This window comes from Kitasatospora sp. NPDC006697 (assembly GCF_042869935.1).
Classification (GTDB): Bacteria; Actinomycetota; Actinomycetes; order Streptomycetales; family Streptomycetaceae; genus Kitasatospora.
The window spans coordinates 225,100-268,886 of sequence record NZ_JBIAGU010000010.1 but is presented as its reverse complement, the minus strand read 5'-3'; the positions used below and the strand labels follow the sequence as shown (position 1 = coordinate 268,886).

The window sequence follows — 43,787 nt, the reverse complement described above, 5'->3', positions numbered from 1 at the left end:
GGTGGGGCGCGCCGGCCGGGGCGGGGGGGGGGGGGGGGGGTATGTGTGGGGGGGGGGGGGTTTTTGGGGGGGGGGGGGGGGCCCCCCCCCCGCCGCCCCCCCCCCCCCCCACCGCAGACTGTGCGCCTGAGCACCGAGTACGGCCTACCGCAGGCGCGTCGCGATCCGCACGAGGTCGGCGACGGCCCTGGACCGGCTCTGCGGCGGCCAGGCGATCACGGTGGTGACCGGCGGCGCGTCCAGCACGGGCACGGTGGCGAGATCGCCGTGCAACTGGGACCGGCAGGACTCCGGCGAGACCGAGCAGGCCCGGCCGAGCGCGACAAGCTGCAACAGCTGCGCGTGGTCGCGGACCTGGGGGCCGGGGCCGGGCGGATAGCTGCCGTCGGGATGGGGCCAGCGCGGCAGCGGCAGACCCGGGAGCCCGGTGATGTCGGCCATCCGCACCTCGGCCCGCGCGGTGAGCGGGTGCCCGGCCGGCAGCACCACCACCTGCCCCTCCGTGCCGAGTTCCTCGGTGTGCAACCCGGCCGTCGAGTCGAACGGCCGGTGCAGCAGCGCCACATCGGCCCGGCCCTCGCGCAGGAACCGCTCCTGCTCGGCCGGTCCACAGAGGATGACGTCGACGGCGACCGCGCCGGGTTCGGCGGCATACGCGTCGAGCAGTTCCGCCAGCAGCTCGCGGGACGCGCTGGCCTTGGTGACCAGGGTCAGACCGGGACGGCCGGTCGCGGAGCCGGCGGCACGGCGGGTCCGGCGCTCGGCGGCCTCGACCGCGTCGAGCGCCGCCCGGCCCTCGACCAACAGCACCGAACCGGCCTCGGTCAGCGTGACCGTACGGCTGGTCCGGTCCAACAGCCTTGCCCCGAGCCGGCGTTCGAGCTGCTGTATGGCCCGCGACAGCGGCGGCTGAGCCATCCCGAGCCGCTCCGCGGCCCGCCCGAAGTGCAACTCCTCGGCGACCGCGACGAAGTAGCGCAGTTCCCGCGTCTCCATGCGGCCACGCTACCCCGGATCCATACCCGGGCGGTATGGGTGTCCACCCGATCGGTCTTGGACCTCCGGCCAGGGCCGGGAGCAGCATGGTGCCCATGAGCGAACGAACGATCGCGCTGGTCACCGGCGCGAACAAGGGAATCGGCTACGAGATCGCGGCGGGCCTGGGCGCCCTCGGCTGGAGCATCGGCGTCGGGGCCCGCGACGAGCAGCGCCGCGAGTCCGCGGTGGAACGCCTGCGCGCGGCCGGTGCCGATGCCTTCGGCGTGCCGCTGGACGTGACCGACGACGCGAGCGCCACCGCCGCCGCCCGGCTGCTCGAGGACCGCGCCGGGCGCCTCGACGTGCTCGTCAACAACGCCGCCATCACCGGCGACTGGCCGCAGGAGCCCACCCGGATCGACCCCGGCACCATCCGAACGGTCGTGGAGACCAACGTGATCGGCGTCCTCCGCGTCACCAACGCGATGCTGCCCCTGCTGCGCCGCTCCGCCTCACCGCGGATCGTCAACATGTCCAGCAGCGTCGGCTCGCTGACCCGGCAGTCCGAGACCGACGACGTGCAGGCCATCGGCCCGCTGGCCGCCGGCTACCCGCCCTCGAAGTCGTTCCTGAACGCCCTCACGGTGCAGTACGCCCGCGAGCTGCGCGGGACGAACATCCTGATCAACCTCGGCTGCCCCGGCTACGTCGCGACCGACCTCAACGGCTTCCGCGGCGTGCGCACCCCGGAACAAGGCGCGGCGATCGCCATCAAGCTCGCCACCCTGCCCGACGACGGCCCCACTGGCGGGTTCTTCGAGGACGCCGGCGAAGTGCCCTGGTGAGCGGTGTGCCGGCGGACGGGGTCGGGGAGCCGTCGCACCGCCAGGAGCCGGCGGGGCCGATCACGCCAGGCGCCTCGTCCTGAGTCCGTGCGGCGGACGGGGGTCGAGTCCCGGAGGGTGTCGCCGGCCCCGGCGACACCCTCCGCATCCGATCGGCTCCACCGACCTCCACAGTCCCCTCCCTCTACAGTCCCCTCATGGACCTCACCTGGCGCGAGCTCGACCGCACCACCCTCCTCTCCCACTTCGGCCGCTCCACCGACCGCGTCGAGTTCGAACTCCCCGACGGCCACAAGCGCACCTTCTACCTCAAGCGCGAGCGCCCCGCCGCCGTCGTCCTCGCGCTCACCCCGGAGCGCGAGGTCGTCCTCACCCGGCAGTACCGCCCCGGGCCGGCGCAGATCTTCCTGGACCTCCCCGGCGGCTTCCTCAAACCAGACGAGGACCCCGCCGCGGCCGCCGCCCGCGAACTGCTCGAGGAGACCGGCTACCGGGGCGACCTCCGCCTGGTCTCCTCCTTCTTCCACGACGCCTACTCCGACGCCCTCCGCTACGCCTGCGTCGCCACCGACTGCGCCCTGGTCGCCGAACCCCACCACGACCCGGCCGAGTTCATCGAGGTCACCACCCTCCCGCTCGCCGAGTTCCACACCCGGGTGCTGCGCAGCGGCCGCCTCTCCGATCCCGCCGCCGCCTACCTCGCCCTGGACCACCTGGGTCTGCTCTGATCCCCTGACCTGCGGTCTTTCCGGGTGACACCCGACGGCCCGCCGCGCGCGTCTCCCGCTCCCGCCGTCATCCGCCGCCCGATACTCCGCCCATGAGCCCCCTCCCCAGGACCGCCCTGCTCCGCCTCGCCGCCGTCACCGCCCTCCTCGCGCTCTCCGTCCCCGCCGCGACCGCAGCCACCCCCGCCACCTCCGACGCCGCTTCCCGGCCCTGCGCCGGCTCCCCGCGCCCCAGTGGCGGCCCGGCGCTCGACGTGGTCCGGATCGCCGAGCAGGCCAAGGCAGAGCTCCACCTCAAGTCCGTCCTGCTGCGCGTCACCGAGGACGGCCACGAACTCGTCACCACCGCCCTCGGCGAGTCGATGACCGGCGTGCCCGCCGAGCCGGCGATGCACTTCCGCAACGGCAACATCGCGATCAGCTACCTGGGCACGGCCCTCCTCCGCCTCGCCGACCGGGGCCGGGTCGACCTCGACGACCCCGTCACCCGCTGGCTGCCCGACCTCCGCAACGCCGACGGCATCACCCTGGGCATGCTCGGCGCCTCCACCACCGGGCTGGTCGACTACGTCAAGGTCCCGGGCTTCGGGCAGTCCGTCTACGCGGACCCGTTCCGCCAGTGGACGGCGGACGAGCTGGTGAACCTGTCGACCAGTCGGGACCGGCTCTACGACCCGGGCACCAACTGGAGCTACTCGCACGCCAATTTCGTCATCCTCGGCGAGGCGCTGGAGAAGATCACCGGCATCCGGACCGACCAGCTGATCCAGCAGCTCGTCCTCGACCCGCTCGCCCTCCACGAGACCCGCAACAGCTACACCCCCGACATCCCCACCCCCGTCCTGCACGCCTTCACGGCCGAGCGCGGGACGTACGAGGAGTCGACGTTCTGGAACCCCTCCTGGACCACGGCCCCGGGCGCCGTCGAGACCACCGACATCTGCGACCTGGCCCGCTCGGCCGCCGGCATCGGCTCGGGCGAACTGCTCTCCCCGGCCGGCTACCGGAAGCTGCTCGACCCGGGCACGGTCGGCCTCGGCCACCCCACCGCCAAGTGCCCGGCCGACATCTGCCTCCCCAACACCGAGGCCACCCACTACGGCATGGGCGTGGTCGTGCTCAACGGCTGGATCGCCCAACACCCGCTCTTCTTCGGCTACTCCGCCGCCCAGGCCTACCTCCCCTGCGACCACCTGGCGATCGCCGTCGCCACCACCGAGGACCCGGGCTCCCCCGGCGGCCACACCGCCCACCTGATCACCCAGCGCATCGCCGCCGCCCTCGCCCCGGGGCAGCCGATCCCGGACTTCGGCTGACGGGTCAGGGGGACCGGCTCAGAACCCGTGCTCGGCGCACCAGGCTTCGAGCGCGGGTGTGGTCCCCCTCCCGACCGCACCGGCCGCCACCGCAAGGCGCGCTGTCGCATCAGGTTCTCACGCAGGGCCTCCGGCACCCGGTACGTGCTCGCGCCCCCAGGCCCCCAGCGGCTTCAGTGCGGCGTTCAGCTCCCGCCCGACCTGCGTCAGCGAGTACTCCACCCGCGGCGGGACCTCCTCGTACGCCTTCCGGTGCACGATCCCGTCCGTCTCCAACTCCCGCAGATGCGCGGAGAGCACCTTCTCCGTGATGCCCGGGACCAAGCGCCGCAGCTCGCCGAATCGGCACTGCGGGCGGGCGTCGAGTGCCCAGAGGATGAGCACCTTCCACTTGCCGCCGATCACGTCCATCGCGGCGTCTATCCCGCACACGTACGCCCCCACCGCCGGTCGCGGCACCGTCGCCATCTTCCCGCCCCCACTCGGTCCGTCGCTGGCCTCAGCGTAGCCACCCACTTCGAGGCGCGTACTTGATCATGGAATCGTGGACACGGGGCTGATTCCCATGACACACACCCCTGTTGAGCCGGTCATCCTGCTCGGCCTCGGCGCGAGGGGCACCGCGCTCGGCTCGCCGGGGCCCGGAGGATCCGACCGGTGCGATCGACCTCCTGCGCGGCTAGGCTGGCCCTTCGCAGCAGAACGAAGCGAAGGGGGCCCGGGTGAGCCAGTACTACGAGCTGGACGGCACGACCCTCTGGAACGCGGCGACCGGCGTCTCCCGTCTCTTCCTCCGCCAGCTGGCCGTCTTCGAAGCCGAGTTGGGCCTGCCCTCCGGCATCGGACCGATGTACTCCGACGAGTGCCGGATCGCCCCCGCCGAGCTCGCCCCCTTCGCCGACGCCGTCCTCGCCCATCACCAGCGCACCCGCCACCCCGTCATCCGCGCGCTCTCCGGGGGCTTCACCGCCACCCTCCTCGCCCTCGCCGAACGCGCCGGTGCCGCGCCCGACTTGACCCCGCATCCCGAACTGCGCGCCATGACCCGGGAGCTCTCCCGCACCATGGCCCGCTGACGAGCCGACCAGGAGCCCGCCCCATGCCCCACCTCTCCTACGGCGACGTCAAGGCCGCCGCCGATCGCATCGCCGGCCACCTGCGCCCGGTGCCCGTGGCCGAAGCCGGCCCCCACCGGTGGCTGGCACTCGAACTGCTGCAGCACACCGGGAGCTTCAAGGCCCGGGGCGCGCGCAACTTCGTGCAGGCGCAGCAGGAGGCGGGCGCCCTGCCCGAGGCGGGCGTGACCATCGCCTCCGGGGGCAACGCGGGGCTGGCCTGCGCCTGGGCGGCGCGGGAGTCGGGGGTGCGGGCGACGGTCTTCCTGCCCGCCAACGCGCCCGCCGTGAAGGTGGCCAGGCTGCGCGGCTACGGCGCCGAGGTGCGACTGACCGGCAGCGAGTACGCCGAAGCACTGGCCGCCTGCGAGGAGTTCGCCGCCGCCAGTGGTGCGCTCGCCTCGCACGCCTACGACCACCCGCTGATCGCGGCCGGCGCGGGCACCCTGGTGGACGAGATCCGCCGCCAACTGCCCGAGCTGGACACGGTGGTGGTCTCGGTCGGCGGCGGCGGGCTGTTCGCCGGGGTGGCCACCGCCGCCCGCGAGCACGGCATCCGCACGGTCGCCGTCGAGCCGGCGAACTGCCGGGCCCTCGACGCCGCCCTCACCGCCGGCGAGCCGGTGGACGTCCCCGTGGACTCGGTCGCCGCCGACTCCCTCGGCGCCCGCCGCGCCACCCCGCTGGCGCTGGCCGCCGCCCGCCAGGGCGACGTGCGGACCGTCCTGGTGCCGGACGAGGCGATCGTCCGGGCCCGCCGAATGCTCTGGGACGACCGGCGGTTGGCCGTCGAGCACGCCGCCGCCACCGCGCTGGCCGCGCTCACCACGCGCGCCTACGAGCCCGAGCCCGGCGAGCGCGTCTGTGTGGTGCTCTGCGGCGCCAACACCGACCCGTCCGACCTGGTGCGCTGATGGATCAGCGGCCGCCCCTGCCCGCCCCGCTCACCACTGGCCGGGCTGGTACCCCCCGGCCGGCTGCTGCACCAGCACGTTCAACCGGTTGTAGGTGTTGATCAGCGCGACCAGCGAGACCAGCGCCACCAGCTGCTCCTCGTCGAACTGCTCGGCCGCCTTCGCCCAGACCGCGTCCGGCACGCCCCCGGCGGCGTCGGCGATCCGGGTGCCCTGCTCGACGAGGTCCAGCGCGGCCCGCTCCTGCTCGGTGAAGACGGTGGCCTCGCGCCAGACGGCGACCAGGTTGAGCCGGGTCTGCTCCTCGCCGGCGTGCAGGGCGTCCTTGCTGTGCATGTCGGTGCAGAAGCCGCAGCCGTTGATCTGGCTGGCCCGCAGCTTCACCAGCTCCTGCACCCGGGCCGGCAGCGTGGAGTCGGAGATGACCTTGCCCGCCGAGTTGATGTACTTCGCGAACTTGGCGCCGACAGCGTTGCTGTAGAAGTCGATCCGCGCGTCCATGGTGTGCTCCTCAGTGGTCCCTAGGCGGCCCGTAAGCGGCCCGTAGCGTTGCTTGCACCACCCTGACGAAGCCCGAACGGCGGATGTGACGGGCTCGGCAGAAAAATCTTTTCTACAGCCAAGCTGTACAGCTCGCTGTATTTCTGCCTACACTGCGGTGTGCCCGCCACCGCGCTCCACCGACCGGTCACCGACGCCGAGCCCCAGCCGTTCGGCCGCCGGTTCGTCAGCCCGTTGCTGCTCGGCTCGGCGCTCAACCCGATCAACAGCTCGATGATCGCCACCGGCCTGGTCGGTATCGGCCTGGACTTCCACAAGGGCCCCGGCACCACGGCCTCGCTGATCTCCGTGCTCTACCTGTGCAGCGCGGTGGCCCAGCCGACCATGGGCAAGCTGGCCACCGTCTTCGGCGCCCGCCGGGTCTTCGTCGGCGGGCTGCTGGTGCTGGTGCTGGCGGGCCTGATCGGGGCCACCGCACCGGCCTTCGGGTTCCTGCTGCTCTCCCGGGCGCTGATCGGCATCGGCACCTCGGCCGCCTACCCGACCGCGATGGCGCTGGTCCGCCGCCGGGCCGACCGGACCGGCGGCGGGGTGCCCAGCCGGGTGCTCGGCAACTTCTCGATCGCCGCCCAGGTGACCGTCGTGGTCGGCCTGCCGCTCGGCGGGGTGCTCGCCGGGTCGTTCGGCTGGCGCGCGCTCTTCCTGGTCAACGTGCCGCTGGCACTGCTGGCGCTGGTCCTCACGCTGACCGGCGTCCCCCGTGACAGCCCCGCCGAGGCTCCGGGCCGGGAGCCGCTGGCCGTGCTGGTCGACCTGCCCGGCGTGCTGCTCTTCGCCGGCACGGTGACCAGCCTGCTGCTCTTCCTCTCCCGGCTGACCCGCCCGGTCTGGTGGCAGTTCGGCCTCTTCACCCTGCTCGCCACCGCCCTGGCCGTCTGGGAGCGGCGGGCGGCCCGGCCGCTGGTGGACGTGCGGATGCTCGGCCGCAACCTGCCGCTGCTGCGCACCTACCTGCGCCAGACCGTGGTGGCGCTCGGCACCTACACCGCGCTCTACGGCACCAGCCAGTGGATGGAGCAGGCCGCGCACTACAGCGCCTCGCAGGTCGGGCTGATCATGCTGCCGCTCTCCGGCTCCAGCATCGTGCTGGCCCGGCTGGTCTCCAACCGGGGCGTGATCCGGGGGCCGCTGGTGCTGACCGGCCTCTGCCTGCTGCTCACCGGCGCCGTGCTGCTGCGGATCACCCACGGCTCCCCGGTGCTGGTGCTGATCGGCATGTCACTGCTCTTCGGCCTCGCCAACGGGTTCAGCGGGTTCGCCAACCAGGCCGCGCTCTACGTGCAGGCGCCGGCCGCCGAGGTGGCGGTGGCCTCGGGGCTGTACCGCACCTTCGCCTACGTCGGCGCGATCTTCTCGGCCAGCCTGATCGGCCTCGCCTTCGGCGGGCGGGCGGGGGACGCCGGGCTGCACACCATCGGGTGGGTGACGATCGGCATCGGGCTGATCAGCCTGCTGCTCACCGTGCTGGACCGCCGGATCCCGGCCCGCGCCGACGACTGACGGACTCCTCAGCCCTCCCCCGCCGCGCCCAGCGGCAGCGCCCGCCCCAGCCCGGCCCGGGACCGCACGCCCAGCTTGCGGTAGATCCGGGAGAGCGTGCCCTCCACCGTCTTCACGCTGAGGAACATCGCCGCCGCCACCTCCCGGTTGGTCGCCCCCTCGGCCGCAAGCCGGGCCACCCGCTGCTCGGTGGCCGTGAGCAGCGGGTGCCCGGCGGCCTCGTCCAGCCGGTCCAGCTCCTGGACGGCCCGGGCCAGCAGCGGTCCGGCCCCGGCGGCGGTGGCGAGCGCCCGTGCCTCCAGCAGCGCGGCCCGCGCACCGGTCCGGTGCCGCAGGCGGCGCTCCACCGAGCCGAGCGCCAGCAGGGTGCGGGCCAGTTCGAGCCGGTGCCCGGCCGCGCGCTGCTGGTCCGCCGCGATCCGCAGCAGCGCCACCGCCTCCCGGGCCCGGCCGAGCCCGGCCAGGGCCAGTGCCTCGGCGCGGCGCAGCGGGGCGTCGGCGAACAGCGGGCGGCGGTCCCAGGACTCGGTCAGCTGCCGGGCCGTGCTGACCACCTCCTGCGCGCACCGGTGGTCGCCGAGGGCCACCAGCGCCTCGGCGAGCAGCGCCCGGGTGCGGATGCCGGCCGGGTCGGCACGGCCGGTGCCGGGCGGCAGCCGGCAGGCGGCCTCCAGCAGTTCGGTGGCGGCCGCGTACCCGGCGGCGGTGCCGAGCAGCAGGTCCGCCTCGCCCGCGACGGTGAGCGCCTGCGCCTGTTGCCAGTGGTCCCCGGCGGCCGCCCAGCCCGCCGCCGCCCGTTCGGCCAGTCGGCGGGCGCGGTCGGTGCTGCCCCCGGCGAGTTCGGCGCTCGCGACGGCGAGCACGGCGTCCAGCCGGGCGGTGAGGGCCAGCGGTTCGCCCTGCCAGGCGAGCAGGTCCTCCAGCCGGCCCGCCAGTTCGAGCGCGGCGGCCGCGTCCTCCCCGGCGGTGGCCTGCGCGGTGACCAGCAGGGTGAGGGCCGCCAGTTGCTCCTCGGGCTCGCCGGCCCCGAACCGGCCGGCCTCCGCGGGAGCCGGTTCCCCGAGGGCCAGCGCGACCCGCAGCGCCTCCACCGCGGACGGCAGGCCGGAGGCGGCCGTCCTGGCGCCCGCCAGGTCCCCGACCGCCGCCCTGGCCCGGGCCAGCACGCTACCGGCGGCCGGGTGGGCCCTCGGGTGCGCGGCGGCGGCCTCGGCGTGGCCCAGAGCCACGGCCGGGCGGCCCGCCGAGAGCTGCTGCTCGGCGGCCCAGCGGAGCAGTTCGGCCGCCTCCCGGCTCTGCGCGGGCGCCTCGGCCAATCCGGCGGCTATCAACTCCCCGGTGGCGGCCAGACTCTGACCCACGGCGGCCGCCCGGACCAGGATCAGCCGGGCCCGGGCCCGCAGCGCCGCCGTCCGGCTCTGGGCCAGCACCTGCCGGGCCAGGGCGCAGGCCTGCTCGGGGGCGGCGGTGCGGGCGCTCTCCAGCAGCACGGCCGCACCCACCTGGTGCCCGTGTCTGCGCTGACGCTCCGCCAGTCTGGCGATCCGTCGGGACACCGTCGCCCGATCCTCACCGAGGTCGGCGCCCGCCAGCGCCAGCGCCACCCCGGGGTTGCCCAGCGCCCCGCGCTGCACCTCCCGCTGCACGCGGGCCGGCAGCGGCCACCCCGCCGCCCGCTCCGCCAGCACCCGCGCCAACGCGCCCGCCCGCAGCGGCCCGAGAGCCACCTCGGGCAGTTCCCCGAACCCGTCGCCACCCTCCCCCACCACGAGGGCCCGCACCCCCGCTGCCACCGCCCGCCGCACCGCGAACCGCAGCACCGAGGCGCTGGCCGGGTCCAGCCACCGCACCCCGTCGAGCAGCAGCAGCACGCCGCCCGCCTCGCGCCGCAGGGCGAGCAGCAGCTCCAGCACCGCCCGCCGCACCGCCAGTTGCCCGGCCCCGCCCTCCGGCGCCGCCCGCCGCAGCAGCACTGCCCGCAGGGCGCCGCCCAGCACCGGGCCGAGCGCGTCGAACCGCTCCTCCGGCAGGGCGCCGAACAGGTCGCCGAGCGCGGCCCAGGGCAGGCCGCGCTCCTCCGCGCTGGGCGCGCAGCGCAGCACCAGCCGCCCCTGCGCCGCCGCCTCCCCGGCGAGCACCCGGGCGAGCGCGCTGCGCCCGATGCCGGGCGGTCCGGTCAGCAGCACGGCGCCGTGCCGGTGCAGCGCCTGCCGGGCGGCGGCCAGTTCGGCCGCCCTGCCGTGCAGTCCGACCGCGGCACCCGGCTCCGACAAGACCGCCTCCCGAAATGACTAATGGCATGCACCTGACAGCAAGTGCATGCCACCGCCGCCCGGACCGGGGCACCATCCCAGCCCCGTGCTGACGACGCGTCAATAGCGCAGCCCGTGCAACTCCGCAGCCGACACGGGACATTCACCCTGGTTCGCGGGGCGTCACACCGGGGCGGCCCCCGAGTGGGGCGACGGCGCCGGAGCGCCACCGCCTCAGGCCGCTTCGAAGCCCGAGTGGCCCGCGATCTTCTTCAGCTCGGCCAGGGCGTGCTTCTCGATCTGGCGGATCCGCTCACGCGTCAGGCCGTGCTGCTTGCCCACCTCGGTGAGGGTGCGCTCGCGGCCGTCCTCCATCCCGTAGCGGGAGCGGATGATCGAGGCGGTGCGGTCGTCGAGCCGGCCGATCAGGTCGTCCAGCTCCTCGCGGCGCAGCATCACCAGCACCGCGTCCTCCGGGGAGACCGCGCCGGTGTCCTCGACCAGGTCGCCGAACTGGGTCTCGCCCTCGTCGTCCACCGCCATGTTGAGGCTGACCGGATCGCGGGCCCAGTCCAGCACGTCCTTGATCCGGGCCTCGGTGGTGTCCAGCTCGGCGGCGATCTCGGCGGGCTCGGCCTCGCGGCCCAGCTCCTTGGACTTCTCGCGCTGGACCCGCCGGATCCGGCCCAGCTCCTCGACCAGGTGCACGGGCAGCCGGATGGTGCGCGACTGGTCGGCGATCGAGCGGGTGATCGCCTGCCGGATCCACCAGGTCGCGTAGGTGGAGAACTTGAAGCCCTTGGCGTAGTCGAACTTCTCGACCGCGCGCACCAGGCCCGCGTTGCCCTCCTGGATCAGGTCCAGCAGCGGCAGGCCGCTGCGCGGGTAGCGGCGGGCGACCGCGACGACCAGGCGCAGGTTGGAGCGGATGAAGACGTCCTTCGCCCGCTCCGCGTCGGCGGCTATCGCCTCCAACTCCTCGCGGGTGACGCCCTCGGGCAGCGCGGCCCCGCCGTCGCCGGCCTCGTCCAGCAGGTGCTGGGCGTACACGCCGGCTTCGATCCGCAGCGACAGTTCGACCTCCTCGGCGGCGTCGAGGAGGGGGGTCCTGGCGATCTCGTCGAGGTACATGCCGACCAGGTCGCGGTCGGCCTCGAGGTTGGTCGGGCGGGCCGTACGAGTCCGGTCGGCCCTGTCGCGAACGACGGCACGGGTGGCCATGCTTGCTCCCTTGCTGTTGATGCCCGGGTCTGGGTCCCGCGGGGTTGCGGCAAGCGGGTCGCCGGCGGCGACGGCGCGCGCCTCCCGGTGATGCGGGACCCCGGGGGCCTCGCACGTAACGATCCAACGAACAGATTCCGGACAACATTCCCAAGTCGGCCGGATTCCTCGAAAGATGCAGTATCCTGCGCCACTTCACCGGATTCCGCGACCGGCCGTGACCGGACGCGCACCCGCCGCGAGGGGGCGCACCGCTCAACGCACCCGGCGCGCACGGCCGATCACGCGCCGCCAGGCTCGCATGCGCGCCGCCGCCGGCCCATCTGATCGGACACGCACGGACCGCACGCGCCAAGCCGCACCTCCCCAACGCCTCGGATGCCCCGAACGATCCCGGGGATGCACCGCCCAAAAGATGCCGAATCGCGACCGGTCGCCCATCGGATCGACTCACCCGACTGGGAAGGTGTCAGCCATGCACCTGACCACCGGCCGGAACCGGCCCGCCGAGCCACGGCAGCGGACCACGCTCCGCGCCCGTCTGCCCCGCTACGCGGCGGTGGCCCTCGGCGCGCTCGCGCTCTCCGCGCTGCTGCTCGGGCTGGTCGAGAGCGGCTGGGCGCCGCTGGCCCGGCTGGACCGCTCCTGGACCGACGGGCTGCACCGGTTCGCCCGGGACCACGCGGCCTTCACCGCCTCGATGCAGACCACCAGCGCGCTCGGCGGCCCGGTGGTGATGCGCGCGCTGCTCGGCCTGGCCGCCGCCTGGCTCTGGGCGATCGGCGCCCGCACCCTGGCCGCCTGGACCGCGGCGCAGGCGCTGGTCGGCTGGGGCGTGCAGTGGGCGGTCAAGCTGCTGGTGGACCGGCCGCGGCCGAGCTGGCCGGACCCGGTGGCCACCGCCCCCGGCCCCGCCTTCCCGTCCGGGCACGCGATGGCCGTGGCGATCACCGGGGCCACCCTGGTCGCGCTGGTCTGGCCGCGGGTGGACCGGCCGGCCCGGATCGCCTGCTCGGCGGTGGCGGTCGCGGCCAGCCTGCTGATCGGGTTCACCCGGATCGCGCTCGGCGTGCACTGGCCGAGCGACGTGCTGGGCGGCTGGTTCCTGGCCGCCGCGGTACTGGGCGGGACCACGGTGGCGCTGGAGCTCTGGCTGCCCGGCGCGCTCTCCCGGGACGTCCGCCGGGTGGACTGGCGGACCAGGCCGCGGGTGCAGAGCGTGCTGGCCGGCAGCGTGCCGTTCCCGGAACTGCCGTTCGGCGAGCGGGGGGCGGAGCAGCGGATCACCCCGCGAGCTGACGACCAGTGAGCTAGCTCACACGGGCGGGTGACGAACACCCGGCGTCGACTTCCCGCCACGGGACGTGGCCGGCTCCGGCGGCCGAACCGAGGCAGAAATCCTCATGAACTCGGGCATAACGGACCACATTCGCGACATTTCACGATGCCCGCAACTGTCCGAAAAAGGTCGATTCCCACCCCTGGGACCTTGATCACCCGGCACCCGGCTCCCCATCAAGTGCCCTGATGCGGCAGACTGCTTCGGCTGGGCATACCTGTGCCCGGCTCGGGGAACCGAGCATCTGACCTGCGGCACCCCGCAGCAGCACCTGCCCAGGAACCGAGCCACGGGAGTCCGATGACCACGCACACGGCGGGTGAACCGTACGGGTCGTACGGCTCGCCCGAGTCGTACGGGGCGGCCCAGCCGTACCCGGCGATGCCGGCGCAGGGTCAGCCGGAGCAGGCCGCGCCGCAGCAGCAGCCGCCGCAGCCCCAGTACTCGTACGACCAGCCGCCGCAGGTGCCGCCGTACGGCTACCAGCAGCAGCCGCCGCAGCCGGAGGCGCCGCAGGCGCGCCCGCTGTTCCGGGACGAGCAGCCCTCGTACCAGCAGCCGCCGCAGCCGCCACCCCCGCAGCAGCCCCCGTACCAGCAGTACGAGCAGCAGTACCCGGCCTACCAGCCCTACCCCGGGCCGGAGCAGCACCAGCAGGGCCGGCAGCAGCACGGCGGCTACCAGCCGTCCGAGCCCTACCTGCTGCCCGCCGACTACGCGCTGCCGCACACCTTCAACGACCCGCCCACCATGTCGCTGCGCGCGATCACGGCACAGGAGCAGTACTTCCAGATGCCGCCGGCCCCGACGGCACCGCCCTCCCTGCCCCAGCCGCGCCCGGCCGAGCCCACGGCCCCGCCGACGGCCCCGAAGCCCGAGCAGTCCGAGCAGGCCACGGCCAACCGCAACGGCCTGATCATGGCGATCGGCACCCTGGCCTCGCGCGGCCTCGGCTTCGTGCGCAGCGCCGTGCTGGCCGCGGCGCTCAGCATCGGTCCACTGGGCAGCGCCTTCAACGTGGCCAACACGCTGCCGAACGTGGTCTTCATGATGCTGATCGGCGGCGCGCTGCAGTCGGTCTTCGTGCCGGAGCTGGTCCGGGCCGCCAAGTACGACCCGGACGGCGGCGTCGCCTACACCGACCGCCTGCTCACCGTCTGCGCGGTGGCGCTCGGGGTGCTCACGGTGGTCGCGGTGCTGGTCGCCCCCGCCCTCGTCACCATCTACGCGAGCGAGTGGACCGGCGCGCAGCGCGATCTGACGGTGGCGCTCGCCCGGTTCTGCCTGCCGGAGATCTTCTTCTACGGGCTCTTCACCCTGCTCGGGCAGGTGCTCAACGCACGCGGCCGGTTCGGCGCGATGATGTGGGCGCCGGTGCTGAACAACGTGGTGGCGATCGCGGTCTTCGGCCTCTACATGGTGATCGGCGGCCAGGCCCAGGACGCCGGCCACGTGACCACCGGGCAGACCATGCTGCTCGGCATCGGCACCACGCTGGGTGTGGTGGTGCAGGTGCTCGGCCTGCTGCCTTCGCTGAAGGCCGCCAAGTTCCGCTGGCACCCGCGCTTCGACTGGCGCGGCTCGGGCCTGAGCAAGCCGCTGCGGCAGGCGACCTGGGCGCTGTTGCTGATGATCGCCACCCAGGTCGCCTTCACCGTGCTGACCGCGCTGACCACCAGCGTGGACCAGATGGGCAAGAACATCGGCCTGCTCGGCGTCGGCAACGCGGCCTACACCAACGCCTACGCGCTCTTCGTGGTGCCGCAGGGCGTGATCACCATCTCGATGGTGACCGCGATCCTGCCGCAGATGTCCCGGGCCGCCACCGAGGGCAACCTGCCGAAGATCGGCTCCGACCTGTCCCGGGTGCTGCGCAACTCGGCCGCGATGATCGTCGCCGCCACGGTGCTGTTCATCGCCTTCGCCGGGCAGATCACCCACCTCGCCTACGGCTACGGCAGCCACCAGGGGGTCGGCCTCTCGGTGATCTCCGAGTCGCTGCTGGCCTTCGCCTTCGGCATCCCGTTCTTCTGCGCCCAGTACGCGCTGGCCCGCGGCTTCTACGCGATGGGCGACGCCCGCACCCCGTTCTGGCTGACCGTGGTCGCCTCCGGCACCAATGTGCTCCTCTCCTACCTGGCCTACCTGGTGTTCAGCCCGCGCTGGATCGTGGTCGGCATGGCCGGGGCACAGAGCGTCGCCTGCGCGGTCTCCATGGTGATCACCGGCTTCGCGCTGGCTCGGCGGCTGCGCTCGCTGCCGCACGCCGTGCCGGAGGACCCGGACCGGCGGGCCGAGGTGCTGCGCTCGCTGCTGCGCAACCCGATGCGCAGCGGGCTGGACGGGCGGCGGGTCTTCGGGCTGCACCTGGGCCTGGTGCTGGCCTGCCTGCCCGGTGCACTGGTCGGGCACTTCCTGGCGGACGCGGTGAGCGGGGCGCTGAGCGGCAGCCTGGTGGTCTCGGTGCTGGGCAACGGCATCGGGCTGGGGCTGGGCTCGGTGGCGGTGCTGGTCTCGCTCTTCCTGCTGGCCAAGCCGCTGGGTGCGGCGAGCATCGTGGCGCCGCTGGCCCGCAAGCTGCGGGTGCCGTTCCCGGTCGAGCCGGAGCCGAGCGGACGCCGCCGCCGGGGCTGACCGCGGCCCTGCCGGGGCGGCCTCGATAGGGTGAACGAACATGACACCCTCTCAGCCCTCCGCTTTCGCCCTGCCCGACGCGCCGCTGCGGATCGCCGCGGCCCAGTGCTCCGTGGTCCCCGGTGACGTCGACGCCAACGCGGCCCGGGCCGCCGGGCTGATCCGGCAGGCCGCGGCCGAGGGCGTGCGGCTGGTGGTCTTCGCGGAGAAGTTCCTCACCGGCTACGAGCCCGAGCTGATCGTCTCCGACCCGGCCCGCTACACCGTCGCCGAGAACGACCCCCGGCTCGCCCCGATCGCCGCCGCCTGCCGGGAGACCGGCACCGCCGCCGTGGTCGGCGCGGCCAGCTCGGCCGTGCCCGGGGAGCTGCGGGTCTCCGTGCTGGTCTTCGGCGCCGACGGCACGGTGCTCACCCGCTACGACAAGCAGCACCTGTTCACCAGCGAGAAGGGGATCTACTCCCCCGGCGAGGCCGGGTGCACCCTGGAGCTGGACGGCTGGCGGCTCGGCCTGGCGATCTGCTACGACACCGGCTTCCCCGAGCACGCCCGGGACGCCGCGCTGGACGGCTGCCACGCCTACCTGGCCAGCGCGCTCTTCGGCACCGGGCACGGCCGGGTCCAGCGGGCCGTCTGGTTCCCGGCCCGGGCGCTGGACAACACCTGCTACACGCTGCTGGCCAACCACATCGGCGCCACCGGCGGCTGGGACACCTGCGGCGGCAGCGGCGTCTGGGCCCCGGACGGCACGCTGCTGATCGAGGCCGGCCAGGCCGACGGCACGCTGGCGGTCGCCGAGCTGGACCCGGCGGTGCTGCGCGCCGTCCGCGGGGAGCTGGAGATGCTGGCCGACCTCGCCCTGCGGGACGCCGTGGCCGACGAGGGCCGGCGCACGGTGTCGCTCGGCTAGGGCGTCCCGCAGAGCAGGGCGGCGCGCAGGTCCAGGCGGTCGTCCAGCCGGGCCAGGTCCCGGGCGGTCAGCTCCTCGATCCGGCGGATCCGGTAGTGCACGGTGTTCACGTGGACGTGCAGCGCCTCGGCGGTACGGGCCCAGGAGCAGTCGTGCTCGAGGAAGCTGACCAGGGTGGCCAGCAGCGCACCGCCGGTGCCGCGGTCGTGCTCGACCAGCGGCTCCAGCAGGCGGCGGCGGAAGGCCTGGGCCACCTCGGCCGGGATGCCGCGGACCAGGGCGGCCAGCGAGTCCAGCTCGCCGCTGGCGCCGACCGTGCCGGTGCGCGGGGCGGCGCCCGCGGCGGCGTCCAGCGCGTACCGGGCCTGGCGCAGGCCGGCCGCCAGCTCGGCCGCCGGGCGGTCCGCCCGGGGGCCGACGCCGGCCCGCAGCAGGTGCCGCTCCGGCAGCCGGGCCTGCAGCCGCGGCCAGACCTCGCGCAGGCCGGCGGCGAGCGCGGCCGGGTCGTCGGTGGCGACCACGGCCAGGGCGCCCCCGTCCGCCTTCGTGCCGACGGCGAAGCCGGCGGCCGCACCGTGCAGCGCCTCGGCCAGGGCGTCGGCGGCGGCGCCCGGTGCGTCCTGGCCGTCGATCCGGGCCGTCACCAGCACCAGCGGCTGCCCGGCCGGCAGCCCGCAGGCGGCCAGCGCCTCCAGCAGGGCGGCGGCGTGCATCGGGCCCGGGCCGGACTCGGTGAGCAGGGCCGCGAGCCGGCCGGCGGCCCGGCGGCGTTCGGCGGCCTCGCCGCGGGCCCTGGTCCAGAGCGTGCCCAGCACCTCGGCCAGGCCGTGCAGCACGGCGGCCCGGCCGGCCGGCCGCCCGTGCGGGTAGAGGTACCAGCCGTCGAACGGGTTGCCGTCGCCCTCGCCGACCGGCAGCGCGGCCGCGCCGTGCGGGTGCTCGGCGCCCGGGACGGGCAGCGCGGCGCGGACCTCCTCCGGGTCCGGCTCGGGCGCGCCGGCCGAGCTCGCGATGGTCCGGCCCGAGGCGGAGACCAGCGAGCAGGGCCCGCAGCCGAGCCCGGAGACCGCCCGGTCCAGTACCACCCCGGCCGGCGCGCCCTGGTACATCAGCTCGATCAGCTCCCGGCGGGCCTGCTCGGGCACGGCCGGCTGCAGGCTGCCCCACAGGCGCAGGTAGACCCGGTCGGTGACGGCCCGGAAGCTGGTGCCAGCCGGTACCGAGAGCAGCGGGATGCCGTGCACCTCGCAGGCGGACACCAGGGCGGGCGGCACCTCGCCGTGGGTGCCCTCGCCGGCCAGCAGCGCGGCCACCCCGGCGCTGCGCAGCGAGGTGGCGAAGCGCAGCGCCAGCGCCCGGGCCTCCGGGTGGCCGGGCTGCCACCAGACCAGGCCGGAGAGCACCAGCTCGCCGGGCTGCAGGTAGCGGGCCGGGTCCTGGAGGTCGGTGGAGGTGACTCCGGTGACCTGGCGCTCCAGCAGCTCCGGCGGCCCCCAGGCCAGCGAGAGCCGAAGGTCGGGGACCTGCAGCAGATCAGCGACGATCACCGGACGACTCCTCCATGCCGAGCGCCCGCCGAGCGGGCACCGCACCCGGCCGGCCCTCTTAACAGCCAGGGATTCAGGTGCAGAGGCATGGTAAATGCGATGGCACGGGAGGTTGAACCCTTTTGGTCGATCATCCACACCACCCCCTCGCGCCTGGTGCCCGGCACCACTGCCCGCACCATTGCGGCACTTGCTTCACTGGTGCCCCAGGCGCCGGGGCCGCCCGGTGATCGGCGCCGGTTCCCGCGGTGGACCTCCCCGCTCCTCAGCCTCGGCGGGGAGCCCCACGGCGGGCCCCGGCGCCCGGTGCCCCGCCCTGCCGTTCCGCCTGACGGTGCGTTGTGGCAGCGTTCCGTCCCGAGCGCGGGCGAACGGAGGCGGGCGGGGTGTTCCGACACTGGTGGTTCCTGCGGCTGCTCGGCGACCGGGAAACGGCCGCGCCCGCGCCGCGCGCCCCGCGGATGACCAAGGAGCAGCAGGAGCTGGTCCTCGAGGAGTGGCACACCCTGCGGGAGCGGCTGCGCGGATTCGCCGAGGAGCGGGTCGCCCTCGTCGGGGACGTGCTGCGGGCGGCCGAGCCGGACTTCCCGCCCGGCGCGGCGGACGGCCCGGCCGGCGCCGACTACCTGTGGGCGGTGGAGGCCTACCAGGCCGCCGGCAAGCTGCTCGACCAGGACGGCGCCGACCTGCCCGACCTGGCCGCCGCCGTGGTGCTGGCCGAGCGTGCCGTGGACCGGCTGGCCGCCGCCCACGAGCGGCTGGCCGGCCGGCGGCCGACCGCCCCGCCGGTCCGCTGCTTCTACAACCCCCTGCACCCGCCCGCCGCCGCGGCCAGGCCCGCCAGGAAGCAGGCCCGCCGCCGGACCGGCCCGCGCGAGGCGGCCGCCGACCGGCGACCGGCCTGCGAGTCCTGCCGGCGGGCGATCCTGGCGGGCGAGCGGCCGGACGTGCTGCCCGCGCTGCTGGAGGTGCGGCGCGCCTGGCACCGCACCCGCCGCCTGCTGGTCCCGTACTACGCCGTCCCGCAGTCCCGCTCGCCCTGGTCCGCCACCGCCTGCGGCGCCTACGACGACGGCGCGCCCGCCCTGGTGCTGCGCGGCGGGATCAGGCCTCGCCGCGCACGGCCCGGTCGGTGAACTCGACGGCCGCGCCGGTGTAGTTCGCCGGGTCCAGCAGCTCCGCCAGCTGCTGCTCCGTCAGCTTGGCCCGGACCTCCTCCTGCTCGGCGAGCACCACGCCCAGCGGGCGGCGCTCGGCGGCCGCGACGGTGGAGCAGCGGTTCAGCAGCTCCTGGGCCGTGCCGCGGCCGAGCAGCGGGGCCAGCACGGCCGCGATCCGCTCGGAGACCAGCTGGCCGCCCGTCAGGTCCAGGTTGGCCCGCATCCGCTCCGGGCGGACCTCCAGACCCTCCGTCAGCTCCGCCGCCAGGTGCGCCGCGCCGCCCGCCAGCCGCAGGCACTCGCGCAGCAGCAGCCACTCGGCGTGCCAGACGCCCGCCGAGCGCTCGTCCTCGGCGACCAGGCACTGCGCCAGGCCGGCCGAGAGCACCGGCACCTGCAGCGCGGCCGAGCGGATCAGCGTGCTGAGCACCGGGTTGCGCTTGTGCGGCATGGCGGAGGACCGCCCGCGCCCGACGGCGGCCGGCTCGGCCAGCTCGCCGACCTCGGTGCGGACCAGCACCTGCACGTCCGCCGCGATCTTGCCGAGCGCCCCGGTGAGCAGCGCGCAGGCGGCGCCCAGGTCGGCGATCGGGGTGCGCAGCGCGTGCCAGGGCAGTTCCGGTGCGGCCAGGCCGAGTTCGGCCGCGTAGGCCTCGGTGAGCCGGCGGGCGTAGTCCGGCCCGGCGCCCTCGGCGTACTCCAGGTACCCGGCCACCGTGCCGGCCGCGCCGCCGAGTTCCACCGGCAGCCGGTCGGCCAGCTCGGCCAGCCGGGTCCGGGCGGTCCGGACCAGCTCCAGCCAGCCGGCCGCCTTGATCCCGAAGGTGGTGGGCACGGCGTGCAACGCCAGGGTGCGGCCCGCCATCGTGGTGGCGCGGTGCTCGGCGGCCAGCGCGGCGAGCGCGGCGGCGGCGCGGTCGAGGTCGGGCAGGATCACCGCGATCGCCCGCTTGGCGACCAGCATCGAGCCGGTGTCCAGCACGTCCTGGCTGGTCGACCCGCGGTGCACGTACTCGGCGGCCCCCGGGTCCTCGGCGGCCACCACGGCGGTCAGCGCCCGGACCAGCCCCACCACCGGATTCGCCGCCTCCCGCCCGGCCACCGCCAGCGCCCGCAGGTCCAGCCGCTCGGCCTTCGCCAACCGCCCGATGACCTCCGCCGCCCCCTGCGGCACCGTCCCCAACCGCGCCTGCGCCCGGGCCAGCCCGGCCTCGGCGTCCAGCATCGCCTGCAGCCAGGCGGTGTCCCCGGTCTCCCGCTCCACCGGCGCCCCCACCCGCACCGGCGACAGCAGCCCGGAGTCGAGGTCGGAGGCGTCGGAAGCGTACGTGGCGTGCTCGGTCATCTCGGATGCTCCGCTGCGTCGGTCGGGCGTACGTCAGGACGGGGCCAGCGTAACCGAACGACCGTACGTGCATGTGGTTCATCCGGGAGAACGACGGGGTGCTGACCGCGCCCGACAACTGTGTGCACCTTAAATCCCCGCAGCCCCGGGTGGGTGCATCGCACCCACGCACCGACCCGTGGGGCGGGTCTAGCGTGGCGGGCATGGAAAGCAACAACGAGCTCGGCGAGTACCTGCGTGCTCGCCGCGCGACGGTCACGCCGCGGGATGCCGGGCTGCCCGACGGCGGGGACCGGCGGGTGCCGGGGCTGCGGCGGGACGAAGTAGCGCTCCTGGCCGGGGTGAGCACGGACTACTACATCCGCCTGGAGCAGGGCCGTGAGCGGAGCCCGTCCGAGCAGGTGCTCCGGGCGATCGCTGCGGCACTGCGGCTGGACGGCGACGCGACGGGGCACCTGTTCCGACTCGGCCTGCCCGTCTTCGCCAGGGCGGCCGCGGCACCTGCCGTCGCCCCGGAACTGGTGCGGCTGATGGACGGCATGCGCGACGTGCCGGCCTTCGTGGTCAGCGCGGCGCAGGACGTCCTGGCCGCCAATGCGATGGCGTCCGAGCTGTACCGCGGGTTCGCCCGGTACGACAACCTGCTGCGAATGATCTTCCTCGACCCGTTCGCGCGGGAGTTCTACGTCGACTGGGACAAGGCGGCGCGCACCGCGGTGGGCAACCTGCGGGCGTCCTCCTCGCAGTTCCCCGAGGACGAGCGAATCGAGCAGATCGTCGGCGAGCTCAGCGTGCGCAGCCCCGCCTTCAGCGGCCTGTGGGCACGGTACGAGGTCCGTCCCCGCACACGGGAGGACAAGCGCCTGCGGCATTCCCGCGTGGGTGAGGTGCTGCTGCACTTCGAGGCGCTGGCCGTCACCAGTGCCCCGGGTCAACACCTGTCCGTCTACAGCGCGGAACCGGGCAGCGCCAGCGCCGATGCCCTGGCCCTGCTCTGCCGGCTGGCGGAGCAGGGCTCGGCTCCCACCGTTCAGGACATCGCCGAAGAGGAAGAAGGGGAAGAAGTCGTCCGGTCATGACCGACGCCCCGTCCGGCACCGCCGGCACCTCCAAGGTCGCGTACCTGGAGGAGAACCTGACCGAGACGGAACTCGGCGAACTCACCGGCGCCGCATGACCCGCGCCCCCGCGGCCCCGTCCCACCAACTCACCACCGAAGAAGGCACCTCAAGCCATGCTGCTCCCCTCCACCGAGGCAGGCCGGGGACGGCCCGTCGTCCTGCTGCACGCCCGGCCCACCGACCGCACCATGTGGAACGCCCATCTCCCGCTGCTCGCCGAGGCGGGCGTGCGGGCCATCGCCCTGGACCTGCCCGGCCACGGCGACGCCACCGTGCCCGATCGGCGCGAGGTGGCCCCGTGGTCGGACGTGCTCGACACGCTCGACCACCTCGGGGCCGACCGCTTCGTGCTCGCCGGGAACTCACTGGGCGCCCTGGTGGCGCTCCAGGCCGCCGTCACGGCACCCGAGCGGGTGGAGGGCCTGGTCCTGGTCGGGTACCGGCCCCACGACCAGCCCGCTTCCGCACGTCTGGACGCCGCCTGGGAGGCCGAACGCACGGCGCTGGCCGCCGGTGACCTGGACGCCGCGGTGCGAGCCGGCGTCGAGGCGTGGATCTCGGACGGCGCCGCAGAGGAGGTACGCACCCGCGCCGCCCTCATGCTCCACCGCCGGCTGACCGGACAACCCGCCCACGGCGAACCGCCGCAGGCAGCGGATCCCCTCGGCACGGGCCCCGCAGTGCTGCACGCGCTCAGGGGCATGCCCGCTCTGGTCGGCGTCGGCGAGCACGACATGCCCGACTTCCACGAGGGCGGCGAGGCACTGGCACGCGACCTCGACGCGGGCCGGACCACGGTCATCCCCGGCGCCGGACACCTCGCGCCACTGGAACAGCCCGCGGCGTTCTGCGCCCTGCTGCTGGACTTCGTCCGCCGCCTCCCGCAGCACTCGTCGACCGCCGCCGACAGCCACCGAGCAGCACGTAGGCTCTGACCTGCGGAAATGCCCTACCCAAGCAGAAAAGTCGGGCGCAGTGTACGCGCCCGACTTGTCCGTCTCGCTGCGGACGAACGTCCGCTTCGCGTGCCCCAGGCAGGATTCGAACCTGCGACACCAGCTTTAGGAGAGCTGTGCTCTATCCCCTGAGCTACTGGGGCCCAACCCCGGACAGCCTAGCGGATGGCCCGCTCGGCGAGGCGCAGCCGAGGTGATGGCGGCCGGGCGGCCTAGCACGGGGGCCGGCGGGGGCGCCAATCCGTCCCGTTCGCTTATCCGTTGTTGATCGGCTCCGGTTAGCGTCGGTGTATGACCGAGCCGATCGCGCCGACCACCGTGCCACCCGAGTACCTGCAGAGCGGGGACCTGGAGAACTTCGTCCTGCTGTTGGACGGGCTGAAGCAGTCGCTGGCCGAGGAGCGGGGGCCCGAAGAGGGGGAGTGAGCAGGTCGGCGGTGTGGTGGGGGCCACACCGCGGGGGGCTGCCCGGGGCCGGGTCCCGGCTGGGTAACGACATGCCTTCCGGGGTCGCTACCATCGGCACTGGTAATGAACCCCGCGGTCCGGGCTGGGACGCGGTGAAAACCCCCGAAAGGCTCATACGTGTCTGCGCCCCAGGAGACCTCCTTCGCCGACCTCGGCAAGGTTCTGGTCATCATCCCGACCTACAACGAGATCGAGAACGTCGAGCGGATCGTCTCCCGGGTCCGGGCAGCGGTCCCCGAGGTGCACGTCCTGGTCGCGGACGACAACAGCCCGGACGGCACCGGTGAGGCCGCCGACAAGATCGCCAAGGAGGACGGCAACGTCCACGTGCTGCACCGGAAGGGCAAGGAAGGCCTGGGGGCGGCCTACCTCGCCGGGTTCCGCTGGGGCATCGACAACGGCTACGACGTGCTGGTCGAGATGGACGCCGACGGCTCGCACCAGCCGGAGGAGCTGTACCGCCTGCTCACCGCGCTGCGCAACGCCGACCTGGTGCTGGGTTCGCGCTGGGTGCCGGGCGGCAAGGTGGTCAACTGGCCGAAGTCCCGCCTGCTGCTGTCGCGCGGCGGTTCGACCTACTCCCGCCTGATGCTGGGTGTGCCGATCCGCGATGTCACCGGCGGCTACCGGGCGTTCCGCAAGGAGACCCTGCTCGGCCTCGGCATGGACCAGGTCGCCTCGGCCGGGTACTGCTTCCAGGTCGACCTGGCCTTCCGCTCGGTGAGCAGCGGCTTCAAGGTCGCCGAGGTGCCGATCACCTTCGTGGAGCGCGAGCACGGCGCCTCGAAGATGAGCAAGAACATCGTGGTCGAGGCGCTGTGGCGGGTCACCGTCTGGGGTCTCCAGGCCCGCCTCGGCAAGCTGACCGGCAAGAAGCGCCGGTAGTCGGAGCGACGGAAGCGGCCCGCACGCGATCGAGCGTGCGGGCCGCTTCGTCGTTGTTCCGGGCGGGAAGCTAGCCGAGCCGGGTCAGGCGGGAGAGGACGGCCGGGGGCGCGAGGTCGCGCTGGAGCACCACCGGCACCTGCACCTGGCCGGGGCCGCTGCCCGCGGTGAGGGTGGCGACCTGGGTGCCGGCCGGGGCCGAGTGGCCCAGGGAGCCGGTGCGCTGCAGGGTGACCGAGGTGGAGGTGCCGGTGAAGCCGGGCACCGTGAGGTCCTTGCCCGCCACCAGCGGCACCCTGCCGCCGAGGCCGTCGTCCACGTAGCCGACCACCTCGCCCTGCTTGGCCAGGGTGTGGCCGGTGACGGCGGCCTGGCCGGCCGTGATGATCCGTGAACTGACGCTCTGGGCGGCCTTGATGATGTTGTCGGTGGCCGTCGGGGGCTGACCCAGGGTCACCCCGAGCAGCAGCTGCTGGGTGCCGCCGACCTCCTTGGTGGCCGCCCACATCAGGCAGCTGCCGGAGGGGGTGGAGGAGCCGGTCTTCACGCCGATCACGCCGGTCTTCGGGTCGATCAGCTCGTTGGTGTTCTTGATGACCGAGCCGCCGACGGTGGCGCTGGTCTCGGCCACGATCTGCCGGAACACCTCGTCCTTCATGGCCAGTTCACCGATCTTCAGCTGGTCGGTGGCGGTGCTCTTGGTGTTGGCGCTGTAGCCGGCCGCGTCGGTGTAACTGGTGTGCGCCATGCCGAGGGCGGCGGCCTGCTGGTTCATCTGCTGGACGAAGTCCTGCTCGTTGCCGGCCACCCAGCGGGAGAGCAGCCGGGCGATGTTGTTGGCGCTGGGCAGCATCAGCATCTCCAGCGCCTGGTACTCGCTGATCTGCTGGCCCTCCGTCACCTTGGTGGTGGACTGGTCGGGGAGGTTGGACTCCTGGGCCGCGGCCTGGTCCACCGTGATCGTCGGGCCGGACTGGCCGCGCTTGAGCGGGTACTTCTGCAGCACCAGGTAGGCGTTCATCACCTTGGTGACGCTGGCGATCGGCACGGGCGTGTCGGCCGGGCCCGAGCTGCCGAGCGAACCGAGGCCGACCACCTCGGCGGCGGCCTGGCCCTTGGCCGGCCACGGGAGGGCCACCGGGTCGCCGGTGAAGGTGTAGGAGGTCGGGGCCGTCACCGAGATCCGCGGCGCGGGCAGCGGGCGGAGCAGCTGGGCGGCCACCAGCGCGCCGATCACCAGGACGGCCACCAGGGTCCAGACGACGGCACCGCGGAGGGCCCGGCGGCCCGGGGAGCCGAGCGGCGGCGGGGCCGACGGGTCGGCCGGGGGGTCGAGCGGCGGCGCGGCCGGCGGGGCCGCCGGGGGTGCGGTCGGCGGCTGCACGAAGACGGGCGGCGGGGCCGACGCGGCGACAGACGGCGGGGCCGGCGCGGCCACAGGCGCAGCGACCGGCGCGGCCACAGGCGCGGCGGCTGACCCGGCGACAGGCGCAGCGGCCGGCACCGGCGCCGGGCTCTTGAGGATCACCGTCGCGGACGCCGGGAGCGGCTCCACGGGCGCCGCGTCCGCCTCGAGCTCAGCCTCCTCCACCGCCGCCTCGACGGCGGACACCAGCTCCTCGTCAGCCGCCTCATCTCCCTCCGCCGTCTCATCCGCGGCCGCCCTCCCGTCCCGGATCGCGAGACGGGGGTCGACGGCCTGCGGCTTCTCCGCCGCCGGCGCCGCGGGCTCGGGCTCCGGGAGCCGCAGGAAGGTCGTCGCACTGTCCACATCGCGGATGCGGAGATGGACAGTGCCGCCGCCTCCCGCCGGGGCCGGCTCCCGCGGCGGCGTCCCGGCACCATCCGCCGTCCGCTCCCGCCCGCCCTCGCCGTCCTGCACCTGCTCCGGGCCCTCGCCCACGTCTCCCGACCTCCTCGCGCTCTCGTCACGGTCCCGTGCGGCGCCTCCGGCACCTCCGACGCACGACACCGATCGGCATCCTGAGTGCCATCAGCGGCGGCGGTCCCGATCGGCGCGCACCGCTACAGTCTCCGCCAGCGGCATTCCCCGGCGGGCCGCCACACCCCGTCCGACCGGCGGTTATTCCGCCCGCACGGCCCATCCCGGGAACAGACGTCCGCTCACCGGGCCCCGGTTCCCCGCCCACCACCGCTGCAGAAACGGTTCCCCCCGCAAGGTCACGATTCGGAGGCGTACTCGACAAGCCCGTGTGAGAGGCGTCACGCTGTCATTCATCCACGCGGGGAGGCTTGGATGGGCAAGAGCCGTAGAACTATTCCCGAGGAACTCCTGCTGCTCGCTCTGGACCCGGCCACGGGCACCACGGCGCAGCCGCAGACCCTCGACCTCGGACTCGCCGGGGCGCAGCTCGTCGAGCTGTCCCTGGCTGGACGGATCGTCCCGGACGGGGACCGGATCGCCGTGGTGCTGCCGCGGCCGACCGGTGACCCCACCCTGGACCACGCCCTGGAACTGCTGCGCCGTCGCGGCAGTCCGGTGCGTGCCGCGCACTGGATCGGCGGGCCCCGACTGGGGCTGCGGCAGACCTATCTGGCGCACCTGGAGCGGTGCGGCATGGTCGCCGCCGTACAGGGCCAGGTGTGCGGGGTGCTGCCGACGACGCGGTACCAGGCGTCGGACGACTGCACCAACGCGGCGATCAAGCAGCGGCTGGACACCGCCATCCGGACCGGCGTGCCGCCGGACCCGAGAACGGCGGCACTGGCGGCACTGGCGCACGCGGTCGGCCTGGGCAAGCACCTCTACCCGGGCAACGAGGGCCGGTCCTCGCGGTCCCGGCTGCGCGACCTGATCCGCTACGACCCGCTCGGCGGCATGGTCGCGCACGCCGTGATGGACGTGCAGAACGGCCTGCCGACCCAGCAGGCCCGCACCACCGGGCGCGCGCCGGCCCCACGCACCGGCGCCGGCTCCGCCGCACCCAGCCGGGTCGGCGCCCGCTGACCCGTCGGCCCACCCGTGCCCTGACAGCCCGCCAGGGCCCGCACGGTCCCAGGGGCGGCCGTCCCCGCTTGAGCAGCGGGGGCGGCCGCCCTCCGTCGTTCCATCTCATTACCACTTCAGCACCCCGGTCCGGGCCAGAATCGCCTACTCCGGGCCAGGTGGGACCGTTTCCGGGCGATCGGCCGCGGCGGGATGCCATGCTGCTGGGGCCGGGGGTTGGCGGAGTCCGGACAGGCAGCCCGACTCCGCCGTACGTCCACGCACCGCCACCCACCCCAGAGGTACTGCCGGAGGTCGATGTGTCCGCCAGCGTCAATCCCACCGTCCGACGCCGCAGGCTGGGCGCGGAGCTGCGCCGGCTGCGCGAGCAGAAGGGCATGACGGCCGAGCAGGTGGCCGAGCGCCTGATGGTCTCCCAGTCGAAGATCAGCCGGCTGGAGAACGGGCGGCGCAGCATCAGCCCCCGGGACGTCCGCGACCTGTGCGACGTCTACGACGTCAAAGACGACAAGATGCGCAACAGCCTGATGGAGATGGCCAAGGAGTCCAAGCAGCGCGGCTGGTGGAACGACTTCGGCGACATCCCCTACAGCGTCTACATCGGCCTGGAGACCGAGGCCTACTCGATCCGCTCCTACGAGTCCTCCTTCGTCCCCGGCCTGCTGCAGACCCGGGAGTACGCCGAGGCCTCGGTGATGGGCGTGCAGCCGGACACCGACCAGGAGTCGATGAACCGCCGGGTCGAGGTGCGGCTGAAGCGGCAGGACCGGATCTCCGGCGAGGAGCAGCTGTCCAGCTTCTGGGCGGTGATAGACGAGGCCGTGCTGGCCCGGGAGGTCGGCGGCCGGGCGGTGATGGCCAGTCAGCTGCGCAAGCTGCTGGAGGTCGGCGAGCGGGCGAACGTGAACATCCAGGTGGTGTCCTTCACCCATGGCGCACACCCCGGCATGACCGGGACATTCTCCCTGCTGGAGTTCCCGGAGTCTGCCGATTCCACGGTTGTCTACTTCGAAGGTGTGACGAGCGACCTCTACCTGGAGAAGGACCAGGACGTCCGCCGCTATACCGGTCTTTACGACCACCTCAGGGCGGCGGCGCTCAGCGTCGCCGAGTCCAGGTCGCTGATCACCACCTACGCGGAGGAGTACGAGAATGGGATTCAAGCCGCTGACCGCTGAGCCGGGCTGGCGCAAGAGCAGCCACAGCGGTCCGAACGGCAACTGCGTCGAGGTCGCGGTCCCGGCGCCGGCCGTGGTTGCCGTCCGCGACTCCAAGGACCCGGCCGGCCCGCGTCTGCAGTTCTCCCCCGCCGCCTGGCAGTCCTTCGCCGGCGCGGCGGGCCTCGACCGCCTCACCACCGCCTGACGGCTCACCGCCCCGCGACGGTTTTCAGGGCACCGTCCGGAGCGGCCGCCCGAAGGCACCGGTCCGGCCTGGCGGGGCCGCTCTCCGGTCAGCCGACCGGGTAGCGCTCCCGCCAGGCCGGTCCGGCTCCGGGGCCGTGCAGTTCGGCCCCCTGGCTGAGCTCCAGCACCAGGTCGTCGGCCAGTTGCAGGATGGTGCCCCGGCCCTCCAGCTCGGCCAGCCACTCGCCGGGCAGCGCGGTCTCCCCGTGCAGCGCGCCCAGCAGGCTGCCGCAGACGGTGCCGGTGGAGTCGCTGTCCCCGGAGTGGTTGACCGCCAGCAGCAGGCCCGCCCGGACGTCCTCGGCGACCAGGGTGCAGTAGACGCCGATCGCCAGCGCCTCCTCGGCCACCCAGCCCTGCCCCAGCTCCGCCACCCGCTCGGCGGACGGCTCCCCGGCCCGCACGGCCGCCAGCGCCCCGCGCAGGGCCGCCGTGGTCTCCTCGTGGCCCGGCCGCTCGGCCAGCAGCGCCAGCGCCTGCTGCACGCCCTCCTCGACGGTGGCGCCGCGCAGCACGGCGTGCACGATCACCGCGAAGGCGCCGGCCGCCAGGTAGCCGGTCGGGTGGCCGTGGGTCAGCACCGAGCACTCGATCGCCAGCTGGCAGACCAGGGCCGGCTCCCAGCCGATCAGCAGGCCGAAGGGCGCGGCCCGCATCACCGTGCCGCAGCCCTTGGAGTCCGGGTTCTTGGGCTGCTCGACGGTGCCGAGCCGGTCGGCGTCCGGGCCGGTGAGGCCGGCCAGGCAGGCGCTGCCGGGGGCCCGGCGGGCGTACAGCCACTCCTCGCGGCCGAGCCAGCCGAGGTCCTTGCGGCGCTCGTCCGGGCCCCAGTCGCGCTGGGTGGCGGCCCAGCGCAGGTAGGCGTGGTGCACGTCGGTGGGCGGGTGCCAGCCGCCGGCGGACTGCCGCACGTGCGCCCGGATCAGGCCGTCCACGGTGAAGAGCGCCATCTGGGTGTCGTCGGTGACCGCGCCGCGCCGCCCGTAGGCGGGCACCAGGCCGGTCACCCCGGCCGGGCCGTGCGCGGCCCGGATCGCGTCGAGCGAGTCGAACTCGATCCCGGCGCCCAGGGCGTCGCCGATCGCCCCGCCGAGCAGCACCCCGCGCACCTTGCTGCGGTACTCCTGCTGCTGGGTGCGCGACCAGAGGGGAATCACGGATCGACGGCCTTTCAGTGGACTACGGGACCGCGCCCGGGACGGCCCCGGGCGCAGCCTCGCACTGTAGTTCGTGACGGTGCCGACCGCGACGGGCGCAGCTCAACGGGCCGTCAGCTGATACCCGGTCAGTCCGGGCTCACAGTGCCTCGTCCAGTTCGCGCAGCAGCCGGGCCCTGGGCCGGGCGCCGACCATCGACTTCACCGGCTCGCCGTCCCGGAAGACCATCAGGGTGGGCATCGAGAGCACCCCGTAGGCGGCGGTGGTGGCCGGGTTGCGGTCAACGTCCAGCGCGACCACCCGCAGCCGCCCGGCGCGCTCCTCGGCCACCGAGGCCAGCACCGGCGCGATCATCCGGCAGGGCGGGCACCAGTCGGCGGTGAACTCCACCAGCACCGGCAGCCCGCTGCCCAGCACCTCCTGCTCGAAGGTCTCGTCGGTCACCTCGGCGATCCCGTCAGCCATCGTCCCCGTCCCTCCACTCGTCGGTCAGTTCGCAGCGCGGATCGGCGGTGCTCGCGGCGGCCAGCTCGGCCCGGGCCAGCTGGCCGGCCACCTGCTCGCGGACCTCGCCCAGCCGGGCCAGGCAGTCGTCCAGCTCGGCCAGCTTGCGCCGGTAGACCTCCAGCGAGGCCGGGCAGGCGTCGCCCTCCGGGTGGCCGGCGCGCAGGCACTCGACGAACGGCCGGGTGTCCTCCAGCTCGAAGCCGAAGTCCTGCAGCAGCCGGATCTGCCGGACGGTCTGCAGCTCGGCCTCGCCGTAGCTGCGGTAGCCGTTGCCGGTACGCCGCGCGGTCAGCAGCCCGCGCGACTCGTAGTACCGCAGCGTCCGGGTGGTCGTCCCCGCCCGCTCCGCCAGTTCGCCGATCCGCATCCCGGTCCTCCGTCCACGCTCTCCCCGTGACGGTAGACCTTGACCCCGACGTCAACGCCAGGGCTGCTCAGTCGAGCACGGGCAGCAGCTCCGGCAGGTGGCCGTCGGAGGCGAGGGCGGCGGCGCGGCGCTCGGCCGGGACCTCGCCGTAGGTGGTGGTGCGCTGGCGGGACGGGCGGCCGGCCGCGATGGCGATCGCTTCGAGCTCGCGGATCGACTTGTGGCTGCCGTAGGCGGAGCCGGCCATCCGGGAGATGGTCTCCTCCATCAGCGTGCCGCCCAGGTCGTTGGCGCCGCTGCGGAGCATCTCGGCGGCGCCCTCCGCGCCCAGCTTGACCCAGCTGGTCTGGATGTTGCGGATGTGCGGGTGCAGCAGCAGCCGGGCCATCGCGACCACCGCGCGGTTGTCCCGGTGGGTCGGGCCCGGGCGGGCGATCCCGGCCAGGTAGACCGGCGCGTTGGTGTGGATGAACGGCAGCGTGACGAACTCGGTGAAGCCGCCGGTGCGCTGCTGGAGCTCGGCCAGCAGCCGCAGGTGGCCCAGCCAGTGGGCGGGGGTGTCCACGTGGCCGTACATCATGGTCGAGGAGGACCGGATGCCCAGCTCGTGCGCCGTGCTCACCACCTCCACCCAGGTGGCGGCGGGCAGCTTGCCCTTGGTCAGCACCCAGCGGACCTCGTCGTCCAGGATCTCCGCCGCGGTGCCCGGGATGGAGTCCAGGCCGGCCTCCTTCGCCGCGGTCAGCCAGTCCCGGATCGACAGGCCGGTGCGGGTGGCGCCGTTCACCACCTCCATCGGCGAGAAGGCGTGCACGTGCATCCCCGGCACCCGCTCCTTCACCGCGCGGGCGATGTCGAAGTAGGCGGTGCCCGGCAGGTCGGGGTGGATGCCGCCCTGCATGCAGACCTCGGTGGCGCCCACCTCCCAGGCCTGCTCGGCCCGGTCGGCGACCTGCTGCAGCGAGAGGGTGTAGGCGTCGGCGTCGGTGCGGCGCTGGGCGAAGGCGCAGAACCGGCAGCCGGTGTAGCAGACGTTGGTGAAGTTGATGTTCCGGGTGACGCAGTAGGTGACCTCCTCGCCGACCGCGTCCCGGCGCACCGCGTCGGCGATGGCGCAGAGCGCGTCCAGCGCCGGGCCGTCGGCCTGGAACAGGGCCAGGGCCTGGTCGTCCGTCAGCTTCGCCGGGTCGTCGGCCGCGACCGCGAGGGCCGCGCGGACGTCGCCGTCGAGCCGGGCCGCCGGGATCGCGGCGACCTGCTCGCGCAGCGCCTCCCAGTCGCCGTAGACCTCCTCGAAGTCGGCCCGGCGGTCGGCGCTGCGGCCCTCGGTGTCGATGGTGCGGTGCAGGTCGGTGCGGCCGCTCGCGGCCGGCAGCTGCTCGGGCTCCTGCCAGGGGCGGCCGAGCAGCGGCGCGTCCGGGCGGGCCAGTCCGGTGGCCGGATCGGCCAGCGCGCCGACGTGCGGCAGCAGCCGCGGGTCCAGCCAGGGCTCGCCGCGCAGCACGAACTCGGGGTAGACGGTCAGCCGCTCGCGCAGCTCGAAGCCGGCCCCGGCGGTGCGGGCGGCCAGCTCCTCGATGGCCGGCCAGGGCGCCTCGGGGCTGACGTGGTCCGGGGTGACCGGCGAGACGCCGCCCCAGTCGTCGATGCCCGCGCTGATCATCTGCTCGTACTCGCCCGCCACCAGGTTCGGCGGCGCCTGGATCCGGGCCGACGGGCCGAGCACCACCCGGGTGACGGCGATCGCCGCGGCCAGCTCGGCCGGGCCGGTGTCCGGGCGGGCGCGCATCACGGTGTCCGGCTTGGCGCGGAAGTTCTGCACGATCACCTCCTGGATGCCGTGGTAGCGCCGGGCCACCGAGCGGATCGCCAGGATCGACTCGGCCCGCTCCTCGAAGGTCTCGCCGATGCCGATCAGCAGGCCGGTGGTGAACGGGACGGCGCTGCGCCCGGCGTCCTCCAGGGCGCGCAGCCGGACGGCGGGCTCCTTGTCCGGCGAGCCGTGGTGCGGGCCGCCGGGCTCGGACCAGAGCCGGGTGGCGGTGGTCTCCAGCATCATCCCCATCGAGGGGGCGACCGGCTTCAGCCGCTGGAACTCGGTCCAGCTGAGCACGCCCGGGTTGAGGTGCGGCAGCAGGCCGGTCTCCTCCAGCACCCGGACCGCCATCGCCCGGACGTAGGCCAGGGTGTCGTCGTAGCCGTGCGCGTCCAGCCACTCGCGGGCCTCGGGCCAGCGGTCCTCGGGGCGGTCGCCGAGGGTGAAGAGCGCCTCCTTGCAGCCCAGCGCGGCGCCCTGGCGGGCGATCTCCAGCACCTCGTCCGGGGAGAGGAACATGCCGTGGCCGGCCGCCCGCAGCTTGCCGGGCACGGTGACGAAGGTGCAGTAGTGGCAGCGGTCCCGGCAGAGCCTGGTCAGCGGGATGAAGACGTTCTTGGAGAAGGTGATCACCCCGGGGCGGCCGGCCTCGGCCAGCCCCGCGTCCCGGACCCGGCCGGCGGTCGCGCACAGGTCGGCCAGGTCCGCGCCCCGGGCCTGGAGCAGCACCGCGGCCTCGGCGCGGTCCAGCGCGACCCCGTCACTGGCCCGGCGCAGGGCCCGGCGCATGGCGGTCTCGGTCGGTGCGGACTGGTCTCCCCTGGCGCTCATGACCTGACCCTACGCCAGGAGGAGGACCGGCCCGGGTCGGGAACCCTGAGGGGACATCAGGGTTGACTAAATCCTCGGATGTACTTTCGTTTGGCCCTGAGGAGCGATGCCCCGGGCGGCCCCGCGGGTCTCTAATGGATGTCATCAGACCGAGTGCCAGGGTTGGACACCACGGAGGGGCTGAACCGATGACGCAGTACGCAGGATTCGATGACCAGCAGGACGGGGCGGGGAGCCCGTACCGGGCCCGCCGGCGCACCGCGCTGCGGCTGATGGTGCCGATCGCGGTGGTCGCCGCGGCAGCCACCGCGGCCGCCGTGGTGCCGGCCCTGGCGAGCGACGGCGCGCCGTCGCTGCCGCAGCTGACGGCCGAGCAGCTGGTCACCAAGGTGCTGGCGAACCAGACCCAGTCGCTCAGCGGCACGGTCCAGGTCAGCACCGACCTGGGCATCCCGAGCGAGCTGACCAGCGTGCTCGGCCAGGGCGGCGGCGCGGCCGGTGCCGCGGGGGCGGCTGGCGCGGCCGGCGGCAGCGGGCAGGCCAAGGAGAAGGCCGGTTCGGGCGCCGACCCGACGGCGCAGCTGGCCGAGCTGCTCTCCGGCAGCCACACCCTGCGGATCGCGGCGGACGGGCCGGACAAGCAGCGGATCGCCCTGGTGCAGAACATGGCCGAGTACGACCTGGTGCACAACGGCACCCAGGCCTGGGCCTGGGACAGCTCCGGCCAGCAGGCCGTGCACTACACCGGTCTGCGCTCCGGCGCCGGCGCCGACGACGGCGACCTGCCGGGCGGTCAGGTGCCCGCCACCCCGCAGCAGGCCGCCCAGCAGCTGCTGGCCGCCAGCGCCACCGACTCGGACGTCTCGCTCGGCGGCACGGCCAGCGTGGCCGGCCGCAGCGCCTACCAGCTGAGCGTGAAGCCCAAGCAGTCCGGCTCGACCATCGGCGAGGTGCGGATCGCGGTCGACTCCGCCACCGGCACCCCGCTGGCCGTGACGGCGCTGGGCACCTCCGGCGGCACGGTCTTCGACAGCCGCTTCTCCGAGGTGTCCTTCGGCCACCCGAGCGCCGCCACCTTCGACTTCACGCCCCCCAAGGGCGCGACCGTCACCGAGAAGGCGGCCGGGAACGAGAAGCCGCAGGGCGCCAAGGGCGACCTGGCCGGCGGCGCCGGCGAGCAGGGCCGGGCCAAGGTGATCGGCCAGGGCTGGACGGCGGTGCTCTCCGCCCAGCTGCCCGCCGAGCTGAACCAGACCCCGCCGGCCGGCTCCGGCGAGCGCAAGGGCGCCAAGGGCCTCAGGAGCGCGACCAGCCCGCTGGCGCTGGTCAAGTCCTTCGGCAAGCCGGTGGCCGGCGGCACGCTGATCAGCAGCAAGGTGCTCAACGTGCTGATCACCGACGACAACCGGGTCTACGCGGGCGCGGTCACGCTGCCCGTGCTGCAGGCCGCGGCCGGGGTGAAGTAGCAGGTGGCGCACTCCCCCGCGCTGGAGTCCCCGGCGGGGGGGGGGGGGGGGGGGGGGGGGGGCCCCCCCCCCCGCGGGGGGGGCCCCGGGGGGGGGGGGGGCCCCCCCGGCCCCCCCCCCCCGCCGGGGCGCCTCCGGTGATCCGCACCCAGGGCCTGACCAAGCGCTTCAGCGGCGGCCAGCTGGCCGTCGACGGGCTCGACCTGTCCGTGCCGCGCGGCAGCGTCTTCGGCTTCCTCGGGCCGAACGGCTCCGGCAAGACCACCACCATCCGGATGCTGATGGGCCTGGTCGCGCCCACCTCCGGGATGGCCACCGTGCTCGGCGAGTCGATGCCGCAGTCCGTCAACCGGGTGCTGCCCCGGGTCGGCGCGCTGATCGAGGGCCCGGCGCTGTACGGCTTCCTCTCCGGCCGGGAGAACCTGGTCCGGTTCGACTCCGCCGACCCGACCTCCGACCCGCGCACCCGGTCCGCCCGGGTGGGGCAGGCGCTGGAGCGGGTCGGCCTGGCCGCCGCGGCGGGCAAGAAGGCCCGGGCGTACTCGCTGGGCATGAAGCAGCGGCTCGGCCTGGCCGCCGCGCTGCTGCAGCCGCGCGAGCTGCTGGTGCTGGACGAGCCGACCAACGGGCTGGACCCGCAGGGCATGCGGGAGATCCGGGCGCTGGTCCGCGAGGTGGCGGCCGAGGGCACCACGGTCTTCCTCTCCTCGCACCTGCTGGACGAGATCGAGCAGGTCTGCACCCATGCCGCCGTGATGTCCAAGGGGCGGCTGCTGGTCCAGGGCACGGTGGCCGAGCTGGCCGCCCGGGCGCAGGGCCGGCTGGTGGTGCGCACCCCGGACACCGAGGAGGCGGCCCGGGTGCTGGCGGAGCAGCGGGTGACGGGGCTGCAGGTGACGGACGGCCAGGTGACGGGTGATCCGGCGGGGGCGGACGCCTCCTCGGACGACGAGCTGCTGCCGCGGATCTGCGCGGCGCTGGTCGGGGCCGGGGTGCGGGTGCGCGGCTTCGGGCTGGAGCGGGGGACCTTGGAGGACGCCTTCGTGGCGCTGACCGGAGAGGGATTCGATGTCGCGGGTTGAGGCTCCGGCGCGGCCGGTGGCGGCGGCGCCCGCCGTCGGGGCCCGGGCGCAGACGGTGCCCGGGTTCCTGGCGCTGTTCCGCAGCGAGCTCGGGCTGACCTTCCGCCGGGTGCGCAGCGTCGCGCTGCTCGGGGTGCTGGCCCTGGTGCCGATCCTGATCGGCGTGGTGGTCAAGCTGGAGACCGGCAACATGCGCCGCGGGGACGGCGGCGGCCCCGCCTTCCTCGCCCAGGTCACCCAGAACGGCGTCTTCCTGACCTTCACCGCGCTGGCCGCCTCGCTGCCGGTCTTCCTGCCGATGACGGTCGGCGTGGTGGCCGGCGACTCGGTGGCCGGCGAGGCCGCCACCGGGACGCTGCGCTACCTGCTGGTGGCGCCGGCCGGCCGGACCAGGCTGCTGGCGGCCAAGTTCACCGCCGCGCTGGCCTTCTGCCTGGCCGCCACGCTGTCGGTGGCGCTGGCCGGGCTGCTGGTCGGCTCGGTCCTCTTCCCGGTGGGCGATGTGGCGCTGCTCTCCGGCGACACCATCTCGCTCGGCGAGGGCCTGCTGCGGATGGCGCTGATCGCCGGGGTGGTGGCGCTCTCGCTCTCCGGGCTGGTGGCGATCGGGCTCTTCATCTCCACCCTGACCAACAGCGGGATCGCGGCGATGGCGAGCACCGTCGGCCTGGTGATCATCGTGCAGGTGCTGGACAGCTTCCCGCAGCTGCACGCCGTGCAGCCCTGGCTCTTCACCCACCACTGGCTGTCGTTCGCGGACCTGCTGCGGCAGCCGATGTACTGGGACGAGGTGCTGCGCAACCTCGGGCTGCAGGCGCTCTACGTCGCGGTCTTCGGCTCGGCGGCCTGGGCGCGGTTCAGCTCGCGGGACATCACGGCCTGAGGCACTGAGGCCTGCCGGGTCGCCCGCTGGGGTCAGTCCTCACTGCCCAGCGGGCGCAGGCGCAGGCGCCAGGGGTCCTGTTCCCCGTCCAGCTCGCCGACCAGCAGGCCGGGGCGGGGGATCACCAGGGTGCCCATGCCCTCGCCGTTGCCGGAGAGCATCCGGGAGAACCAGTCCAGGCCCTCCGGGGGCGGGCAGACGCAGTCCTCGCCGGCCCAGCAGCCGCAGACGAACTCCCAGTGCCAGCTGCTGGAGTTGGCGTGCACCACCAGTTCGAGCGGCGTGCCCTGGGGCAGCGCCAGCACGGTGGAGCCGGTGCCCTCGCGCTGGTCCAGCAGCCGCTCCAGGTCGGCCGGGCCGACCAGCTGGACCGACCACTCGCCCAGGCCGCCGCGCCCCTCGACCTTGAGGTGGGTCATCTCCGGGGTCAGCAGGGCCCGGCGGCGCACCAGGCCGTCGCTGGAGAAGGCGTTCAGCAGCACGGCGTGGGTGGCGACCCGGCTGCGGGTGCGGGTCATCGGGGTGACCGTGAGGTACTGCTGCGCGGCCTTGGCGGTGACGAGGGCCATGGCGGCCTTGCCGGGCTGCGGCCAGTCGATCGGGAACTCCTCGATGCCCCGCTCGGTGAACGTCCCGGACCAGTGGAAGGGCTCGCCGTCGTGGCGCTGCGGGACGGTGGTCGGGACGTCCCGCGGGCCGGCGGCCGGGGCCAGCCGGGGCAGGCCGTCCTCCCCGCGGAACGGGCCGGCGGCGCCGGGTACGGCGTCCGCGGGGGCCGGGAGCTCGGCGCGGCGGCGGTGCTCCAGGGTGGCGAGCTGATGGTGGACCACGGCGAGCAGGGTGTCCCGGCCGATCGGGGCGGGCCGGCGCTTGGTCATGACGACCGGGGCGGGGAGGGCCTTGGCGTTGGCCTTGGCCGTGCGCTCGGGCAGTGCGCGCGCCTCGACGGCCGCGGACACCACCTCCCGGGCGGCCCGCTCCGCCGTGGCGGCGGCGGCCTCGGCGCGGGCGATCGCCTTCTTCGCCTGGCCGCGGGTCAGCAGCGCCGTCACCAGTCCGGCCAGCCCCACCAGAAACGCCAGTACCGCCATCGCGCGCTCCCCGTCCGTTCGACTACGTACCGGAGGCTACGCCTTCGCCGACCGCCGGTTCACCCTGGGCGGGAACCACCGTGGTGCTGACCGGCTGCCGGGCGGTCCGGCGCAGCGCGTCCCAGGTGAGCACCGCCAGCGCCGCCCAGACCAGCCCGAAGCCCGCCCAGCGGGCCGGCTCCATGGTCTCGTGGAAGTAGGCGACGCCGATCAGGAACTGGAAGACCGGCGCCAGGTACTGCATCAGCCCGAGGGTGGAGAGCGGCAGCCGGATCGCCGCACCGCCGAAGCAGAGCAGCGGCACGGCGGTGATCAGCCCGGTCAGCGCGAGCAGCGAGGCGTGCCCGGCGCCGTGGCCGGTGAAGGTGGAGTGGCCGGTCACCGACAGGTAGACCAGGTAGGCCACCGCGAACGGGAAGAGGAAGGCGGCCTCCAGCGCGAAGCTCTCCAGCCCGCCGAGCGCCACCTTCTTCTTCAGCAGCCCGTAGCTGCCGAAGCTGAACGCCAGGATGAGCGCGATCCACGGCGGCCGCCCGTAGCCGACGGTCAGCACCGCCACCGCCAGCGCACCGATCCCGACCGCCGCCCACTGCGTGCGGCGCAGCCGCTCGTGCAGGACCGCGACGCCGAACGCGATGGTGACCAGCGGATTGATGAAGTACCCGAGGCTGGTCTCGACCACGTGCCCCGCGTTGACCGCCCAGATGTAGACGCCCCAGTTCACCGCGATCACGCAGGCCGCCAGTGCGCTGAGCGCCAGCCGGCGCGGCTGCGCGAGCAGCGGGCGCAGCCAGCCCCAGTGCCGGCGCACAGCCAGGATCGCCACCGCCGCCACCAGCGACCAGGCCATCCGGTTCGCCAGGATCTCCATCGCCGAGCTGGGTTCGAGCAACGGCCAGTAGAGCGGGAAGAGCCCCCAGATGCCGTAGGCGGCGAAGCCGAACCAGAGGCCCTTCCCGGTCTCGCTGCGGGCAACCTGCGGCATCGCGTCCTCTTCTCCGGCTCGCACGTGTTCCGAGCCGAAGGTAGCTGGCCGAGCAGCCCCCTGTCATCTCCGTCTTCTGTTTTAGCTCCTGACATCTGTCAGACCGGGTACGGCTCCCCCGCGGCCAGGCCGGAGAGCTTGGCCGGGTTCAGCTGGGTCCACATCTCCTGGATCAGCCCGTCCCGCACCGCGTAGGCGACGGCGGCCAGCACCGATCCCTCGGCGGTGCGGAAGAGCAGCGCCTCCTCGCCGTTGACCCAGGCGAACTCCGCGGTGGCCCCGGCCATCTCCGGCTTGGCCAGCACCCCGAGCGCCCAGCGCGCCACCTTGTCCGCCCCGCGGACCGGCCGCAGCGCCGCGCGGACCACCCCGCCGCCGTCCGACCAGGAGACCACCCCGGGCGCCAGCAGCTCCATCACCCGGCTCGCCTCGCCGGTCGCGCAGGCCGCCAGGAACCGCTCGGTCACCGCCCGGCGCTCGCCCGGGTCCGTCTCGTAGCGCGGCTGCCGCTCCTGCACGTGCGCCTTCGCCCGGTGCGCGAGCTGGCGCACGGCCGCCTCGCTCTTCTCCAGGGTCTGCGCGAGCTCGGCGTTGGAGTAGCCGAACACCTCGCGCAGCACGAAGACCGCCCGCTCCAGCGGGCTCAGCGTCTCCAGCACCACCAGCATCGCAAGCGAGACCGACTCGTCCAGCTCGGCCCGCTCCGCCGCCGTGTCCGGCGCGGTCAGCAGCGGCTCCGGCAGCCACGGCCCCACGTAGGCCTCCCGGCGCACCTGCGCGGAGGCCAGCCGGTTCAGCGCCAGGTTGGTCACCGTCCGCACCAGGTAGGCCCGGGGGTTGCGCACCTGCGACCGGTCCGCCTCGGCCCACTTCAGCCAGGCGTCCTGCAGGATGTCCTCGGCGTCCGCGACACTGCCCAGCATCCGGTACGCGGTGCCGAAGAGCAGCCGCCGGTGCTCGATGAGCGGGTCCTCGGTCCGGTCCTCGATCCGCTCCTCCGACGGGTCCTCGAACGGGTCCTCGAACGGGTCCTCGCGCTGCTCCGTGGTCACCGCCCCAGGCTCCCAGACCTCACGCCCGACGGGCACGGCGGCTCCGCGCCGCGCGTTGCCCTCGTGGGGGGTGACCGCTGATGCCGTGGCCGGTGTGGCTCGTACTCGCTCTGCCCGTCGTGCTCTTCCTCGGCGACCGGCTGCTCCTGCTGCTGGAGCGGCACGGCTGGGTCTACTGGCGCAAGCGGCAGCCGGAGCCGGGCGGCGGGTCGGTGTACAGCGCGCTCAACGAGCTGCAGACCCTGCTCTCCCCCGCCCAGCGCCACGCCAACGAGCAGCGGGAGCGCCAACTGAGCCTGCGCGACGACGAGTCGGCGGGCGCGCCGCACCCGCACCGGATCGACCTGGAGTCCGGGCAGGTGGTGATCCGCCGGCCGCCCGAGGAGGACCGACCGGGCGCGTGACAATGCGTCACTCCGTCCGCCATGATCATCCGGCGTACTGCCAAGCTCGGGGGAGTCCTGTGGCCGCCGATACCGTTCCGATGTCCGTCCGCCATGACGCCGTCTCAGGGCTCTGGACCCTGAGTGCACCCCCCGGGACGATGGGTGCGCCGGTCGTCTCCGCCGACCGGGTCTACCTCCCGGTCGACGGCCGGGTCACCGCGCTCGACCGCGCCACCGGCCGGGTGCTCTGGCAGACCCCGCACCGGGTCGAGTTCCACAGCGACTACGTGAGCGCCGTCTTCGCGGTCGGCGAGCACCTCGTAGTGCCCGACGCCCTTGCCTACATGACCAAGGGCGACATGATCTCGTTCGCCGTGCTGAGCGCCGCGACCGGTGGCCTCTGCTGGTCCCGGGAGCCCGAGCTGGTCTCGGGCTACTCGGCGCACGGCCGGACCCTGGTGTTCTGGCGGCTCGACCAGGAGGAGCGGGGCACGATCACGGCGGTGGACCTCGCCACCGGCGGCCTGCGGTGGCGGCTCGACCTCGACGCGCTGCGCGCGGTGCTGCCCACCGACGACCGGGTCGTCGCCAGTACGGCCGCCGAGGGGAAGCGCGAGGTGCGCGCCTACGACCTGTGCAGCGGCGAGCAGGTGTGGCGGAGCGAGGAGCACGGCTGGCCGGAGTCGCTGCGGCTGTCGGAGCGCGGCCCCTCGGCCGAGCCGGTGGTGCTGGCCTGGAACTGGCTCGGCAAGCAGCTGCGGTGGTTCTCCCCCGCCACCGGCGAGCGGCTCGGCTCCCTCGTGGTGCGCCCCAGGATCAGCTTCTACAGCAGCGACGACCCGCTGGTGCGCGCGGACGGCGAGAGCCTCTGGCTCACGACCAACGACCAGCGCCGCATCGACCGCCTGCGCCCGTTCGCCGCCCGGCTGCGCACCCGGACCTTCACCCCGCTGCCCCGCCGGCTGGCCCACAGCAGTCCCGAATTCGTCGAGGCGGCCGGCTGGCTCTACGCGATGGCCCATCCGGCCTTCGAGCGCCGGGACACCCCCTGGGAGGAGCGGCGGGGCACCCTGGTGGTGGCGGCCCGGGTGAACCGCCCCGGCCGCTACCGCCGGCTGACCCCCGTCCGCTGGCCCGAGGCGGTCCCGCGCGGCGAACGGGAGGTCATGTGGGGGGAGCTGGCAGCGGGGCGCAACCACGCCTACGTCCACGGGTGGCACCGCGACGGGACGGGCCGCACCATCGCACTGCGCGGCAACCGGGTGCTCTGGCGGCGCGAGGGCAGGCCGTGCCTGGCGGTGCCGGTCGACGACCAGGTGCTGCTGGTGGACACCGGCACCGAGCACGACCGCCTGTCCCTGATCGACGGCGAGACGGGCGCCTGCGCCGGCCCTCCGGCGGAACGGAACTGACGGCTCCGGCCACCACTCGGCAGCGCGGAGCCCCGGCGCAACGACCACTACGGGTGCGAGAGCCCACTGGACGCCCTCTGATGCTCACTCCTCAACCCTGGGTTCTCAGCTGATCCCCTGCATCAAGTTCCAGACAGCGAGTACGGTTGCTTGCTGTAACTGTCCGGACACGAGCGGCAGGGGCAGGCCGTGGCTGGGGGCGGGGAAGCGACCTTCGGCGAGTTCATCGCCAGGTTGCGCACGCGCAAGGGCTGGTTCCAACGTGATCTCGCCGCCGAGGTCCGTCGGAGCGAGGAGTGGGTGTCCGGGGTCGAGCGGGGGCTGATTCCGGTCCGCAACGTCGAGATGCTGGCGCTACTCGCTCGCGTACTAGGCACGACCCTGGAGATACTGCTGGCCTGCCCGCAACCTGCGCGGGTCGTGTCCAGTTCGCCTCGACGAAAGGTCAGCTCCGCTAGGCTGACGCCCAATCCGGCTGCCGAGGAGGATGACGACGAGGTGCGACGCCGCGAACTGCTGGCCGCTGCCGCTGCCGCCGTCTTCACGCCGGTGCTCGGCACCGAGCCGGCCGCAGCGAGCCCGGCGCCGCTGGCCCCGCTGGAGGAGCTGGTGCTCTACGGCACCGTCGGCACCATCCCCGGCCAGCGCGAGCCCACCGCGTCCTCGATCCAAGCCTCGATCCTGTTCGCACGTCAGGACTTCCGCGCGGCCCGCTACGACGCTCTCGCCCAGGCTCTGCCGGGGTGGATCGCCGCCGCCCAGAGCATCAGCCCTGCTGAGGAATCGACCCGGAACGTGGCTGCGCTCTACAACCTCGCGGTCCGGCTGTGCATCAAGATCGGCGACAACGGGCTCGTCGCCATCACCTCCGACCGGGCCCTGACCGCCGCCCGCGCGGGCGGCGACGGGCTGATCATCGCCGAAGCCCAGCGCATGGTCTCCAGTGCTTGGCGGCGCCAGGGCCATCTGAGCCGGGCCACCGACATCGCGGTCCGCGCCGCCCACGACCTGCAGCGCGATGCGAGCGTCCCCGAGACGGCTCGTCTCGCCGCCGAGGGGGACCTGTTCGCCACCGCCGCCTACACCGCCGCGAAGCTCGGCGACCGCCCCTACGCGCACTCGCTGATCGCGGAGGCTGCCGACAAGGCCCGTGCGGCCGGCCGCGCCTCCGGGCAGGTGGACGGCGTCCAGGGGGTCGCCCTGCACCACCTGTCGGTGCACTACGAACTCGGCGACTCCGGCCAGGCGATCGAGCTGGCCCGCACCGTGAACCCGGCCACGCTGCCCACAGCCGAGCGGCAGGCCCGGTTCTTCACCGACGTGGCCCGTGCGTTCGACCAGTGGGGCAAGCCCGAGCAAGCATTCCGCGCCCTGCTGGCCGCTGAACAGGCCGCCCCGCAGGAGATTCGCCGCAGCGCGGTCCGCGAGGTCGCCACCGACTTGCTGCGGCACGACCGCTCGCTACCCGGCATCCGCGACTTCGCCGCTCGGTCCGGTCTGCAACTCGGCTGACCCGTAATCGGCTTACGGGCCCGTAAGCCGATTACGGATCTGGTCTTCGCCTGGGCCTTTCACTGGGGACACCACTCCCGTCCCCGCTGACGAAAGCCCCCGTATGCCGACGAACAGCCCTTCTGCCCCAGCCGTCTCCGGCCCGCACCACCGTGCGACGGCCCGGGACCGGCTCGACGACTTCTGACCGCCTCCTAGGCAGTGCTGCACCTTCCCGTGCTGATGCCGTTCACCCTGGTTGTCCACCCGGGCGAGCAGGCCGCGCCCCCAGCGGCACCGGCCACCGCCCCCAGACCGACCCCTGGTCTAGGTCCGGCACCTCTTCACTCGCTCGTCCGAGAGGAGAACAAGTCATGCACCATCTCACTGAAGTACCGTCGATCGGGGCAGAGTTGGCGCGCGTCGACCACCGAACCACTCCCGAGTACTACTTCGAGACCGAGTGCGTCACCGACCCGGTCGTACTCCGGCTGCTCGATCGCTGCCCGACCGTCTTCGGCCTCAAGAAGGCCGTGGCCGACCTGCTGACCGGCCGGGACGAGACTGCACTGCCCGCGTCGGAGGGCGTCATCGAGCCCGGCGCGAGCGTGCGGGGCAAGGTGATCGTGGCGGCTGGCGCCGTCATCGCCGAGGGCGCGTTCGTCACCGGCCCTGTCCTGGTCTGCCCCGGGGCGGTGATCGAGGCCGGCGCCCGGGTCCGGGACAACACCGTCATCGGCCCCGACTGCCGTATCGGCTTCGGCGCCGAGGTCACCCGTAGCCTGCTGGTCGGCGGCGTCTTCATGAAGCACACCAGCTTCGTCGGCGACTCCGTCCTCGGGCTGGGCGTCAACATCGGCGCCTTCGTCTCCACCACCGGCCTGCGGGTCACCTCCGGGCCGGTCACCGAACCGGCCACCGAGGAGGTCTGCGCCCACCTGGACGGACACCGCATCGCCACCGGCCAGACCAAGTTCGGCGCCGTCGTCGGCGACGGCGTGATCATCCCGGCCGGGACCGTCCTGCAGCCCGCCACCCTGATCGGCGCCCACACCGTGCTCTACCCCAAGACCCAGGTCGGGGGCTTCTTC

General features: G+C 74.2%; 39 protein-coding genes, 1 tRNA gene and 1 pseudogene (1 of these 41 running past the window's edge). 25 read left to right on the top strand and 16 right to left on the bottom strand.

Features of this window, described 5'->3' with window-relative positions; all coding sequences use genetic code 11:
* Positions 1-144: 144 nt before the first annotated feature.
* The gene (locus ACFYNO_RS16875; protein WP_388011908.1) at positions 145-996 is read right to left on the bottom strand and encodes a LysR family transcriptional regulator; all 852 of its coding nucleotides are present in this window, start codon (positions 994-996) and stop codon (positions 145-147) included.
* A 95-nt stretch (positions 997-1,091) separates the two neighbouring features.
* Here ACFYNO_RS16875 and ACFYNO_RS16870 point away from each other — a divergent pair, with 95 nt between their 5' ends.
* From ACFYNO_RS16870 to ACFYNO_RS16860, 3 genes are all read left to right on the top strand, one after another.
* Positions 1,092-1,823: an SDR family NAD(P)-dependent oxidoreductase gene (locus ACFYNO_RS16870; RefSeq protein WP_388011906.1), complete on the top strand. Its 732-nt coding sequence runs from the start codon at positions 1,092-1,094 to the stop codon at positions 1,821-1,823.
* Between the two features lie 197 nt (positions 1,824-2,020).
* Positions 2,021-2,551, top strand: a complete 531-nt coding sequence (locus tag ACFYNO_RS16865) for an NUDIX hydrolase (RefSeq protein ID WP_388011904.1) — start codon at positions 2,021-2,023, stop codon at positions 2,549-2,551.
* A gap of 92 nt (positions 2,552-2,643) precedes the next feature.
* On the top strand, positions 2,644-3,867 hold the full coding sequence (locus ACFYNO_RS16860; protein ID WP_388011902.1) for a serine hydrolase domain-containing protein: 1,224 nt from the start codon (positions 2,644-2,646) through the stop codon (positions 3,865-3,867).
* A 117-nt stretch (positions 3,868-3,984) separates the two neighbouring features.
* Here ACFYNO_RS16860 and ACFYNO_RS16855 read toward each other — a convergent pair whose 3' ends face one another.
* A complete protein-coding gene (locus ACFYNO_RS16855) occupies positions 3,985-4,335 on the bottom strand; it encodes a winged helix-turn-helix transcriptional regulator (RefSeq protein WP_388011900.1) in 351 nt (116 codons plus the stop codon).
* Between the two features lie 254 nt (positions 4,336-4,589).
* Here ACFYNO_RS16855 and ACFYNO_RS16850 point away from each other — a divergent pair, with 254 nt between their 5' ends.
* Both ACFYNO_RS16850 and ACFYNO_RS16845 read left to right on the top strand, forming a co-directional pair.
* Positions 4,590-4,943: a DUF6086 family protein gene (locus ACFYNO_RS16850; RefSeq protein ID WP_388011898.1), complete on the top strand. Its 354-nt coding sequence runs from the start codon at positions 4,590-4,592 to the stop codon at positions 4,941-4,943.
* A gap of 23 nt (positions 4,944-4,966) precedes the next feature.
* Positions 4,967-5,896 (top strand): threonine/serine dehydratase, encoded by a 930-nt coding sequence (locus ACFYNO_RS16845; protein ID WP_388011896.1) that lies wholly within the window; start codon positions 4,967-4,969, stop codon positions 5,894-5,896.
* A 30-nt stretch (positions 5,897-5,926) separates the two neighbouring features.
* On the opposite strand, the gene ACFYNO_RS16840 is transcribed toward ACFYNO_RS16845, so the two are convergent.
* Positions 5,927-6,397: a carboxymuconolactone decarboxylase family protein gene (locus ACFYNO_RS16840; RefSeq protein WP_388011894.1), complete on the bottom strand. Its 471-nt coding sequence runs from the start codon at positions 6,395-6,397 to the stop codon at positions 5,927-5,929.
* A gap of 159 nt (positions 6,398-6,556) precedes the next feature.
* Between ACFYNO_RS16840 and ACFYNO_RS16835 the strand changes: the two genes are divergently transcribed.
* Positions 6,557-7,957 carry an MFS transporter gene (locus ACFYNO_RS16835; RefSeq protein WP_388011892.1) on the top strand — a complete coding sequence of 467 codons (1,401 nt, stop codon included), beginning with the start codon at positions 6,557-6,559 and terminating at the stop codon, positions 7,955-7,957.
* An 8-nt stretch (positions 7,958-7,965) separates the two neighbouring features.
* On the opposite strand, the gene ACFYNO_RS16830 is transcribed toward ACFYNO_RS16835, so the two are convergent.
* Both ACFYNO_RS16830 and ACFYNO_RS16825 read right to left on the bottom strand, forming a co-directional pair.
* Entirely contained in the window at positions 7,966-10,230 is a 2,265-nt protein-coding gene (locus tag ACFYNO_RS16830) for an AAA family ATPase (protein WP_388011890.1), read from the bottom strand.
* Between the two features lie 213 nt (positions 10,231-10,443).
* Positions 10,444-11,430: a sigma-70 family RNA polymerase sigma factor gene (locus ACFYNO_RS16825; RefSeq protein ID WP_388011888.1), complete on the bottom strand. Its 987-nt coding sequence runs from the start codon at positions 11,428-11,430 to the stop codon at positions 10,444-10,446.
* Positions 11,431-11,905: 475 nt separating this feature from the next.
* Between ACFYNO_RS16825 and ACFYNO_RS16820 the strand changes: the two genes are divergently transcribed.
* The 3 genes from ACFYNO_RS16820 to ACFYNO_RS16810 all read left to right on the top strand — a co-directional run bounded on the left by ACFYNO_RS16820 (position 11,906) and on the right by ACFYNO_RS16810 (position 16,313).
* Positions 11,906-12,739, top strand: a complete 834-nt coding sequence (locus tag ACFYNO_RS16820; protein WP_388011886.1) for a phosphatase PAP2 family protein — start codon at positions 11,906-11,908, stop codon at positions 12,737-12,739.
* 330 nt (positions 12,740-13,069) lie between these two features.
* Positions 13,070-15,403: a murein biosynthesis integral membrane protein MurJ gene (gene murJ / locus ACFYNO_RS16815; protein ID WP_388011884.1), complete on the top strand. Its 2,334-nt coding sequence runs from the start codon at positions 13,070-13,072 to the stop codon at positions 15,401-15,403.
* Positions 15,404-15,443: 40 nt separating this feature from the next.
* Positions 15,444-16,313, top strand: coding sequence for a carbon-nitrogen hydrolase family protein (locus ACFYNO_RS16810; protein WP_388011882.1), 870 nt, complete (start codon positions 15,444-15,446; stop codon positions 16,311-16,313).
* On the opposite strand, the gene ACFYNO_RS16805 is transcribed toward ACFYNO_RS16810, so the two are convergent.
* Positions 16,310-17,860, bottom strand: a complete 1,551-nt coding sequence (locus tag ACFYNO_RS16805; protein ID WP_388011880.1) for a PucR family transcriptional regulator — start codon at positions 17,858-17,860, stop codon at positions 16,310-16,312. The genes ACFYNO_RS16810 and ACFYNO_RS16805 overlap by 4 nt on opposite strands.
* Before the next feature lie 386 nt (positions 17,861-18,246).
* Here ACFYNO_RS16805 and ACFYNO_RS16800 point away from each other — a divergent pair, with 386 nt between their 5' ends.
* Positions 18,247-18,996, top strand: coding sequence for a hypothetical protein (locus tag ACFYNO_RS16800; RefSeq protein WP_388011878.1), 750 nt, complete (start codon positions 18,247-18,249; stop codon positions 18,994-18,996).
* On the opposite strand, the gene pcaB is transcribed toward ACFYNO_RS16800, so the two are convergent.
* Positions 18,965-20,365, bottom strand: coding sequence for a 3-carboxy-cis,cis-muconate cycloisomerase (gene pcaB, locus ACFYNO_RS16795; protein ID WP_388011876.1), 1,401 nt, complete (start codon positions 20,363-20,365; stop codon positions 18,965-18,967). The genes ACFYNO_RS16800 and pcaB overlap by 32 nt on opposite strands.
* A 203-nt stretch (positions 20,366-20,568) precedes the next feature.
* Between pcaB and ACFYNO_RS16790 the strand changes: the two genes are divergently transcribed.
* Complete coding sequence (locus tag ACFYNO_RS16790) at positions 20,569-21,444, top strand: helix-turn-helix domain-containing protein (RefSeq protein WP_388011874.1); 876 nt, start codon at positions 20,569-20,571, stop codon at positions 21,442-21,444.
* A 155-nt stretch (positions 21,445-21,599) separates the two neighbouring features.
* Entirely contained in the window at positions 21,600-22,421 is an 822-nt protein-coding gene (locus tag ACFYNO_RS16785; RefSeq protein ID WP_388011872.1) for an alpha/beta fold hydrolase, read from the top strand.
* 91 nt (positions 22,422-22,512) lie between these two features.
* Here ACFYNO_RS16785 and ACFYNO_RS16780 read toward each other — a convergent pair.
* Positions 22,513-22,585 (bottom strand) — tRNA-Arg (locus ACFYNO_RS16780).
* A gap of 148 nt (positions 22,586-22,733) precedes the next feature.
* Between ACFYNO_RS16780 and ACFYNO_RS16775 the strand changes: the two genes are divergently transcribed.
* Positions 22,734-22,868 carry a hypothetical protein gene (locus ACFYNO_RS16775; protein ID WP_388011870.1) on the top strand — a complete coding sequence of 45 codons (135 nt, stop codon included), beginning with the start codon at positions 22,734-22,736 and terminating at the stop codon, positions 22,866-22,868.
* A gap of 159 nt (positions 22,869-23,027) precedes the next feature.
* Positions 23,028-23,795 (top strand): polyprenol monophosphomannose synthase, encoded by a 768-nt coding sequence (locus ACFYNO_RS16770; protein WP_388011868.1) that lies wholly within the window; start codon positions 23,028-23,030, stop codon positions 23,793-23,795.
* Positions 23,796-23,865: 70 nt separating this feature from the next.
* Here ACFYNO_RS16770 and ACFYNO_RS16765 read toward each other — a convergent pair whose 3' ends face one another.
* Complete coding sequence (locus tag ACFYNO_RS16765) at positions 23,866-25,698, bottom strand: D-alanyl-D-alanine carboxypeptidase (RefSeq protein ID WP_388011866.1); 1,833 nt, start codon at positions 25,696-25,698, stop codon at positions 23,866-23,868.
* 354 nt (positions 25,699-26,052) lie between these two features.
* On the opposite strand from ACFYNO_RS16765, the gene ACFYNO_RS16760 reads away from it, so the two are divergent.
* The 3 genes from ACFYNO_RS16760 to ACFYNO_RS16750 all read left to right on the top strand — a co-directional run bounded on the left by ACFYNO_RS16760 (position 26,053) and on the right by ACFYNO_RS16750 (position 28,128).
* The gene (locus ACFYNO_RS16760) at positions 26,053-26,763 is read left to right on the top strand and encodes a GPP34 family phosphoprotein (protein WP_388011864.1); all 711 of its coding nucleotides are present in this window, start codon (positions 26,053-26,055) and stop codon (positions 26,761-26,763) included.
* A 299-nt stretch (positions 26,764-27,062) separates the two neighbouring features.
* Positions 27,063-27,941, top strand: a complete 879-nt coding sequence (locus ACFYNO_RS16755) for a helix-turn-helix domain-containing protein (protein ID WP_388011862.1) — start codon at positions 27,063-27,065, stop codon at positions 27,939-27,941.
* On the top strand, positions 27,916-28,128 hold the full coding sequence (locus ACFYNO_RS16750; protein ID WP_388011860.1) for a DUF397 domain-containing protein: 213 nt from the start codon (positions 27,916-27,918) through the stop codon (positions 28,126-28,128). Before ACFYNO_RS16755 ends, ACFYNO_RS16750 begins: the two co-directional genes overlap by 26 nt.
* Positions 28,129-28,216: 88 nt before the next feature.
* Here ACFYNO_RS16750 and ACFYNO_RS16745 read toward each other — a convergent pair whose 3' ends face one another.
* From ACFYNO_RS16745 to ACFYNO_RS16730, 4 genes are all read right to left on the bottom strand, one after another.
* Positions 28,217-29,326 carry an ADP-ribosylglycohydrolase family protein gene (locus tag ACFYNO_RS16745; protein ID WP_388011858.1) on the bottom strand — a complete coding sequence of 370 codons (1,110 nt, stop codon included), beginning with the start codon at positions 29,324-29,326 and terminating at the stop codon, positions 28,217-28,219.
* Between the two features lie 139 nt (positions 29,327-29,465).
* Entirely contained in the window at positions 29,466-29,792 is a 327-nt protein-coding gene (trxA, locus tag ACFYNO_RS16740; RefSeq protein ID WP_388011856.1) for a thioredoxin, read from the bottom strand.
* The gene (locus tag ACFYNO_RS16735; protein WP_388011854.1) at positions 29,785-30,201 is read right to left on the bottom strand and encodes a MerR family transcriptional regulator; all 417 of its coding nucleotides are present in this window, start codon (positions 30,199-30,201) and stop codon (positions 29,785-29,787) included. Before ACFYNO_RS16735 ends, trxA begins: the two co-directional genes overlap by 8 nt.
* Before the next feature lie 67 nt (positions 30,202-30,268).
* Positions 30,269-32,848, bottom strand: coding sequence for a bifunctional FO biosynthesis protein CofGH (locus tag ACFYNO_RS16730; RefSeq protein ID WP_388011852.1), 2,580 nt, complete (start codon positions 32,846-32,848; stop codon positions 30,269-30,271).
* Positions 32,849-33,036: 188 nt separating this feature from the next.
* Between ACFYNO_RS16730 and ACFYNO_RS16725 the strand changes: the two genes are divergently transcribed.
* The 3 genes from ACFYNO_RS16725 to ACFYNO_RS16715 all read left to right on the top strand — a co-directional run bounded on the left by ACFYNO_RS16725 (position 33,037) and on the right by ACFYNO_RS16715 (position 36,279).
* The gene (locus tag ACFYNO_RS16725; protein ID WP_388011850.1) at positions 33,037-34,314 is read left to right on the top strand and encodes an outer membrane lipoprotein carrier protein LolA; all 1,278 of its coding nucleotides are present in this window, start codon (positions 33,037-33,039) and stop codon (positions 34,312-34,314) included.
* A 137-nt stretch (positions 34,315-34,451) separates the two neighbouring features.
* On the top strand, positions 34,452-35,396 hold the full coding sequence (locus ACFYNO_RS16720; RefSeq protein WP_388011848.1) for an ABC transporter ATP-binding protein: 945 nt from the start codon (positions 34,452-34,454) through the stop codon (positions 35,394-35,396).
* Complete coding sequence (locus tag ACFYNO_RS16715) at positions 35,383-36,279, top strand: ABC transporter permease (protein WP_388011846.1); 897 nt, start codon at positions 35,383-35,385, stop codon at positions 36,277-36,279. The genes ACFYNO_RS16720 and ACFYNO_RS16715 overlap by 14 nt, the downstream gene beginning before the upstream one ends.
* 32 nt (positions 36,280-36,311) lie before the next feature.
* On the opposite strand, the gene ACFYNO_RS16710 is transcribed toward ACFYNO_RS16715, so the two are convergent.
* From ACFYNO_RS16710 to ACFYNO_RS16700, 3 genes are all read right to left on the bottom strand, one after another.
* The gene (locus ACFYNO_RS16710) at positions 36,312-37,370 is read right to left on the bottom strand and encodes a hypothetical protein (RefSeq protein ID WP_388011844.1); all 1,059 of its coding nucleotides are present in this window, start codon (positions 37,368-37,370) and stop codon (positions 36,312-36,314) included.
* Positions 37,371-37,392: 22 nt separating this feature from the next.
* Positions 37,393-38,355: an EamA family transporter RarD gene (gene rarD, locus ACFYNO_RS16705; RefSeq protein ID WP_388011842.1), complete on the bottom strand. Its 963-nt coding sequence runs from the start codon at positions 38,353-38,355 to the stop codon at positions 37,393-37,395.
* Between the two features lie 98 nt (positions 38,356-38,453).
* Positions 38,454-39,407, bottom strand: a complete 954-nt coding sequence (locus ACFYNO_RS16700; RefSeq protein ID WP_388011840.1) for an RNA polymerase sigma-70 factor — start codon at positions 39,405-39,407, stop codon at positions 38,454-38,456.
* 80 nt (positions 39,408-39,487) lie between these two features.
* Between ACFYNO_RS16700 and ACFYNO_RS16695 the strand changes: the two genes are divergently transcribed.
* The 5 genes and pseudogenes from ACFYNO_RS16695 to ACFYNO_RS16675 all read left to right on the top strand — a co-directional run.
* Positions 39,488-39,811 (top strand): DUF6191 domain-containing protein, encoded by a 324-nt coding sequence (locus ACFYNO_RS16695; protein ID WP_388011839.1) that lies wholly within the window; start codon positions 39,488-39,490, stop codon positions 39,809-39,811.
* 2 nt (positions 39,812-39,813) lie between these two features.
* On the top strand, positions 39,814-41,205 hold the full coding sequence (locus ACFYNO_RS16690) for a PQQ-binding-like beta-propeller repeat protein (RefSeq protein WP_388011936.1): 1,392 nt from the start codon (positions 39,814-39,816) through the stop codon (positions 41,203-41,205).
* 189 nt (positions 41,206-41,394) lie between these two features.
* Positions 41,395-41,577 (top strand): annotated as a pseudogene (locus ACFYNO_RS16685) (multiprotein-bridging factor 1 family protein); the annotation flags it as partial.
* A 126-nt stretch (positions 41,578-41,703) separates the two neighbouring features.
* On the top strand, positions 41,704-42,717 hold the full coding sequence (locus tag ACFYNO_RS16680) for an XRE family transcriptional regulator (RefSeq protein ID WP_388011934.1): 1,014 nt from the start codon (positions 41,704-41,706) through the stop codon (positions 42,715-42,717).
* A 353-nt stretch (positions 42,718-43,070) separates the two neighbouring features.
* A protein-coding gene (locus tag ACFYNO_RS16675) for a hypothetical protein (RefSeq protein ID WP_388011838.1) crosses the window boundary here: on the top strand, positions 43,071-43,787 show its 5' portion. The gene runs 24 nt beyond the window's last position; only the first 717 of its 741 coding nucleotides appear in the window; the start codon lies at positions 43,071-43,073; its stop codon lies off the right edge, out of view.

Excerpts from the sequence above, each read along its gene's own strand:
- ACFYNO_RS16730 (WP_388011852.1), bottom strand. The coding sequence starts at position 32,848 with ATGAGCGCCAGGGGAGACCAGTCCGCACCGACCGAGACCGCCATGCGC.
- ACFYNO_RS16750 (WP_388011860.1), top strand. The coding sequence starts at position 27,916 with ATGGGATTCAAGCCGCTGACCGCTGAGCCGGGCTGGCGCAAGAGCAGC.
- murJ (WP_388011884.1), top strand. The coding sequence starts at position 13,070 with ATGACCACGCACACGGCGGGTGAACCGTACGGGTCGTACGGCTCGCCC.
- ACFYNO_RS16725 (WP_388011850.1), top strand. The coding sequence starts at position 33,037 with ATGACGCAGTACGCAGGATTCGATGACCAGCAGGACGGGGCGGGGAGC.
- ACFYNO_RS16760 (WP_388011864.1), top strand. The coding sequence starts at position 26,053 with ATGGGCAAGAGCCGTAGAACTATTCCCGAGGAACTCCTGCTGCTCGCT.
- ACFYNO_RS16715 (WP_388011846.1), top strand. The coding sequence starts at position 35,383 with ATGTCGCGGGTTGAGGCTCCGGCGCGGCCGGTGGCGGCGGCGCCCGCC.
- ACFYNO_RS16875 (WP_388011908.1), bottom strand. The coding sequence starts at position 996 with ATGGAGACGCGGGAACTGCGCTACTTCGTCGCGGTCGCCGAGGAGTTG.
- trxA (WP_388011856.1), bottom strand. The coding sequence starts at position 29,792 with ATGGCTGACGGGATCGCCGAGGTGACCGACGAGACCTTCGAGCAGGAG.
- ACFYNO_RS16820 (WP_388011886.1), top strand. The coding sequence starts at position 11,906 with ATGCACCTGACCACCGGCCGGAACCGGCCCGCCGAGCCACGGCAGCGG.
- ACFYNO_RS16845 (WP_388011896.1), top strand. The coding sequence starts at position 4,967 with ATGCCCCACCTCTCCTACGGCGACGTCAAGGCCGCCGCCGATCGCATC.
- ACFYNO_RS16870 (WP_388011906.1), top strand. The coding sequence starts at position 1,092 with ATGAGCGAACGAACGATCGCGCTGGTCACCGGCGCGAACAAGGGAATC.
- ACFYNO_RS16810 (WP_388011882.1), top strand. The coding sequence starts at position 15,444 with ATGACACCCTCTCAGCCCTCCGCTTTCGCCCTGCCCGACGCGCCGCTG.
- ACFYNO_RS16855 (WP_388011900.1), bottom strand. The coding sequence starts at position 4,335 with ATGGCGACGGTGCCGCGACCGGCGGTGGGGGCGTACGTGTGCGGGATA.
- ACFYNO_RS16840 (WP_388011894.1), bottom strand. The coding sequence starts at position 6,397 with ATGGACGCGCGGATCGACTTCTACAGCAACGCTGTCGGCGCCAAGTTC.
- ACFYNO_RS16790 (WP_388011874.1), top strand. The coding sequence starts at position 20,569 with ATGGAAAGCAACAACGAGCTCGGCGAGTACCTGCGTGCTCGCCGCGCG.
- ACFYNO_RS16865 (WP_388011904.1), top strand. The coding sequence starts at position 2,021 with ATGGACCTCACCTGGCGCGAGCTCGACCGCACCACCCTCCTCTCCCAC.
- ACFYNO_RS16710 (WP_388011844.1), bottom strand. The coding sequence starts at position 37,370 with ATGGCGGTACTGGCGTTTCTGGTGGGGCTGGCCGGACTGGTGACGGCG.
- ACFYNO_RS16825 (WP_388011888.1), bottom strand. The coding sequence starts at position 11,430 with ATGGCCACCCGTGCCGTCGTTCGCGACAGGGCCGACCGGACTCGTACG.
- ACFYNO_RS16735 (WP_388011854.1), bottom strand. The coding sequence starts at position 30,201 with ATGCGGATCGGCGAACTGGCGGAGCGGGCGGGGACGACCACCCGGACG.
- pcaB (WP_388011876.1), bottom strand. The coding sequence starts at position 20,365 with ATGACCGAGCACGCCACGTACGCTTCCGACGCCTCCGACCTCGACTCC.
- ACFYNO_RS16775 (WP_388011870.1), top strand. The coding sequence starts at position 22,734 with ATGACCGAGCCGATCGCGCCGACCACCGTGCCACCCGAGTACCTGCAG.
- ACFYNO_RS16860 (WP_388011902.1), top strand. The coding sequence starts at position 2,644 with ATGAGCCCCCTCCCCAGGACCGCCCTGCTCCGCCTCGCCGCCGTCACC.
- ACFYNO_RS16785 (WP_388011872.1), top strand. The coding sequence starts at position 21,600 with ATGCTGCTCCCCTCCACCGAGGCAGGCCGGGGACGGCCCGTCGTCCTG.
- ACFYNO_RS16695 (WP_388011839.1), top strand. The coding sequence starts at position 39,488 with ATGCCGTGGCCGGTGTGGCTCGTACTCGCTCTGCCCGTCGTGCTCTTC.
- ACFYNO_RS16690 (WP_388011936.1), top strand. The coding sequence starts at position 39,814 with ATGCGTCACTCCGTCCGCCATGATCATCCGGCGTACTGCCAAGCTCGG.
- rarD (WP_388011842.1), bottom strand. The coding sequence starts at position 38,355 with ATGCCGCAGGTTGCCCGCAGCGAGACCGGGAAGGGCCTCTGGTTCGGC.